Annotated in this window: 40 protein-coding genes and 1 tRNA gene (1 of these 41 running past the window's edge); 35 read left to right on the top strand and 6 right to left on the bottom strand. The window is 48.3% G+C overall.

Features of this window, described 5'->3' with window-relative positions:
- The first annotated feature begins 155 nt into the window (after positions 1-155).
- The 25 genes from CHH60_RS27335 to CHH60_RS27215 all read left to right on the top strand — a co-directional run bounded on the left by CHH60_RS27335 (position 156) and on the right by CHH60_RS27215 (position 29,136).
- The gene (locus CHH60_RS27335) at positions 156-1,349 is read left to right on the top strand and encodes a PucR family transcriptional regulator (protein ID WP_095362063.1); all 1,194 of its coding nucleotides are present in this window, start codon (positions 156-158) and stop codon (positions 1,347-1,349) included.
- A gap of 103 nt (positions 1,350-1,452) precedes the next feature.
- A complete protein-coding gene (locus CHH60_RS27330; protein WP_095292957.1) occupies positions 1,453-2,577 on the top strand; it encodes an ABC transporter ATP-binding protein in 1,125 nt (374 codons plus the stop codon).
- Positions 2,578-2,863: 286 nt separating this feature from the next.
- Positions 2,864-3,802 carry an HPr(Ser) kinase/phosphatase gene (hprK, locus tag CHH60_RS27325; protein WP_095292959.1) on the top strand — a complete coding sequence of 313 codons (939 nt, stop codon included), beginning with the start codon at positions 2,864-2,866 and terminating at the stop codon, positions 3,800-3,802.
- 152 nt (positions 3,803-3,954) lie between these two features.
- On the top strand, positions 3,955-4,992 hold the full coding sequence (lgt, locus tag CHH60_RS27320; protein WP_095362062.1) for a prolipoprotein diacylglyceryl transferase: 1,038 nt from the start codon (positions 3,955-3,957) through the stop codon (positions 4,990-4,992).
- Positions 4,993-4,998: 6 nt separating this feature from the next.
- Positions 4,999-5,655, top strand: coding sequence for a pyrophosphatase PpaX (ppaX, locus tag CHH60_RS27315; protein ID WP_095362061.1), 657 nt, complete (start codon positions 4,999-5,001; stop codon positions 5,653-5,655).
- Complete coding sequence (locus CHH60_RS27310; protein ID WP_095362060.1) at positions 5,652-6,185, top strand: acyltransferase; 534 nt, start codon at positions 5,652-5,654, stop codon at positions 6,183-6,185. Before ppaX ends, CHH60_RS27310 begins: the two co-directional genes overlap by 4 nt.
- A gap of 492 nt (positions 6,186-6,677) precedes the next feature.
- Entirely contained in the window at positions 6,678-7,904 is a 1,227-nt protein-coding gene (locus tag CHH60_RS27305; RefSeq protein WP_095362059.1) for an ATP phosphoribosyltransferase regulatory subunit, read from the top strand.
- A gap of 1 nt (position 7,905) precedes the next feature.
- Positions 7,906-8,565, top strand: a complete 660-nt coding sequence (hisG, locus tag CHH60_RS27300; RefSeq protein WP_095362058.1) for an ATP phosphoribosyltransferase — start codon at positions 7,906-7,908, stop codon at positions 8,563-8,565.
- Between the two features lie 79 nt (positions 8,566-8,644).
- Positions 8,645-9,949 carry a histidinol dehydrogenase gene (gene hisD, locus CHH60_RS27295; RefSeq protein ID WP_095362057.1) on the top strand — a complete coding sequence of 435 codons (1,305 nt, stop codon included), beginning with the start codon at positions 8,645-8,647 and terminating at the stop codon, positions 9,947-9,949.
- The gene (hisB, locus tag CHH60_RS27290) at positions 9,942-10,571 is read left to right on the top strand and encodes an imidazoleglycerol-phosphate dehydratase HisB (protein ID WP_095362056.1); all 630 of its coding nucleotides are present in this window, start codon (positions 9,942-9,944) and stop codon (positions 10,569-10,571) included. Before hisD ends, hisB begins: the two co-directional genes overlap by 8 nt.
- A 3-nt stretch (positions 10,572-10,574) precedes the next feature.
- The gene (hisH, locus tag CHH60_RS27285) at positions 10,575-11,201 is read left to right on the top strand and encodes an imidazole glycerol phosphate synthase subunit HisH (protein WP_095362055.1); all 627 of its coding nucleotides are present in this window, start codon (positions 10,575-10,577) and stop codon (positions 11,199-11,201) included.
- 135 nt (positions 11,202-11,336) lie between these two features.
- A complete protein-coding gene (hisA, locus tag CHH60_RS27280; RefSeq protein WP_095362054.1) occupies positions 11,337-12,071 on the top strand; it encodes a 1-(5-phosphoribosyl)-5-[(5-phosphoribosylamino)methylideneamino]imidazole-4-carboxamide isomerase in 735 nt (244 codons plus the stop codon).
- 27 nt (positions 12,072-12,098) lie between these two features.
- Positions 12,099-12,860, top strand: a complete 762-nt coding sequence (gene hisF / locus CHH60_RS27275) for an imidazole glycerol phosphate synthase subunit HisF (protein ID WP_095362053.1) — start codon at positions 12,099-12,101, stop codon at positions 12,858-12,860.
- The gene (hisIE, locus tag CHH60_RS27270) at positions 12,853-13,581 is read left to right on the top strand and encodes a bifunctional phosphoribosyl-AMP cyclohydrolase/phosphoribosyl-ATP diphosphatase HisIE (RefSeq protein ID WP_095362052.1); all 729 of its coding nucleotides are present in this window, start codon (positions 12,853-12,855) and stop codon (positions 13,579-13,581) included. Before hisF ends, hisIE begins: the two co-directional genes overlap by 8 nt.
- A gap of 11 nt (positions 13,582-13,592) precedes the next feature.
- Positions 13,593-14,417 carry a histidinol-phosphatase HisJ gene (gene hisJ, locus CHH60_RS27265; protein ID WP_095362051.1) on the top strand — a complete coding sequence of 275 codons (825 nt, stop codon included), beginning with the start codon at positions 13,593-13,595 and terminating at the stop codon, positions 14,415-14,417.
- 82 nt (positions 14,418-14,499) lie between these two features.
- Positions 14,500-15,447 (top strand): ribose-phosphate diphosphokinase, encoded by a 948-nt coding sequence (locus tag CHH60_RS27260; RefSeq protein WP_095362050.1) that lies wholly within the window; start codon positions 14,500-14,502, stop codon positions 15,445-15,447.
- Between the two features lie 275 nt (positions 15,448-15,722).
- Positions 15,723-17,996, top strand: a complete 2,274-nt coding sequence (locus CHH60_RS27255; protein ID WP_095362049.1) for a helix-turn-helix domain-containing protein — start codon at positions 15,723-15,725, stop codon at positions 17,994-17,996.
- 422 nt (positions 17,997-18,418) lie between these two features.
- Positions 18,419-20,023 carry an extracellular solute-binding protein gene (locus CHH60_RS27250; protein ID WP_095362048.1) on the top strand — a complete coding sequence of 535 codons (1,605 nt, stop codon included), beginning with the start codon at positions 18,419-18,421 and terminating at the stop codon, positions 20,021-20,023.
- 117 nt (positions 20,024-20,140) lie between these two features.
- Entirely contained in the window at positions 20,141-21,037 is an 897-nt protein-coding gene (locus tag CHH60_RS27245; protein ID WP_095362047.1) for an ABC transporter permease, read from the top strand.
- Between the two features lie 61 nt (positions 21,038-21,098).
- Positions 21,099-21,971: a carbohydrate ABC transporter permease gene (locus CHH60_RS27240; protein ID WP_095362046.1), complete on the top strand. Its 873-nt coding sequence runs from the start codon at positions 21,099-21,101 to the stop codon at positions 21,969-21,971.
- 61 nt (positions 21,972-22,032) lie between these two features.
- On the top strand, positions 22,033-22,992 hold the full coding sequence (locus CHH60_RS27235) for a sugar phosphate isomerase/epimerase family protein (protein ID WP_095362045.1): 960 nt from the start codon (positions 22,033-22,035) through the stop codon (positions 22,990-22,992).
- 99 nt (positions 22,993-23,091) lie between these two features.
- Positions 23,092-24,843 (top strand): hypothetical protein, encoded by a 1,752-nt coding sequence (locus CHH60_RS27230; RefSeq protein WP_095362044.1) that lies wholly within the window; start codon positions 23,092-23,094, stop codon positions 24,841-24,843.
- A gap of 199 nt (positions 24,844-25,042) precedes the next feature.
- A complete protein-coding gene (locus tag CHH60_RS27225) occupies positions 25,043-26,776 on the top strand; it encodes a tetratricopeptide repeat protein (protein WP_095362043.1) in 1,734 nt (577 codons plus the stop codon).
- 207 nt (positions 26,777-26,983) lie between these two features.
- Complete coding sequence (gene trxB / locus CHH60_RS27220; protein WP_095293000.1) at positions 26,984-27,943, top strand: thioredoxin-disulfide reductase; 960 nt, start codon at positions 26,984-26,986, stop codon at positions 27,941-27,943.
- 161 nt (positions 27,944-28,104) lie between these two features.
- A complete protein-coding gene (locus CHH60_RS27215; protein WP_095362072.1) occupies positions 28,105-29,136 on the top strand; it encodes an AI-2E family transporter in 1,032 nt (343 codons plus the stop codon).
- A gap of 162 nt (positions 29,137-29,298) precedes the next feature.
- Here the strand turns inward: CHH60_RS27215 and CHH60_RS27210 are convergent, their stop codons facing one another.
- From CHH60_RS27210 to CHH60_RS27195, 4 genes are read right to left on the bottom strand one after another with little or no spacing between them, the layout of a single operon-like run.
- Positions 29,299-29,901, bottom strand: coding sequence for a response regulator transcription factor (locus CHH60_RS27210; RefSeq protein ID WP_095362042.1), 603 nt, complete (start codon positions 29,899-29,901; stop codon positions 29,299-29,301).
- Between the two features lie 2 nt (positions 29,902-29,903).
- Positions 29,904-31,031, bottom strand: a complete 1,128-nt coding sequence (locus CHH60_RS27205) for a sensor histidine kinase (RefSeq protein WP_176476232.1) — start codon at positions 31,029-31,031, stop codon at positions 29,904-29,906.
- A gap of 8 nt (positions 31,032-31,039) precedes the next feature.
- Positions 31,040-31,777, bottom strand: coding sequence for an ABC transporter permease (locus CHH60_RS27200; protein ID WP_095362041.1), 738 nt, complete (start codon positions 31,775-31,777; stop codon positions 31,040-31,042).
- Between the two features lies 1 nt (position 31,778).
- Positions 31,779-32,732 carry an ABC transporter ATP-binding protein gene (locus CHH60_RS27195; protein WP_095362040.1) on the bottom strand — a complete coding sequence of 318 codons (954 nt, stop codon included), beginning with the start codon at positions 32,730-32,732 and terminating at the stop codon, positions 31,779-31,781.
- A 362-nt stretch (positions 32,733-33,094) separates the two neighbouring features.
- Between CHH60_RS27195 and CHH60_RS27190 the strand changes: the two genes are divergently transcribed.
- The 7 genes from CHH60_RS27190 (at position 33,095) to CHH60_RS27160 (ending at position 39,662) form a co-directional block, all read left to right on the top strand.
- A complete protein-coding gene (locus CHH60_RS27190) occupies positions 33,095-34,045 on the top strand; it encodes an ROK family glucokinase (protein WP_095362039.1) in 951 nt (316 codons plus the stop codon).
- 51 nt (positions 34,046-34,096) lie between these two features.
- Complete coding sequence (gene rapZ / locus CHH60_RS27185; RefSeq protein ID WP_095293011.1) at positions 34,097-34,996, top strand: RNase adapter RapZ; 900 nt, start codon at positions 34,097-34,099, stop codon at positions 34,994-34,996.
- Between the two features lie 13 nt (positions 34,997-35,009).
- On the top strand, positions 35,010-35,996 hold the full coding sequence (locus CHH60_RS27180; protein WP_095293013.1) for a gluconeogenesis factor YvcK family protein: 987 nt from the start codon (positions 35,010-35,012) through the stop codon (positions 35,994-35,996).
- Between the two features lie 6 nt (positions 35,997-36,002).
- The gene (gene whiA / locus CHH60_RS27175; RefSeq protein ID WP_095293015.1) at positions 36,003-36,941 is read left to right on the top strand and encodes a DNA-binding protein WhiA; all 939 of its coding nucleotides are present in this window, start codon (positions 36,003-36,005) and stop codon (positions 36,939-36,941) included.
- Positions 36,942-37,076: 135 nt separating this feature from the next.
- On the top strand, positions 37,077-37,346 hold the full coding sequence (locus tag CHH60_RS27170) for an HPr family phosphocarrier protein (RefSeq protein ID WP_017691248.1): 270 nt from the start codon (positions 37,077-37,079) through the stop codon (positions 37,344-37,346).
- Between the two features lie 150 nt (positions 37,347-37,496).
- Positions 37,497-38,252 carry an SIMPL domain-containing protein gene (locus CHH60_RS27165; RefSeq protein ID WP_095362038.1) on the top strand — a complete coding sequence of 252 codons (756 nt, stop codon included), beginning with the start codon at positions 37,497-37,499 and terminating at the stop codon, positions 38,250-38,252.
- 315 nt (positions 38,253-38,567) lie between these two features.
- Positions 38,568-39,662, top strand: a complete 1,095-nt coding sequence (locus CHH60_RS27160; protein WP_095362037.1) for a PdaC/SigV domain-containing protein — start codon at positions 38,568-38,570, stop codon at positions 39,660-39,662.
- Between the two features lie 127 nt (positions 39,663-39,789).
- On the opposite strand, the gene clpP is transcribed toward CHH60_RS27160, so the two are convergent.
- Both clpP and CHH60_RS27150 read right to left on the bottom strand, forming a co-directional pair.
- Entirely contained in the window at positions 39,790-40,386 is a 597-nt protein-coding gene (gene clpP / locus CHH60_RS27155) for an ATP-dependent Clp endopeptidase proteolytic subunit ClpP (protein WP_095362036.1), read from the bottom strand.
- A gap of 176 nt (positions 40,387-40,562) precedes the next feature.
- Positions 40,563-40,637 (bottom strand) — tRNA-Arg (locus CHH60_RS27150).
- Positions 40,638-41,078: 441 nt separating this feature from the next.
- Between CHH60_RS27150 and CHH60_RS27145 the strand changes: the two genes are divergently transcribed.
- The 3 genes from CHH60_RS27145 to CHH60_RS27135 all read left to right on the top strand — a co-directional run.
- Positions 41,079-42,104: a sugar-binding transcriptional regulator gene (locus CHH60_RS27145; RefSeq protein ID WP_095362035.1), complete on the top strand. Its 1,026-nt coding sequence runs from the start codon at positions 41,079-41,081 to the stop codon at positions 42,102-42,104.
- Between the two features lie 106 nt (positions 42,105-42,210).
- Positions 42,211-43,218: a type I glyceraldehyde-3-phosphate dehydrogenase gene (gene gap, locus CHH60_RS27140; RefSeq protein WP_095293026.1), complete on the top strand. Its 1,008-nt coding sequence runs from the start codon at positions 42,211-42,213 to the stop codon at positions 43,216-43,218.
- 149 nt (positions 43,219-43,367) lie between these two features.
- Positions 43,368-43,443, top strand: the beginning of a protein-coding gene (locus CHH60_RS27135) for a phosphoglycerate kinase (RefSeq protein WP_095362034.1). 1,106 nt of this gene lie beyond the right edge of the window; only the first 76 of its 1,182 coding nucleotides appear in the window; its start codon is at positions 43,368-43,370; its stop codon lies off the right edge, out of view.

Genomic DNA, 43,443 nt, shown 5'->3' with positions numbered 1-43,443 from the left:
CTTGTTAAAAAGAGCGATTAATCATTAATTTGATTAATCGCTCTTTTTGTATATTTGAAAATTAAACAGCTGATTACAGATCCAAGGCATCGAAGGCGATGTATTGTAAGATATGATAAAATAATAGAAAAAAGCAAAGTGGTGGCGTTCATTATATGAAGCTCATACTTGGTCTTAAACAACAGATTGAATCCATTATCGGCACTAGCTTGGATGAATACGAGATTACCGTAGAAGAATGGAATCAGTCTGCAATGCAGTTAATTGGTTGGGAACATAATCAAAGCGGTTTGCTTGAGATGGAAACTCCCGAGGAAGGACAACCTAAACAGGAGTTTGCTTCTGACGCGATAGCGAGTGTAAAGAGTTTAACTACAGAGGAACGTATCTACTTCAAAGTTAAGTTTAATGAAAATGAAAGAACTTTAGTATGTTGGGGTTGTTCTGCTAGCTCCATAACCACGGAAACAAGGCGCTTAATTGAATTGCTGATTACCAACAGTTCAGACAGAATAGCTGAAGAGCTGCCAGTAATATATGAGAATAATCGGGAACAGGAACTTGCTGAACTGGGGAAATGGCTTCGGCAGAAGATAGAGCACCCGGCGGGGCAGGAATCCATTCCGGAGCGCTTTTCATTTCGGGATGAGATGCATTCTGAAAAGATCCCGTTTCTACTGCAATGCGAGACACCAGACGCCCATCGTATTCGTTCAAAGGAATTGAACAAGTTGCTGGGGAGTTATTTTGGTGAGGACATTATGCTGATTCCTCTGGGAGAGCAGGACTGGCTCTTTCTGAGCGATGAGCAGATTGTAACAGGTGAAGCGGAAGAGGATACCCTCGAAGCAAAAAAGGATTTACTTAATGCTTTTTGTTTAGGGCTATATGAATTGGTGGCGAGTGAATGGGCAGGAGTATTTCATTTATCTGCGTCCATGCCGTGTATTCCAGTACATGAGTTATCGACAATTACAGGTCTGCTTCAAGAGAGCATTCATTTGGGAAGAGCATTTCACGTGGCTCAGCATATTCACTTACCATGGGAACTGCATCTTGAGCGATTGGTGGCGAGTATTCCTGAACAGCAGCGTCTTCGTTTTATCAAGGAGACAGGTAAGGATACGGTGATCTTTGAGGATAGTGAGACACTTGCAACACTGGAGACCTATTTTAGTCTGGACTGCAATGTCAGTGAGACAGCAAAGCGCCTTTTCATCCACCGCAATACGCTTATATACCGTCTGGATAAGATCAAACAGGAGATTGGTTACGATGTAAGAAGCTTTGAAAGTGCTGTTCTGGTGCGGCTTTTGCTCCTTATGTACAAAGTGACGAAAAAGCTCTGATATTTTTGTGCAGTTTGCGAATAGTCAAACATCACATGGATGGGTTAATATAAAACTACAAAATGTATTCGATTACAAAATGATCTCTGAGGAGGCAACAATCATGGCTGGTGTACGTTTAGAGCATATTTTCAAAAAATACCCGGGTTCTGATAAAGCAACAGTAGTTGATATTAACCTGGACATCAAAGATAAAGAATTCTTGGTACTGGTTGGACCGTCCGGTTGTGGTAAATCAACAACACTGCGTATGATCGCAGGCCTTGAGGAAATTTCTGAAGGTAAACTCTATATCGGTGACCGTGTCGTTAATGATGTTGCTCCTAAAGACCGCGATATCGCGATGGTATTCCAATCCTATGCCTTGTATCCGCATATGAGCGTATATCAAAACATGGCGTTTGGTTTGAAACTGCGTAAAGTGAAGAAAGACGAGATCGACAAACGTGTTCGTGAAGCAGCTAAAATCCTGGATATCGAGCATTTGCTTGAGCGTAAACCTAAGGCATTGTCCGGTGGTCAACGTCAGCGTGTCGCTCTGGGACGTGCGATTGTCCGTGATCCACAAGTCTTCTTGATGGATGAGCCTCTTTCCAACTTGGATGCGAAACTTCGTGGTCAGATGCGTGCGGAAATCACAAAGCTTGCTAAACGTTTGGAAACAACAGTTATCTACGTAACGCATGACCAGATCGAAGCCATGACCATGGGTGATCGGATCGTCGTTATGAAAGATGGTATCATTCAACAAGCAGCTTCTCCTGAAGAGCTGTACAACCACCCGGCTAACCTGTTCGTAGCAGGTTTCATCGGTTCCCCGACAATGAACTTCATCTCGGGTAAACTGGCTGAGCAAGGTGCTAACCTGCACTTCGTAGCTCCAGGCGTGGACGTTGAAATCCCGCAAGGTAAAGCACAAGTGCTGAAATCAAGAGGATACATTGGCAAGGAAGTTATTCTGGGTGTTCGTCCAGAAGACATCCACGAAGAGCCAGTATTCCTGGAAGCATCCCCGAACTCTGTATTCTCTACACACGTAGACGTAACAGAGAACCTGGGTCACGAAATGCTCCTCTACTTGAGCGGTGTGGGTAACGATACGACTATCGCACGTGTAGATGGACGTTCCAATACTCGTGATGGTTCCACAGTTAAAATGGCAATTGACATGAACAAGGTTCATATCTTTGACAAAGAGACTGAAGTGAACGTTCTCCTTCAAGACTAATCATACTGGGATTCCTCGGATCCGATGGATCATCAGTTAACGCAATCATACATTGTATTCAGAGCCCCTTCCGTTGTTGCTGGAAGGGGCTTTTTTGATTAATGGGCGGCTGTGGTCCGCGATTGCATTCAACACTGAATTCATTTAAGATTATTTGAAGGCTGGTTTTGTTTCGTAAAGTCTGTAACCTGAAACAAACAAAATGAATGCGCTAATAATGGAATGGAAAAGACGCAAAAATGCTGATGTACATAGAGAGGCAGCGAATGCTGAAAGGAAGAGACAAATGGCGAAAAAAGTGAAAGTATCTGAATTGGTACAGCAGTTCCAGCTTGAGGTCGTTTCCGGATCTCAAGGTTTGAAGAGAGTAATTACTGTAGATGACTTAAACCGTCCTGGCCTCGAAATGGCCGGTTATTTTGAATACCATCCACAAGAACGGGTACAGCTGCTTGGGAGAACAGAGCTGGCCTTTTTTGCAATGTTACCTGAAGCAGAGCGTCGTGACCGGATGCAGCGTCTATGCACGGAGGAAACACCGTGTATCCTGGTGACTCGTGGACTGGAAGTACCACAGGAACTTATCGAGATCAGCGAGGAGCAGAATCTGGCTGTGCTTCGCAGCAACATGGCAACGACGATTCTGTCCAGCCGTATTACCGGATTCCTGGAGCGTAAGCTTGCGCCAACGGCAACCATTCATGGCGTACTATGTGATGTGAACGGTGTTGGGATGCTGATTACTGGCAGCAGTGGTATTGGTAAGAGTGAAACGGCACTTGAATTAGTGAAGCGTGGACACCGCCTGATTGCCGATGATGCCGTTGAAATCCGTCAAACATCAGACTTCCAGCTGCACGGAACCGCACCAGAGCTTATCCGTCACCTGCTTGAGATTCGTGGAGTCGGGATCATCAACGTAATGACATTGTTTGGTGCAGGAGCTGTTCGTAACAATAAACGAATTACCCTGGTAGTGCGTCTTGAGGCTTGGCAGCAGGACAAACAATATGATCGTCTCGGTCTGGATGAGGAAACAACACGAATCATCGATACGGATGTACCGCTGGTAACCATTCCTGTTCGTCCGGGACGAAACTTGGCTGTCATTATTGAAGTAGCGGCGATGAACTATCGTCTCAAGCAAATGGGACTTAACGCTGCACTGCAATTTACGAACAAGCTGACAGCAACGATTTCGGAAGACATGGAAGACATGGACTAGGATAGTAGAAATATTTATTAGAATTGTAGGAACATGAGTTATACGTATTTAAAATAAAGACCAAGACTGGCCTGCTCTACTTCTTACGGAATTTGAAGCAGGTCCCATTTGGTCATGCATACAGATGAGTGAATTTATAGGAGTGTGAATGAATGGATACATTATTACTGTTGAACCCCATTGCGTTCTCCATTGGAGCGTTAAAGGTTCATTGGTATGGACTTATTCTCGGAACGGCAGCACTCGTAGGTCTGCTGCTGGTCATCCGGGAGGGTAAGCGGTACAACATACCACAGGAAGTATTTATGGATATGGTCCTGCTGGGTGTACCTTCTGCCATTATCGGAGCACGTATATACTACGTAGCTTTTCGATGGGATGATTATAAGGATAATTTCTGGGATGTCTTTAAGATATGGAATGGTGGTATCGCCATATATGGTGCGCTGATTGGCGCAATCATTTGTGCCGTTATTTTCTTCCGACGCAAAGGGTACAATTTTTGGCGCATGGCTGACATCTGCGCACCTGGACTCATTGTTGGTCAGATGATTGGACGCTGGGGAAACTTTGTAAACCAGGAAGCCTACGGTGGACCTGTGGAGGAGTCCTTTTTACGGGACAAGCTGCATTTGCCAGACTTTATCGTCAATCAGATGAATGTGGAAGGTGTATTCCACCATCCTGCATTTTTGTATGAGTCGTTATGGAGCCTTGTTGGCTTGGTCTTGTTGCTGGTTCTTCGCCGTCAGAAGTTTTTGCGTGCTGGTGAGTTGTTCATGTCCTACTTTATCTGGTACTCCATCGGTCGTTTCTTCATTGAAGCTCTGCGTACAGATAGTCTGGGCTTCCAGGCTCCTCAATGGCTTGCATCGCTCGTCAACGGTCTATGGTCTCCAATGACTGCACTGGGCTTCGAACAGGGTTACCTGGATTCAGCCTACGGTAACGTAAGAATTTCACAATTGCTCGCCATTGGCATCATTATTGCAGCTATCATATTTATCGTAGTGAGAAGAGTAACTGGAAAAGCTGATGCACGTTATAGCGATCCGATTGTATCTTCCAAGGTCTCATCTGAACCAACGGATGATATGCCGCAAGCAGGCCCGGTTGCCAGCAAAGAAAGTAAGGCAAGCCCAAGCCCCGCTAAAGAGGAGACGAAGCAAGCTGAGGATAAAAAGGAGTAATGCAGCATGATTGAAACGGTACTATTTGATCTCGACGGAACCATTATTGATACAAATGAGCTGATTATCAGCTCGTTCCAACATGTCATGGAAGGATGGGAACATTCTGCTCCATGGACGCGTGAGCAGATTATCCCGCATATGGGAGGCACCCTGGAGCAGCAGATGCGTACCTTCTCAGGACAGGAGGAAGTAGCTGAGTACGTTAAAGGGTACCGTGCTTATAATGATATCCATCATGAAGCAATGGTAAGACCTTTTCCGCATGTGAATGAGGTTGTTGAGGCACTGCACCAAGCGGGTATTGTGATGGGAGTAGTGACAACCAAGATTCGCCCGTCTACACTTAAAGTGCTGGAACGTTTTGACCTGATGAAATATATGAAATCCATTGTAACGGTGACCGATGTAACCCATCCGAAACCTCATGCTGAACCTGTGCTTAAAGCGATGGAGGAGTTGGGTGCAAACCCGGCTAAAACGCTGATGGTTGGGGATAGCCCGGTCGATATCCAATCCGCCAAAAATGCAGGTGCACTTGCGGCAGGCGTTGCCTGGTCTCTTAAAGGAGAGGCAGCACTGAGTGAATATGGCCCGGATTATATATTGCATGACATGAAGGATTTACTTGCGCTGACCCGTATTGAAACGGGACGTTCATGAGGAAAGTCACCCGCTATCCAGTAGAGGGCCACAATGCACTCTGGCATATCTACAAGACGGTAAGTCCGTGGAAGGGTGTTCGCAACTTTATATGGATTCAGTTGTCACGGTACTGCCCGATTCTTCCGGTGAAGAACTGGATCTATCGCCACATGCTCGGTATGAAGGTGGGCAAACATACGGCATTCGGACTGATGGTTATGGTGGATGTGTTCTTCCCCGAGAAGATCACAATCGGTGAAAACTCAGTCATCGGCTATAACACGACGATTCTCGCGCATGAGTACCTCATTAAAGAGTACAGATTGGGAGAAGTTATTATTGGCGAAAATGTGCTGATCGGTGCCAACACAACAATTCTCCCGGGGGTAACCATCGGGGATGGAGCAGTGGTCGCTGCAGGAGCGGTCGTTCATAAGGATGTAGCCCCAGGAGCTTTTGTCGGTGGGAATCCACTTCGTGAACTTTCGCGCAACGTAGATATCAGTGAAGTGGAGCTTCACGTGAAAATGGATGAGCGTGTCCATTAGGGTAGGGTATCAAAAGGTACAGCGGTGGACACCCCATGTAAGTTATGAGGAGACGTCTAAAATACATGATATACAGAGGCACATGGCAATTGTGCTTGCTTCTGATGAGAAAGAGCTGCTGATGGCAGCTTTTTTCGTATACAGATGTTGCTGAGAGGGCTTGTTTCAACAGAAATAAATGTTAAGGCAGAGCGGGTAAGCTAGAGGACTGTATTGTTGACGATGAGGAGTCATTCATGTTATCATATCCCATATCCTTTAGTTTGTTAGCACTTTACCATGAGAAAGCATTATGGAGTAGTAAGAACTTATCATCAATCAAGAACAGATCAAGAACAAGAATGCATCAAGAAGGCTGCCCGGCAGCATCTGAACACAGTCCCTTAATATAGGGTAATAGAAGATGGAATCGGGATTTACGATACATAAATCCTATTTAAGATAAAGCTAAAGCCCATAAACCAAACTACTGACTCGGGGTGAATGATACCAATGTCCAAACCAAAAGGCTTCGAAAAACCGACAGGTTTTCGTGACTATACACCGCTTGTGGTAAACAAGCTGAGAACGATTGAACGGAACGTATTGGAATGTATGGAACGCTGGGGTTACCGCCAGATTATAACACCAACGATTGAATATTACGATACGGTAGGAGTGGCGAGTTCGACCTCGGATCGAAAGTTGTTCAAACTGCTGAATAGCCGGGGAACTACACTTGTACTGAGATCGGATCTGACGGCACCCATTGCGCGAGTAGTATCTTCTCTATTAAAAGATGAACCGCTCCCGCTGCGTCTGTCCTATCATGCGAATGTGTTTCGTTCAATTGAAGAAGAAGCCGGACGCGAGGCGGAATTCTTCCAGACAGGTGTAGAACTGGTTGGAGATGACTCACCAGAGGCAGATGCTGAAGTCGTTGCGCTCGCGATTGCCTCGCTGCAGGCAGCAGGGGTGTCTTCTTTTAAAATAGCCATGGGTCATATGGGTTTTCTAAACGGGCTACTGGAGGAAGCCATTCCAGGGCAGACGGCACAACAGGCTGCACTCAAAGAAGGGTTGCTCGGACGCGACTATGTTGGATATCGTCAGTCGATAGAGGAACTTAACCTGGAACCCAAACCGAAAGAACAATTGGAAGCCATTCTAAGATTGCGTGGCGGGAAAGAAGTATGTGCACATGCAGCAGAACTTAGCTCCAGTGCTGAAGCAGCGCAATCGATTGCTCATCTGTGTGCTGTGTTTGAAGTGCTGGAAGCCTACGGTGTATCAGAACATGTACTGATTGACCTGACCATGATCGGAGACTTCTCCTACTATACAGGCATGACCTTCGAAGGGTATGCGGCAGAGCTAGGATCACCGGTGTGCAGCGGGGGACGATATGACAATCTGCTGCAGCAGTTTGGCCGCTCACTTCCTGCAACAGGATTTGCGCTGAAAACGAACCGGATCATCGATGGAGTGCACGGCATTACGATGGAAGAGAACAAACCTGTGCTGATCCAGTATGACAAAGAACGCCGAGCTGAGGCACTGGCGGAAGCAGCCCGTTTACGGAGCGGCGGACAAAACGTGGTGACTAACCTTTTATCGGATCATGAAGTAACAGAACCAGCAGCAGAAGTCATTGCATCATCCGGTGGTAGCTCAGTACGTTCGGCAAGGGACGTCTACGATCAGGTTATCACCTATCAAGCTGAACAAGGAGGACGCTGAGATGTCGGATATTTTGAAGGTAGCTATGCCCAAGGGCCGAATCTATAAAAAAGCTTCGAAGCTTTTCCGTGAAGCGGGCCTCGATATTCCAGTCGATGTGGACGATACACGCAAATTGGTCATTGAAGTACCCGAAGCAGGAATGGAGTTCATCATGGCGAAGCCTGTAGATGTGCCAACGTATGTGGAATACGGTGTAGCGGATATCGGAATTGTCGGTAAGGACGTACTGCTTGAGGAAAATCGGGATGTCTACGAACTGTTGAATCTGGGGATTGCACAGTGCCGCATGTCGGTGATCGGTCTGCCGGATTGGACACCAGGTATCCAGCAGCGTGTGGCTACGAAATATCCGAGAATTGCCTCTCAATATTTCCGCGAACAGGGTCAGCAGGTGGAAGTTATCAAGTTGAACGGCTCCATTGAACTTGCACCTCTGATCGGGCTGGCTGACCGGATTGTGGATCTGGTGGAGACGGGCCAGACACTGCGTGAGAATGGATTGGTTGAGATGACAGGCATTCTGGATATCACGAGTCGCCTTATCGCGAACCGGGTGAGTTATCGGATGAAAAATGGACGGATTCAGGCATTGTGCGATGCCTTGCAGCAGGTCATTCCAACGCCTAATGAATTTTCAGCAGGAAGCCTTCAGGGATAAATGATCGGGCAAGAAAGATTAGAGGAATGGATGAACACTTATGGCTGACAGGGAAGACAGGGCCAGGGAGGTAGAACGCATGAAAATTGTACCTGCACGGGAATTTGATCTGAAGCGTGAAGTGGATTACGGTACACCTGAGCAAAATGAAACAGTCCGGCGCATTGTCAGTGATATCCGCCGGGAAGGGGATGCGGCACTGCTGCGCTATACGGAGGAGTTGGACCGCACGAAACTGACTGCTGCGGGACTACGCGTGCCGCAGGAAGAGCTCCAGGCGGCCTACGCTGCTGTAGAACCTTCCTTCGTGACAGCGATTCGGCAAGCCGCTGCCAACATTCGAGCGTTTCACGTGAAACAGAAACGTAATTCGTGGATGGATTGGCAGCCGGACGGCAGTCTGCTGGGCCAGGTCATCCGGCCGCTGAAGCGGGTCGGGGTATATGTGCCTGGCGGCAAAGCAGCATATCCTTCGTCGGTGCTGATGAATGTCATTCCGGCACAGGTTGCCGGCGTGCCGGAGATTGTTATGGTGACGCCGCCGGCAACCAACGGCGGCGAGGGAATTGACCCGTACATTCTCGTAGCTGCCGCGGAAGCGGGCGTGAACGAGATGTACCGGGTTGGCGGCGCGCAGGCCATCGCCGCCCTGGCTTACGGCACGGAGAGCATTGCCCCGGTCGACAAGATCTGTGGACCGGGTAATATCTACGTGGCGCTCGCGAAGCGCGAGGTCTACGGCGCGGTCGATATCGACAGTATCGCCGGGCCCAGTGAGATTGTGGTGCTCGCCGATGAAACGGCGAACCCGGTGTATGTCGCCGCAGACTTGCTGTCGCAGGCGGAACATGACGAGATGGCATCGGCCATTCTCGTCACGACCTCGGCCGTGCTGGCAGAAGCCGTGCAGGCCGAAGTGCAGCGCCAGCTTGAGGCGCTGCCGCGGAAGGCCATCGCCGCTGCTTCGGTGGAGCAGTATGGCGCGATTATTGTGGTCGATTCCATGAATGAAGGAATCGACGTGGTGAACCGGCTTGCACCAGAGCATCTGGAGATTCTGGTGCAGGAGCCGATGGCTTATGCCGGCCGGATCGAAAATGCCGGTGCGATCTTTCTTGGCCCGTACAGCTCGGAGCCGGTAGGAGATTATTTTGCCGGACCGAATCATATCATTCCGACAAACGGAACTGCACGGTTCAATTCTCCGGTAGACGTGGATGACTTTATTAAGAAATCAAGTTTGATCTACTATAGCAAGGAAGCGCTGCTTCAAAACGGAGCGGCTATCATAGAACTGGCCCGCCATGAAGGGCTTGAAGGGCACGCCCGTGCAATCGCTGTACGGTTAGAACAGGAAGGGAAGGCGGAATCGAACAATGGATAAACAAAATATCGGAGTAGAGCTTGATACTACAGGTGCTGTGCGCCAGGCAGAGGTTGACCGCAAGACGAATGAAACCAATATTCAATTGGCATTTGCCGTAGATGGTACAGGGCAATCGACGATTGAGACGGATGTCCCTTTCCTCAACCATATGCTCGATCTGTTCACAAAGCACGGACAATTCGATCTGAATGTACAGGCGCGGGGCGACATTGATATTGATGATCACCACACCGTTGAGGATATCGGAATCTGCCTGGGGCAGACCCTTCGCGAGGCGCTGGGTGACAAACGGGGCATCAAGCGTTATGCGAGTGTATTTGTACCGATGGATGAGGCACTTGCTCAGGTTATCATTGATGTAAGCAACAGACCTCACTTCGAGTATCGTGCGGAGTACCCATCCCAGCAAGTAGGCAGCTTCTCGACAGAACTGGTTCATGAATTTCTGTGGAAACTGGCGCTGGAGGCGCGAATTACGCTGCACGTCATTGTACACTATGGCCAGAACACACATCACATGATTGAAGCGATCTTTAAGGCATTGGGACGTGCACTGGATGAAGCAACGATGATCGATCCACGTGTAACGGGCGTGCCTTCCACGAAGGGAGTGCTGTAGACGATGGCGATTGCAATTGTCGATTACGGTATGGGGAACCTGCACAGCGTCGGCAAAGCGGTCGAACGTCTTGGCTATGAAGCGCTGGTGACAGGTGACAGGGAAACGATTTTACAGGCAGACGGGGTCATCCTCCCTGGGGTTGGTGCATTTGGTGATGCCATGGAGCACTTGCGGGAGAGTGGATTGGACGCTGTTGTGAAAGAAGCGGCAGCTGGAACTAAACCACTGCTTGGGATCTGTCTGGGCATGCAGCTGCTATTCAGCTCCAGTGAGGAGCATGGGGAGCACACCGGATTGGATATCCTGCCAGGTAAAGTGGTGCGTTTTGCAGCAGGAGAGCTAAAGGTACCTCATATGGGCTGGAATCGCCTGGAGTTCCTTCATCCGGAAAATCCTCTCTTTGAAGGGCTTGAAGCCGGACATGTTTATTTTGTTCATTCCTATCATGCACGTACCGAAGTGGAAAGTGATCTGCTGGCAGTAACGGATTACGGACACCCGGTGACAGCCATTGTGGGAAGAGGAAGCAACTTCGGCATGCAGTTTCACCCGGAGAAGAGCGGTGAACTGGGCATGAAGCTGCTCGGAAACTTCCTGGCGTTGACAGGCAAGCCGAATCAGGGATAAATCGAATTCCCGAACAGAGACCCGTTTAGATTAAAGCTATGCTATGCAGGATAGGCAGCCCCTATCCTACTTTTAATAAGCAGTCATACTCATATAGATGGATAAACAAATAAAGAACAAATCAGGAGGCCTTGTATGTCATCTTTTATCATATATCCGGCAATTGATATCCGGGACGGCAAATGTGTAAGACTGGTGCAGGGGGATTACAATCAGGAGACGGTATATAATGATGACCCTGTACAGGTTGCCCTTTCCTGGGAGAAGCAAGGTGGTACATACGTTCATCTGGTCGATCTGGACGGTGCAAAGGCAGGTCACCCCGTAAATGACGAACTCATTGGCCGCATTGCAGCCGCAGTGAACGTGCCTGTTCAGGTAGGCGGCGGGCTGCGTACCGTAGCTGATGTAGAACGCTTGCTGGGTCTTGGTGTGAGCCGGCTCATTATCGGAACAGCAGCTATTGAAGACCGTGCATTTACCGAAGAAGTGTTAGGACGTTATGGAGATAAAGTGGCGATCGGTATCGATGCCCGAAACGGTTATGTGGCTACTCGCGGCTGGCTGGAAACATCCGAGGTGCAAGCTGAAGTACTAGCGAAAGAACTGGCTGCATTCGGTGCTGAGACGTTTATCTTCACCGACATTTCCCGTGATGGAATGATGCAGGGGCCAAATGTGGAAGCCATTGTATCACTTGCCAAGGCGAGCGGACGTAATGTTATCGCTTCCGGAGGTGTCAGTGTGATGGATGATCTGCTTCGCCTGAGCCGTCATGCGGATGATGGAATCGGAGGAGCAATCGTTGGTAAGGCGCTGTATACCGGCAGTATTGATCTGTCCGAAGCAGTGCGCGCAGTCAACAAGTAAAGGAACTGGATAGAGAGGAAGAGGAGTATGCTGGCAAAAAGAATTATCCCCTGTCTGGACGTTAAGGATGGCCGGGTTGTCAAAGGCGTTAACTTCGTGAATCTCCGCGATGCGGGTGATCCGGTCGAGCTGGCGGCACTGTATGACCGTGAAGGTGCAGACGAACTGGTATTTCTCGATATTTCAGCTTCTGTCGAAGGTCGCGAAACGATGGAAGAAGTGGTACGGCAGACCGCTGGCGAAATCGCCATCCCCTTCACTGTTGGTGGTGGCATCTCCAAAGTTGAAGACATGAAGCGCATCCTGCGTGCGGGTGCAGACAAAATCGCAGTCAACACGGCTGCTGTGCTGAATCCCCAGCTGATTGCCGACGGTGCTCGCCGCTTCGGTTCCCAATGTATTGTAGTGGCAGTAGACGCCAAGTACAATGAAGCCTGGGGAGAGTGGGAGGTCTACACTCATGGAGGACGGAAACCTTCAGGAATCAAGGCGCTCGAATGGGTAAAACAAGCTGAGGAACTGGGGGCCGGCGAAATTCTGCTAACCAGCATGGATGCGGATGGAACCAAAGATGGATTCGACCTGAAGCTGACTGCTGCTGTATCCGAATCAGTACGAATTCCTGTCATTGCTTCAGGCGGTGCGGGTAAGGAATCTCATTTCTACGACGTGTTTACTGCTGGCAAAGCAGATGCAGGACTTGCGGCAACGATATTCCATTATAAAGAAATCGCCGTACCGGCGTTAAAACAACATTTGAGAGAACAAGGGGTGGAGATCCGTGAGTAATGTAAGTAACGAGATCAGGGAGCGCTTATCCCTGGAGCAGGTTGTAGAGCATATCCGCTGGAGTGATGGTCTGGTACCTGCGATCGTGCAGGATGCCGAGACACGTCAAGTGTTAATGATGGCTTATATGAACCGGGAATCATTGAAGTTGTCGCTGGAATCGGGAGAAACCTGGTTCTGGTCGCGTTCACGCCAAGAGCTGTGGCACAAAGGCGCTACGTCCGGGAACGTACAGACGATTACCTCGCTAAAGTACGATTGTGATGGGGATACGTTGCTGGTAGAGGTTAAACCAAACGGTCCTGCTTGCCATACCGGTGAAGTGACCTGTTTCCATAATGAAATTGTGGGTCTGCCTCAGAAATCTACAGAACAATCCGGAAATGAGACAAACGCAGACTCTTCGGAATCAAGAGCAGAAGGCCGCTTTGACGTACTTGCTGAACTTGAATCCGTCATTGCTAAACGTGAAGTGGAACGTCCGGAAGGTGCATATACCACGTATCTGTTTGATAAGGGCGTTGATAAAATATTGAAAAAAATTGGTGAAGAAGCTTCCGAAACGATCATCGCCGCCAAAAATAAAGATAATGACGAGCTTCGACTTGAGGTCAGTGACCTGATGTATCACCTGCTCGTTCTATTGCAAGAGCGCAAACTGCTGCTGGACGACATTATGGCTGAGCTGAGCCGCCGTCATGAACGGCCACGCCGCGATTAGGGGGTGCTCTAATGCGTATTGATTATCACACTCACCATGAGCGCTGTGGTCATGCTGTCGGCAAGCTTGAGGCTTATGTACAGCGAGGCGTGGAGATTGGACTGTCCCAGATTGGACTGTCTGATCACATGCCTTTGCTGCATGTAGATCCATCGAATTATTATCCCGAAATGGCAATGCCCATGGAGGAGCTGCCTCGCTATGTGGAAGAATGCTTTTCGCTGAAAGAGCGGTACCGCGGACAGATCGAGGTGCGTGTTGGCCTTGAAGGGGATTACATCGAAGGATGGGAGTCCGAAATCCGGTCAATCATTGAACGTTATCCTTGGGATTACATCATCGGTTCGGTTCATTTCCTTGGGGAATGGGATATCACCGACTTCCGTCAGACCCATCACTGGGAAGGCAAAGATATTTTGGAGGTATACCGTCAGTATTATGATGCTGTAAGTAAAGCTGCTGCTACAGGCATGTACGATATTATGGGGCACACTGACGTTATTAAGCGTTTTGGCTTCAATCCCTCACCGGAGCAGACGGAAGAGCGTATTGCACTGGAAAATGCTGCTCTGCAAGCTATTGCGAAGAGTGGCTGTGCTATGGAGCTTAATGCGTCGGGATTGTCGAAGCCTTGTGCTGAGATGTTCCCTAGTCGCCGGATGTTAACAGAAGCCATTAAGCTGGGTATCCCGCTCACCCTTGGTTCTGATGCCCACGACCCACTTAAACTGGGTGAACATTTGCCTGAAGCCGAGCAGCTTCTGCATGAGCTGGGTTGTACGGAGGTGGCTGTTTTTGAAGGCCGCCGCCGCTCTTTCGTTCCTTTAAATGTATAAGGCAGTGGGGTATAATGAGGTTAGGAAATAACCTTGTTCAATAAGGGATTATATAGGGAATCTAACCCTCGGGAGGGGCATTATGCAACATTCGTTACGTATTTTTTCCGGTTCATCGAACCCCAAGCTGGCAGAACAGGTATGTGACAAGCTGGGTGTACAGTTGGGCAAAATTAAGCTGTCCCGGTTCAAGAGCGGAGAAATATACGTTCATTACGAAGAAACCATCCGTAACTGTGATGTGTTTCTGGTCCAGTCACTGTCTCATCCGATTAACGAGCTGTTTGTCGAACTGCTCGTGATGATTGATGCAGCCAAACGGGCTTCTGCCCGCACAGTGAACATTATCGTTCCCTATTACGGATATGCCCGTCAGGAGCGCAAGTCTGCACCACGTGAGCCGATCTCGGCTAAGATGGTAGCAGATGTCCTGACGACAGCTGGTGCAAACCGGGTGGTAACGATTGATTTGCATGCAGCAGCGATCCAGGGCTTCTTCAACATTCCTGTCGATCATATGACATCGCTTGATCTGATAAGCGAGTACCTGCTCAGCAAAGGCATTGAAAATCCGGTGGTCGTATCCCCGGATGCAGGACGGGCATCCATGGCGGAGAAGCTGGCCAATCGGTTGGACTCACCTTTTGCCATAATGATCAAAAAGCGGCCGAGCCACAATGAATCCATCATTACACATGTGATTGGAGATGTGGAAGGACGCACGCCGATTATTATTGAGGATCTAATTGATACAGGGACGACCATTTTGAATGTGGTGGAAGGGTTAAAGGAGCGCGGGTCCAAAAATGTGTATGTGTGTGCCACACACGGTCTGTTCTCGGATAATGCGCTAAGCAAGCTTAATCATCCATCCATAGCCGAAGTGGTTGTCACAGATTCCATTGCGCTGCCTGATGACCATCCGGAGTGCTTCAAAGTCCTGCCTGTCGCACCAATGCTGGCACGAGCTGTTCGCATTATTGTGGATGGCGGCTCCATGGCGACATTGTTCAGAGATTCGGGAATCTAAAGTGTTCATGAAGATTTGCTGTTCCGTGTTTGAGTAGTTTGCTGCTCAGCACGGTTTTTTGTTTTTTATCTAAATTATATATGAACTGCTTGATGCTATAATTCCCTGCTTGGCTGCTCTGAAGCTTGTGCTATAATAACATCAAATTGTATCTATCGGACTTATTTGGAGTTACCCGAAAGCGCCGCAACCAGAGCAAGAACGAATGAAAATGTGATAAATAGGAGAACCACAGCTGATGTACATTAGCTCAGTGGAGTGAGGAGTGGGGTCTATTGTCCCGTACTTGGTATTATCGGTTACTCTTTTCGTATTTCCCTATTTTTTTTCTTACCGTGACCATACTCATTTTTATTGCTTTTGTGTTCATTAACGATATTTCCAGAGAAGAAACGAGAAAAGCGGACCGTATATCCTCCAGTTATCTGGTAGATAATCTCGATCGTACTATTCGTGATATTGAACTGTCGGTGACGGAGGCCGTACAGAGTGAGCAGGCGTATAAGCTCTACTTCAATAATCCAGGTCAGGCAAGTAAGGAAACGGTCTATACGATTGCGCAGAGTTTGCGTGAACTGACGAATTCCTCTTCATGGATTCAATCAATTTATTTATATGACAAGAAAGATGATAGCGCTTTAACTTCAAGTGGAGCCCGGGAAATAGAAGGCTTTGCAGATCAGAACTGGATTGATCAAATCATGTCTGGTTCCCTTGCTCCCGGGTGGCAGCCCGTCCGAGTATATGATGTGGAATCGGTTCAGCGTACCCCAATCCGGGTGCTCACGGTTAATAAGGACATGCCGTTACCCTTTGGCACCGATGGTGTATTGGTCATTAACATCAAGATGAGCAGCATTGAGCAGAGCATCGACAGCATGGTGAATGGACAACTTTCCTTCATGACTGTTACGGACCAGAAGGGTCAGGTTGTATATAATGCCCACTCAGACAGTGAAGGCGCTCATGGGGGACAACCATTAAATACACTTCACCTCGAAAGGCTTGGTTGGACGCTCCATAGCGGTATTAAGGCAGGCAATCTCTTTGGCTGGGTATCGGTCATTTCTTATGTATGGGTGTTTATTGCTGCCCTGACCGTTGTCTGTGCCATCATTTATATTGTCTATATTACTCGCCGCAATTATAAGCCTATTCAGATTATCATGAACCGAATTGAGGCCCATCAAATTAGAGCATTGGAGCAATCGGGGTCAAGTGTGGACGAAATGAAGCTGATTGACGGCGTACTTGAAAATCTGATTAATCACATGATGGATTATGACGAGAAAAGCAGGGAAAATGCGCTGCTACAGCGGAGCAAGCTATTCAACGATCTATTGCATGGCGAGAATCTGGATCGTGCCACTGAACGATTAAAGGACCTATCACCGTTAACGGATACGGATCAGTCATCACACTTTACGGTCGTACTCGGAGAAATCAATCGATATGAGAAGGGGTTCCAGGAACGATACACGCGAGGCGAGCAGAACACGCTAAAATTCGCTCTGATGAATGTCTTGCAGGAGCTCACTCGTAACACAGGCATGCAATGCTGGATGGAGTGGGTGAGTGCGGACCGGATTGCGATCCTTTTCCAGTCCCTGGAACCAAGTGAAGATATGACAGACCGAATCTGTGCAGTTGCAGAAGAGTTCAGGTCTTGGGTGGAACAGAATCTCCGTATCTCGCTTAGCTTCGGAATCGGGCCGATTGCCAGGGGGGTAGGAGCAATCTGTGAATCATATACAGCAGCAGAAGCCGTAATGCAGCGCAAGCTCCTGATGAATGGAGATGTGGTTCTGGCCGGTGCTGGTGAAACCTCTCAACAGTTGCTGGAAACCTACACCTACTTGCAGATGATCGCCGATTTTGTGAAGCGATTCCGAATGTCGAGCGGCCAGTGGCGTGACCTGCTTGAGGAGATTTTTACTGCCTTTGAGCACAACATGCTGCCTGATGACGATATTCTCTCCCTTGTAGAGGCCATGCTGCAGATGCTTCGCCGAGAAGTGGCTATGATGTCAGAGGAGCTACAGGAGAAATTATCCGAAGATAACTTGAACAATTGGTTAAAATCGATGAAGGAAGCGGAGACACTTGAGGATGTTAAATCCATGCTGTTTGATGATCTGACCGAACTGTTCCGAACCTATGTATCGGTGACCGAAACCAAGAGTTACAGAGCACTCGTCAATGAGATGAAAACATACATTGAAGAACAGTTTGCGAATCCGGATCTTTCGCTGAAGCATTTGAGTGATCGATTCCAGGTTTCGGGCAAGCATGCAAGTTATTTATTTAAAACAGAGTTTAACATGAAGTTTGTGGATTTCCTGACCGAGCTGCGGATGAAGGAAGTTGAACGACTTCTGGTCCACACCGATCTTTCGTTGCAGGACATTGCTCTGAAAGTTGGTTATGCCAACGGAATTACTCTTGGACGTGTGTTTAAACGGGTAACAGGGATTACACCAGGTGATTATCGCCGGTTGAAGCGTGAGCATCCCGCGAACTTTCATGAAGAGAAAGAGTCGAGCGGCTGACTACATCAGGACATGTGCAGGGCGGAACTCGTGCAGGCGCTCTCCGTCAGGAGAGCATTATGCACGAATCCCGCCCTATTGCTGTTGGAGCATAATGATCCTACTGACAGAGGGACAGGTTATCGTGTAACGGACTCACATGATTCCAGTTTATTGCGCTCTTGCGAATATAGGCAGTGTATGAAAATGGTTTATCGTGTTTTGAAGGCGGGTCGGTTGGGCGGTAACAACACTGTGCAGCGTGGATGAATACATGGGGCAAGGGTCGATGAAAATGGTCAGTGTACGAAAATCGTCGCTCGCATAAACCATTATCCTTATGTAAGCGTTTACGAAACGGGTTTGTTGCCAATGTCAGGAGTGATGTGGAATACTCTGGGCAGGATTTAACCATTCACACAAGGGCAAAGGAGATGACACAAATGACAGGAAAAGCAACCAAGGGGAGTCTAAAGAAATGGGTAGGACTTGCGCTTACGATGGTAATGGGAGTTTCCTTGCTGGCCGGCTGTTCATCCGCATCAGAAGAAGGCGGAGCAGATGGCAATGCGTCAGGTAATGGCGAGCGTGTCACCTTGAAAGTGGAAGTGTTTGATCGTGGTAACAGTCCTTCACCTTACACCATTACGAACAACTACTTATCGAAACTGGTGCAGGAAAAATTCGGTGACCCGAATAATATCGATGTGCAATTCGTACCGATTCAGCGCTCGGAAGAAGTGACGAAGCTGAATGTTCTCATGGCCAGCAATACCGATGTTCCCGATATTGTTTTTGTATATGACTCAAGTGTGTTCTACCGCTATGCCCAGCAGGGCGGGCTGACCGATGTCGGTGAACTGCTGGATCAGTATGGACCGAACCTGAAGAAGTTCCTGGGCGAGGATACATTAAAGTTTGGACAGCTGGAAGGCCAGCAGTTCGCTGTACCGGGTAAACGTGCGATTACAGGGCGATACAGCTCGTACATTCGTCAGGACTGGCTGGATAAAGTGGGATTACCATTGCCTTCAACGACCGATGAACTGTACACCACTTTGAAGGCGTTTAAAGAGAAGGACCCTGGTCAGCTTGGCAGCAAAAACATTCCAATGGGAATGGCCCTGGCTCCAGCTCAATTTGAAACATTGATCTATTCCTTTATCAAGCCGGTTAGTGGTGATCTGACATACGCTCAGCGTTTTGAGCTGCCTCTGCATGAGGGTTTCAAGGATGCCATGAAGTTCATGAACAAGCTGTACAACGAGGGCTTAATCAGCAAGGACTTCAGTCTGGATGAAGATAAAACCCAACTGGCCAAGGACGTGCAGAACGGTAACATCGGCTACTGGTCTGAAGATGTGGATGCCATTTTCTACGCGGATGGAACGCTGGACAATCTGCGCAAAAATGTAGAGGGAAGCAACCTGGTTCCAGTCGATGCTTATACCAATGCGAATGTAGACAACAAACATATTAAGTCTCGTTACGGCTCCAACGGCATGTACATTATGATTCCTAAAAGCAGCAAACGTGCTGTGGAAGCCATTAAATATTTGGACTGGATGGCTTCTGACAATAACCTGAGGGATATCCTTAGTGGGGTCGAAGGTGAGAACTATGAACTGGTTGATGGACTTCCCGTTGTCAAAGAGGATGCCACGCAGGAAGCCAAGGATCGTCTTTTCAATGCAGGGGATATGGCCATCATTTCGAACGGCAAAAATGTGGGTGACCAGGCTATGAATGAAAAAGCTTGGGTTTTGGGATTCCCGCAGAACAATCAGGAGATGTTGAAGCAGTCCATCGATATTGCCAATACGGACACTGTAGGACCGATTATCTTCGATAAGCCAATTGAAGCAGAGATGAAATATGGTACAGCACTCAAAGATAAGCTCAATGTCATTATCGTGAAAACAGCAATGGCAAAACCGGAAGAATTCGAAGCGGTATACGAACGGGAAATGAATGATTACATGTCACTTGGCGGTGAAGTACTGAAGAAAGAACTTGAACAGGCCGTTCAGGAGCTTGCTGCCAAATAAGAAAAAAGATCCTCGCAAGTGGTACAGAGCTACTGGATAGAGCGGATAAACTTTGAAGTGACCTGTGCCGTCACCTGAGGCGGCACAGTTTATCTTCACGGATTGGAGGAGACAGACATGACCCCCTACTTGAAGAGGTATTGGCAATTGTACGCGTTGATTTCCCTGCCCCTTATTTACTTCGTGGTTTTCCGTTACGGACCAATGTATGGCGTACAGATCGCATTTAAGGATTTTAACCTGTTCCAGGGTATTGGTGGCAGCGAGTGGATTGGCTTTGATGCCTTCCGCGAGGTATTTGGGATGCGGGACTTCTACACCACGTTACGAAATACCTTTATGCTCAACTTTCTGGATCTGATTGTATCTTTCCCTGCTCCAATAATCCTGGCAATCATGCTCTATGAAATTCGGTTTAAATGGTTCAAGAAGCTTTCCCAGACCATCCTGTATATCCCTCACTTCATTTCATGGGTGATTATCGGGGGGATCGTATACCAGCTGTTTGGCAACCAATCAGGTATGGTAAACGGTGTGCTCGAGAGTATGGGGCTGAACCCCATCCCATTTCTGACGGAGAAGAATCCGTGGCTTGTAACCTACCTGTTTACCGGTGTCTGGCAAAGTGCCGGATGGGGAACCATCCTGTATCTGGCTGCACTGACGGGTGTGAACAAGGAGTTGTTTGAAGCGGCTGAGATCGATGGAGCAACACGTCTCAAAAAGATCTGGCATATTACATTGCCGAGCATCAAGCCGACCATCGTAACCCTGCTTATTCTGAATCTGGGGCACATGGTCACGATTGGATTCGATCGCCCTTACATTATCGGGAACACAGCGGTGCGTGAATATTCAGATGTTCTAAGCACCTTCGTATACCGGATGGGTTTGGAATCCGGGCAGTATACACTGGCAACGGTAGTCGGACTGTTCCAGGCCGTCGTGGGTCTTATTTTCGTGCTGGGCTCCAACTACATTTCGAAAAAGGTAACTGGTGAAGGGATTTTGTAGAGGAAAGGAACGTACGCGAGCTTGTTATGCTGTAGACCATCAGTAAAGGAGTTGTGCACATATGAGTGAACGCACCTCAAATCGGATTTTTGATATCGTTAATATCTCCTTTGTAACCCTGTTTGTCGTGTTCTGTCTGGCTCCTTTTCTGCACACGATTGCCATATCATTTAGCTCCAACCGAGCGATAACATCGGGAGAAGTGACGCTGTTTCCGAAGGAGTTTAATTGGGATGCATACGTCAAGGTGTTCTCTGACCATTCCATGCTCTATTCACTTGGTTACACTGCGCTTTTGACGATTGCGACTACGGTATTATGCATGCTGTTTACTATTGCTGCAGCGTACCCGTTGACCAAGAAGAAACTGAAGGGCCGCAAGCTCTTCATGTATGTCATCATCATTACGATGTTCTTCAGTGGCGGGATCATTCCGGAATACTTGCTGATTCGTGATCTGCATTTGCTGAATTCGGTCTGGGCATTGATATTGCCGGGTTTGGTCAGTCCATTTAACCTGATTCTCCTGATCTCCTTCTTCAATGGCATCCCGGAAAGTCTGGAGGAGTCAGCTGAGATCGATGGAAGCTCACATCTTCATACGTTGTTGAAAATCATCCTTCCACTCTCGCTACCAGTGATGGCTACCTTGTCTCTCTTCTATGCGGTGGGACGCTGGAACGGATTCCAGGATTCCCTGATGTACATTAATGATCCACAGCTGTATCCGCTGCAGCTCAAGCTGTTCCAAATGGTACAGAACAATATGGTGAGTGAACTGACACAGATGGAGGGTGCAAACCGCACACCGCTTACGCCGGAAAGTCTGAAGGCTGCCACCGTTATATTTGCTACCGTTCCCATCCTGCTTGTCTATCCTTGGCTGCAGAAATATTTCGTTAGTGGTGCCATGCTTGGGGCTGTAAAAGGTTGATTGAAGCCATATCCATCATATGTGGGAAAGGTTGCAACAGAGAAAGGAAGAGTGAGCTTGTATGCAGCAAAATGACAAGGGTGAGTATTCGTTCTCCACATGCTGGAACATTAAGCGTCACCAGGTAGGCGAGGCCATGATCCAGGAAATTCGCGAGCTTGGCTTCCGCCGTATAGAACTTAACTACAACGTGACGAAGGAAATGCTGACGTCTATTGAGCCTATGATTGAGCGCGGAGAGATTGGTGTTTCCAGTGTGCATAACACATTTCCTCATGTGCCAGACCCGGATTACGGTACAGACTCGGTACTGCTCGGATTCCAGGACGAAACGAAGCGTCAAAAGGCCATCCAGCTGCTTGTCGGTTCCGCAGAATATGCCCATCGTTACGGAGCTGAGGCTGTTGTTGTACACCCGGGAGAGGTACCTATCCCGGAGAGTGTCAGCAAGGAGCTTGCACAGCTGTATCACGACGAGGGGAAGGATTCATCTAAGTATCGCAGCAAATGGGAGGAATTTGTTGAACGGCGGCAGGCACTGAGCAACGGCTATGTCCAACAGATTATCCGCAGCCTGGATGAAGTCTGCAATCAAGCGGCAGCCAAAGGACTGAATGTCCAGTTCGGTATCGAGACCCGCTCCAGACCACAGCAGATTCCTACGCTGGCTGAGGCCAAAACCATTATTGAGGCACTTCGAGGAGCTTCGGTTGGCATCTGGTATGATACCGGGCATGCCATCATGATGGATCGCCTGGGACTCTACGACAGCGTGGGTGAGATGCAAGGACTGATGGATGATATCGTAGGCGTTCATATCCATGAGACGCTTGGCCTTTCGGATCATTGGTGCCCTTATGTGCACAGTCAAGATATGCATTTCTATGATGCATACCTCCCCATGATCCACCGAGCAAGGGTCAAGGTCTATGAACTGAAATCAGCTTGTACACCGGATGAAATTCACGAGAGTCACGAACTGCTTATGAAGAAGATGAATCCGGCAAGGGAGGGACGATGATATTGGAAACAGACCGCGCGCTGAATGAGTGCGCTGCGGCTGTTTCTTTGGCAATCCAGCCCAGCCGCGAGCAACTACTCAGTTTGGAGGGAACGGAACATGTACAAGCAACTGGTGGATAGCAATGACAAGGCGGTGGAGAGAGGCTTGTCCCGGCAGGAGCTTGATCCGAATAGCCGATACTACGGTGGAACAATCGATCCCTACACAGGTATCGCCTGGGTCAATCATACGACCGGAACCCCTACGGATATGTGTTACTGGGGGGCTGCGCTTGCTAACCCCGATTCAATCTATTATCGGAATGAAGAGCTGTTAAAGCGTCTTCTGCTGGCAACGGAGTTTGTGCTCCGTAACCAGCATGAAGACGGCTCTATATCTCCGGGATGGACCAACTATCATTCACCGCCAGACACGGCATTTGTCGTTGTGGGGTATGCTCAACTGTACCAGCTGCTTCAACAGCAGGATTGGGAGAAGCTGCAGCCTGTGCTGGACAACATGCGGTTATTTTTGGAACGAACCGTACCCGTCATGCTTACAGGAGGTTGCCATACGCCGAACCATCGTTGGGTGTTATGCGCGGCTCTTGGTTTCCTGCATCAGCTGTTTGACCTGGAAGAGGCAGTGAAGCGTGCAGAGCAGTGGCTGGCGGAAGGAATGGATATAACTCCAGATGGGGAGTGGACAGAACGCAGCAACGGAATCTATAACGCGGTTAGCGACATCATGCTGATCCATGCGGCTCGCTTGTTGAATCGTCCTGAGCTGCTTGAGCCCGTCAGACTTAATCTGCGTATGATGGTGTATCTGGTACATCCGACAGGTGAGATTGTTACGGATTACTCGGGTCGTCAGGATCTGGGCAGTATGCATGACCTGTCCCCTTATTACCTGCCATATGCCATTCTTGCCCGGATTGACCATGATCCGCTCTTGGCCAACATGGCGAAATGGGCAGGCGATTCATTAACAGACCCTGGCGTTTGTTCGGTCAATTCGCTCATTCGGTTATTACTTGAACCGGAGCTGCAGAAGATATATGAGGTGGAAAATGAACTGCCCAAGCAGTATGAGATCATGTTGAATGAACATTTTGCGCGTGAGGGTTATTTACAACAAATGGGGGCAGCAGGACATTATGGACGTATCTCTTATAGCCGGATGCATACGGACTTTGGCGCGCCTGTTGCCCGTATAAGGGATCATGCGACAAGCATAACCATAATGACGGAAGTGCCGTCTTTCTTCGCCCTTCGTCATGGTTCGGTGCGTCTGCTGGCCGTGCAGCTGGCCTCCTACTTCAATCCAGGCTATGTGCCGATGCAGCAGATGGACCGATTGCCCGCAGGATATCGTCTGACGGGTGAGCAGAAGAAAGGCTATTATGCTCCTATTCCTGCAGATCAGCTGCCCGAGACTGTGAAAACTTCCACTAGTCCATGGTATGTGTTACCTCATCAGAACCGGGAACTTACGCATGAACAGACATTCCGCACACGGGCAGAGGTTGTACCAACGGAGAAGGGTTGGAAGCTGGAACTGTCAGGTGACGAGCCAGAGGAGATTATGATGCAGTTGTCCTTCGTATTTGGAGATGAAGGGGAGCTGTCATCTGACGAGCTGCTAGAGACGAGTGGCGGGCATTATCTGTGGAAGAGTGGAACGCTCCGCTATTCTTGCGGAGAAGATTGGATCGAGCTGACTGGAGGAGAGATGGGACATCTTGCAGCAACTGTACGCGAGGCGAAGTTACCGGACCAATGCAAGGTTGTGCTGGTCAATTTCATGACACCGTTCAGGAAGACGATAGACATTACACTGTCACCGACGATGGCAGCGAAGTTGTAAATGGGGAGGGATCTCCATTTTGAAAAGAAAAATTCCGATGATATCCAGATGGCATTTCACCCTTTGAGGAGGATGGGATGGCATCTTTTTTATGTGCAATTTTTGCATAAAGCTCTTGAAACTACATGTTGAGAAGACCGCCGCCAGATGTGGTATACTGGAGAGTATGAATGAAAGCAAAGAGGAGGTGCCTTGGAAGATGAAGGGCAAGCTAGTGCGGGCAGAAGGACCCCTTGCCAATATTATACCGATTCACTTGGATGCTTCTTTCTTTTTCGAGAGAGCTGTCCGCTCGCTGGACCGTAATCATGTTGACAAGGCATTAAAATATTTTCGTAAAGCTGTTGAATATGAACCGGAAAATCCGGTGAACCATTGCAATATGGCGGGTATATTATCTGAGAAGGGAGATTACGAGGCTTCCAATGCCGTTCTGGCGCATGTGCTGGAGGTGGTGGATCCGTCCATGACGGAATGCTACTTCTATATGGCCAACAATTATGCGAATATGGACCGGTTTGAGGAAGCGGAGCAGGCACTTGTTACGTATTTGGAGGAGGACCCACAGGGGCAGTTCATGACGGAAGCCGAAGAGATGATGGAGCTTCTGTATTATGAGCTGGATCGCCCGGCCAAGCTGAATCGGATCAAATCCCGCAAAGGTGTGGTTGAGCACGATCAGGCAAGAGAGCTGTTGGAAGAGGGGAAATTTGCTCAAGCAGCCGAACTCCTGGAGGGCATGTCACCCGACTACCCCGACTATTTGGCAGCCCGGAACAATCTTGCGCTGGCTTATTACTATATGGGACTGTTCCCCAAGGCGAGAGAGACGATTGATGAAGTGCTCGAGCAGGAGCCGGGAAACCTGCATGCCTTGTGTAATCTCGCGATCTTCCACCAGAACGAGAATCGGGCAGACCAAGTGCTATTGTTGATCAAAAAACTGCGTGTCATCATGCCTTTCCAAAAGGAACAGGTATATAAATTGGCTACCACGATGGGAATTCTCGGGCAGCATGACTCTGCCTATACCCATTTCCGCCGACTCTTGAAGGATGAAGAGACGGCAGCCGATCCGGCGCTCGCTCATTACGCGGCCGTGGCGGCGTATAATACGGAGCGTTACGACGTTGCAGAGCGGCTATGGCGCCATGTGTCCAAGCTAGATCCGGGCTCAGAGGTTTCCCAGTTCTATCTGTCTGGCCTTGATGCAGTTCGGGAAGGGGAGCTTGAGCCGGAGAAGCTCAGCTATCATTACCATCTTCCGTTTGACGAGCAATTCAGACAATGGGAGAACTATGGTAACGGTATCCCCGAAGAGATGAAAAATGACCCGCTCATCCGTTCATCGTTCTTCTGGGCGCTGCGCCATGGAGATCGTGCAACCAAGCTTCAGGTCATTCATGCCTTGGCCATGATCGGTGATTATGAGGTGCAGCAAGCCCTGCAATCCTTCGTACAAGAGCCTGATGAAGATCAGGACCTGGTTGCTGCGGCTGAATCTGTGCTGAGCGGACTCCAAATGAAAGAGCAGAATCATGGCACGAACCATGATCAACAACCGGTATCCGGTATAACAGACCGTCTTCTCCCTAAAATGCAACCAAGCACAGTGCACGCCAAGTCGGAAACGACTTCGCACTGGCAAGCCGTTGTGGAGCGCGCTCTGCAGATGACAGAAGCGAAAGCGGAGCTGCAGCAGGAGATGGAACGGATCTGGACCGATTATGTATCCAGAGTGCATCAGGATGGTCCAGGGCTCAAGCAAATTGAAGGCTGGGCTGCGGGGCTGGAATATCTCGCAGCCAAAATCCACAGTCGTCCCGTTACCTATCAGAGTATAGCGGAACGGTACGGCATATCGGCTTCAACCGTTAGCAAATACGCACGGCAGATTGTTCGGGTGTGCGGAAGCATCCCGCCAACCGTGTAGCATACTCCGGATTACATGTACCATTTTCTTGTTGGCCGTATAGATGAGCGACATTACGCGCTTGAAGACAGTTTGAGAAAGATCGGAATTTCATGAAGGATACAATTGCCTGCAAAACGGGTAAACTTAACGAATAGGCTTCGTCATATCACTCTAGAAGTTTTCCAGTCAACACACTCTCAACCTTATCAAGGAGGCTGTATCTATATGTCTAAATACAGAACGATTGTGATCGGAACCGGACCTGCAGGTTTGACGGCAGCGATATATCTGGCTCGTGCCAACCTGAACCCTTTGGTCATAGAAGGTTTGCAACCTGGAGGCCAGCTGACAACCACGACAGAGGTTGAAAACTTTCCAGGATTCCCTCAGGGCATCATGGGGCCAGAATTAATGGATAACATGCGGAAGCAAGCAGAGCGTTTTGGAGCGGAATTCAAGAATGGATGGGTAGAGGAAGTTGACTTCAGCAAGCCGCCATTCAAGGTGAAAGTCGGAGGCATTGGTGAGCTTGAGGCGGAGTCGATTATTATCTCTACCGGTGCTTCTGCCCGCTATCTCGGCATTCCGGGAGAGCAGGAGAATGTGGGGCGCGGCGTAAGTACATGCGCGACATGTGATGGATTCTTTTTCCGTGGCAAGAAAATCATTGTTGTGGGTGGCGGCGATTCCGCGATGGAGGAAGCCAGCTTCCTGACCCGTTTCGCAACAGACGTGACACTCGTTCACCGCCGGGACGAATTGCGGGCATCGAAGATCATGCAGGACCGGGCGCGCAGCAATGAGAAGGTGAAATGGGCTCTGAACCGGACACCGCTCGAAGTTGTGCCTGAGGCACTTGGTGTCAAGGGATTGAAGGTGCGCAATAACGAGACAGGTCAAGAGGAGCTGCTCGAAGCAGATGGCGTATTTGTAGCGATTGGGCACACGCCTAACACAGGCTTCCTGGGTAACCAGATTGCTCTGGATGACCACGGTTATGTTGTGGTGAAGCCAGGAACCACCGAAACGAACATTCCAGGTGTATTCGCCTGCGGTGACGTTCAGGATACGAAATATCGCCAAGCCATCACGGCTGCAGGCTCAGGCTGTATGGCGGCCATGGACTGTGAGAAGTACCTTGAAGGCAGTATTATCCACGATTGGAGCGAGACGCTGGATAAGTAAGCATGACCAAGGTAGTGCACTGCATAAACTATAAATAAGAGACAACGGGAAGTCTCATCACGTGAGAGAAGCCGGGAGGCTTCTCTTTTTTTGAAACCAAATGGACATGAGATCGTATACATAATGGGCATATTAGCTGCGAGGTGAAGATTTTGGGGGAAATGATTAAAGAGTGGTTAAAAAATGCAACAGTCAGACGCTTTTTGATTCTACTGTTGTTTTGTTTGGTCCTGTTCAGCATGGGGAGTATGCTGCACATGATCTTGCTGCTATTTTTAGTGACGTATGTCATGAATCGGTTGCAGCAGTTTATTACGGGGAAACTAAATCGGCTATTTCCGATTAATTATAAAGTCGTCGTCATACTGCTCTATCTGATCGTAATTGCAGCCATTGTGCTGGGTATATCCAGATATTCACCGAGAATTGTCAATCAGGTCATTCAGTTAACCAATGAGATTATGACATTCTTCGATACGGCCGAAGGGGATAATCTGGCAGCCAAAGTGGCCAGCTTCCTTCAATCATACGACATCAAGAACTATGCGAACGATGCGTTGAAGTATATATTTGCTCTGAGCAAATGGCTTGAGTTTATTCTGCTGGTCATCATACTCAGTCTGTTCTTCCTGCTGCAGAAGCAGGAGATCGTCAAGTTCACATCCAAGTTCAAAACGAGCAAGATCGGTTGGTTCTACAATGAAGTGGCTTATCTTGGGGACAAATTTGTATCGTCGTTTGGTAAAGTAATTGAAGCTCAGCTGATGATCGCCGTATTCAATACGGCTCTGACCATTCTGGGTCTATGGATACTCGGATTCCCGTATCTGTTTGCTCTGACGATTCTCGTATTCCTGCTGAGCCTTGTACCGGTAGCGGGCGTTATTATATCATTGGTGCCTCTGTGTCTGATCGGCTATCAAATGGGCGGAATACAGCTGAGCATTATCGTTATCGTCATGATAGTCATCATTCATGCACTGGAAACGTATTTCCTTAATCCAAAACTGATGGCACATAAGACAAAGTTGCCGATGTTTTACACGTTTATCGTACTGATTCTGTCACAGCACTTCCTGGGAATCTGGGGCCTCATTATCGGTATTCCGATCTTTGTCTTCCTGCTCGATATCCTGGATGTCAACAAAATGGAGAAGACCGAAGAACCGGTACGTGTGGAAACCAAGCTATAACGAACCGCTCGATGAATGGTATTCGTCAGGAATATACGGTTGAAAAAGTTAAAACGCCTCCCGTAAGGGGAGGCGTTTTATTTTGCGCACGGGCCAGAGGCCACATCTTTATATATGTAGTTCGCCGTGGATCGCGTCACTGGTGGATGACGCAAATCCTATTTACAACCATCCTTTCTCCTCAGCCATACTGACCGCTTCCATCCGATTTTTTGCCCCAAGCTTGTTAAAGGCTTCGGACAGATAATTACGCACGGTGCCGTACGAGAGATGGAGCGAGGTGGCGATATAATTGGCATTCATGCCGGTTGCCGCCAGTTTTAGCACTTCTTTCTCCCGCTCCGTTAAGGGATTAGCTTCCTTGGCTGCGCCAAAGACCAGTTCGGGGGACACTTCCCGTCCGCCATTCATGACACGGCGAATGGCTTCCGCCAAACGGTCACTTGGTTCGTCCTTCAGCAGGTAACCTTGCACACCGGCCTGAATGGCTCGTTCCAGGAAGCCTGGCCGGGCAAAGGTCGTAAGGATGATAATGCGGCAGGTCAGGCCAAGCTGTTGTATACGTTCTGCGACCTCAAGACCCGTCATGACAGGCATTTCAATATCCATTAGGCATAGGTCAGGCTGAAGAGAAGAGATCTGCTGAAGTGCTTCTTCTCCGTTACCTGCTTCACCGATGACTTCAAAGTCGTCTTCGAGATCAAGCAGTGACGCAAGTGCACCGCGCAGCATACGCTGGTCTTCGGCAATCATGATTCGAATCATTATTACACTCCTCCTTGGGGTTCACTGGCAATCAGCGGAAAGGAAAAGACAAGAATGGTTCCTCCTGCATCGGATGTCATCCGTAGAGAACCATCAATCAGTCCCAGACGTTCGGACATGCCCTTCAGTCCGTTGCCTGGACGTTCGGTGGAAATCATGCCATGACCATTATCCCTAACCGTGATCTGAACGCCATCGTGTGTTCGTTCCAGATGAATCAGACTCTGAGAGGCACCGCTATGTTTCACAACATTGGTTACCGCTTCAAGCATGCAGAGACTGGCCATGTTCTGGGTCAGGTCCGGCACATCGCCATACGGCCCCAGATCACCTGTTATTTGAAGCACAATGTCTGCACTCTTCAGCATCTCTTGGGCGTCGGCTAGCGCTTCAGCAATGCTGATCGCCCGCATATCAGAGACGAGCTGCCTTACTTCTCGCAGCGCTGCTCGAGAGGTACGTTCGATCTCACGCGCTTCCTGTATGGCACGTTCGGGATTTTTCGTGATCAATTTGGTGACGAGCTCGCTCTTGAGCGTGATCAAAGAGAGTGTATGTCCCATCGTATCATGCAGATCGCGGGCGATACGCATACGCTCTTCGCGTTTGATTAACTCCTTGATGTGCTGGTTGGCCTCATCCAGCTTCGCTTCCAGCTGCTGACGATCCAGCATGGTTCTGATTCCATAAGGAGATACCAGCATAATCAGGTAAAACGGAGTTAAGAAAAGGAGTTGCTCCGCAGTAAATTCCTCGATGTTAACAGCAATGGGGATGGTCTGGACGATGGCAAAAAGCAATAGAAAGCGCCGGAACTTCCGTCGATCCGTATACCATCCGATAAAGTTGGCCGAGAAAAAGCCCAGAAAGAACATGTTCGGATCAATCACAAGACTCAGTACCAGTACGGCAGCCATCTGCAGACCAAGCCAGTAGGAGAATGCGGAGGACCCAGAAGTCATATATAGCTGCCGGTAGGTCAGGATAAAAAGAATGAATACCGTAACTCCTATGTACAAATCAAGTCCCTGAGCATTCCATAAATAATAAATCGGCATGGCAAGATAGATCATCCAGATGTATGGATATATCCCGTACCGTTTAGGGAAAAGCTCAAAACGCTGAAGCATGTAGAAAATTAAGCCTCCTTTTGTTTGCTGCGGATATAGGTGGATATTAACATAAATACCGCCAAGTATGCTGCCAATAGCAGGACATCGCGCAGCTCAGGTACACCACCAGTTATAATGATCCAGGCTCCATGGCCGAAACTGTAGGAAGGCAGCCAGTGACCGATTTGTGCGAGCCAGCTCGGCATGACGTCCAGCGGCATCCACATTCCCCCAAGCAATGCCAGCGAAAGATACAGGGCGTTGCTGAGCCCGGTTGCGGTATCGACGCGGCGGAAGGTGCCAATACACGTACCCAGGGCGAGAAAGGGCAGAGAACCAGCTAAAATCCACAGAGCGGAGCCGATCCACTCGGAGGCTGTAAGGGAGACACCATTAATCAGATAGCCTGCTACAAAGATGATAACAATGGAACACAGATGCATGGCTGTCTGACCGATCATTTTGCCGCCAAAATAAATGGAGTCCGGGAGAGGAGTGACACGCAGATAGGTGACCCAGCCGTGCACTCTCTCCTGAACGAGCCGGATGCCTAGGGTCATAATGGATGAACCCATAACGCTAAAGCAGGTCATGGACATGAGGTAGTGTGCATTCCACTCCTTCGCATCAACTGCACCTGTGGTAAATATGCGAGTGTAGAGAACGTAGAAGATCACAGGCATAAGCAGTGACCAAAATACGAAGTAGACATTGCGGGACATGCGAAGCATTTCTACGCGAGATTGAGCAAACAGCATGGACATATCAGTGTTCCTCCTTCATGGTTTCGAGTAAGGTTGCGTAAGCATCGTCCAGTTGTCCGGTTTCAATACGAATTTCCCTAACTGGCAGCTGGCGTGTAATGATGACACGAATCAGAGCGTCTGTATCTTGGGTATGAAGAATACAGCGGTCTTTGCGATACTCGATCCGTTCAACTCCAGGCAGATCTTCAATCTGTATACGGATGTCCGGCGGTGCTGCATCGGGAGTTACAAGTACGTTATCCAGCTGGACGCCTGGCAGCGAGAAGGAAAGCGTCCGTTTGGCGATTCCGCTTTTGATACGATCAGGCGTACCGTCCGCAATGATTGAGCCTCCGGCGAACAGGATAATCCGGTCGGCTGCTTCATCGGCTTCCTGCAGGTAATGTGTCGTGAACAGTATCGTTTTGCCGTGCTGGGCAAGCTGGCGAATCTGCTTCCAGAAGTATCTTCGGGTCTCGGAGTCCAAGCCAACCGTAGGTTCATCGAAGAAGAGCACGTCCGGGTCACCTGCCATGGCAAGGGCGAAGTTCAGACTGCGCTTCTGACCACCGGACAGCTTCTCAGCCCTTTTGTTCATATCCTCCGGCTTTAGACCTGTCAAAGCTTCGATCTTGTCCGCATCCAGCGGGGTAGGATAGTAGCTGCGCACCATACGAATGATTTCCCGAACCTTAAGGCCGTCCATGACACTCACGTCCTGGAGCATGACACCGATGCGCTCGCGAACTTGTCTGTGGCCTGGCGGCATCCCCAGGACAGTCACTTCTCCTGAGGAGGGGGTGGACAGGCCAAGCATCATGTTCAAGGTGGTTGTTTTGCCTGCGCCGTTTGGGCCAAGGATGGCAACGATTGAGCCGCGGTCAATCTTCAGGGAAATAGGGTTAACGGCCAGCTTGCTGCCGAACCGTTTGCTGACTTGTTCAAGCTGTATGATGGTTGAATCGGTATTCATCTGTATTCACGTCCCTTGTCTGTTCTCTAAGATATTTCCATCTTACCGAACGAACTGTGACGGGATTAGTAAGAGTTGTCATGACTTTCAGGTGACAACTGTCATCTTTTACGCATGGAACGAGTGATCATGAAATATCATGAGTTGAGGCTTCGCTTTCTAGTAGGGAAGCATGAAAGCTTGCGTTTTGGTAGAAGAGAGGAGAGGTTGTATACGTATACATGATACGGATGTGATAGGGTTCACAATCGCGGCGAAGCGTTCTGTATCAATGGTCTTATCGTCTTGACCCAGGCGTATCCTTCAATTATAGTTGGTACGTAGGATTAAACTATTTTAGATAGATAAAGGTGGCTTGCGGCATGTCTGAGAAAATCTACGTTGGGGTCGATCTCGGCGGAACAGCAATCAAGGTCGGTATATGCAATGAACAAGGTCAGCTTATGCATACGTATGAAGGGCCGACAGAAGTGGATAAGGGCGTAGATACGGTCATCGCCAACATCGAGAAGTATGTCCGTCATATCGTGGCAGAATCGCCATATAGCTGGGAACAGCTTGAAGGTGTAGGGGCTGGGGTAGCCGGGTTCACGAATGTACGCGAGGGTATTATCGTTCTCGCTCCTAACATCGGATTTCGGAATGTAGCCATTCGTTCGATTCTGGAAGAGCGTCTGGGCAAGCCAGTCAAAATAGATAACGATGCTAACGTTGCTGCACTGGGTGAGGCTTGGGCAGGTGCCGGCAAAGGTGTGGAAAATTGCGTATGCTACACGCTGGGCACAGGTGTTGGCGGAGGCTTGATACTGAACGGCAAAATCTATCAGGGATTTTCCGGCATGGCGGGAGAACTGGGTCATGTCAGTGTTGTGCCTGATCTGGAAGCCATTCAATGTGGTTGTGGTAAAATGGGATGTGTTGAAACCGTATCGTCCGCAACGGGTATTATCCGTATGGCTAAGGATGCGGTAGAACGCGGCGATCATACGTCACTTGCGCTTGTGGACAAAATTGCAGCCAAGGAAGTATTCGATGCAGCCAAAGCTGGCGATGAAGTGGCTCTGCGCATCGTAAATCGTGCTGCATTCTATCTGGGTAAATCCATGGCGGCCGTTGCTGCAGTCATAAACCCGGAAATGTTCATCATCGGGGGCGGTGTATCCAAAGCCGGTAATATCCTGTTTGACGAAGTACGTGCTGTATTTGCGAAACTGACACCTGAACCGCTGCAGGAGGGTGTTCAGATCCTGGAAGCAACTCTGGGCAACGATGCGGGAATTGTTGGCGCGGCAGGACTTCTCTTGCGTTCTTAGTAACCTCGGAACCATATGATTAGGCAGCAATATGATAAGGAGGGGACATTTATGCTTGAAGGTGAAGTTTCACCGGGCACAGGCGCCACGCTCATTATCATTACGGGCATGTCCGGAGCAGGCAAAACGATTGCGGTACAGAGCCTGGAAGATCTCGGCTTTTTCTGCGTGGATAATCTGCCACCGGTGTTGATTCCGAAATTTGCGGAACTGATTGAACAATCGAACGGCAAGATCGGTAAGGTAGCCCTCGTGATTGATCTGCGGGGACGGGAATTCTTTACGGCTTTGTCCGAGTCTTTGAACTATATAAAAGATCATTTTACCATTCATTGCGAAATTTTATTCCTGGATGCTACTGATTCCGTCCTTGTACAGCGCTACAAGGAGAGCAGACGCAGACATCCGCTGGCTCCTGAGGGCATGCCGCTTGACGGCATCCGTCTGGAGCGCAAGATGCTGGAGGAGCTTAAGAATTCGGCTACCCAGGTACTGAACACAAGTACGATGAAGCCAGCGCAACTAAAAGAGCGGATTATTTCCCGCTTTTCTCATTTGGAAAGTCATATGCTGTCGGTGAATATCACGTCGTTTGGATTTAAATATGGCATTCCAATCGATGCGGATCTGGTGTTTGATGTTCGTTTCCTGCCAAATCCGCATTATATTGATCATTTGCGTCCGAATACGGGGCAGAATAGTGATGTATATGAATATGTCATGAAATGGCCTGAAACACAGTCGTTTTTGACCAAACTGCTCGATATGCTGCACTTCCTGATTCCGCAATACCGGAAGGAAGGTAAAAGTCAGGTGATTATCGGGATTGGATGTACCGGCGGCAAGCATCGTTCGGTAGCCATATCCGAATATTTGGGCAAAATGTTGGGAAGCAGCGAAACTGAAGCTGTTACCGTGAGCCATCGCGACGCTGACCGTGATCGTCATTGAAGAGGGTGAAGGGATGAAAGAAGCCGGACCACGAAGAGAACGTCCGAGAATTGTTGTAATGGGCGGCGGAACCGGGTTATCCGTGATGCTGCGCGGTTTGAAAGAGAAGCCGCTGGACATCACGGCCATCGTCACGGTTGCAGATGACGGTGGAAGTTCAGGCATCCTGCGCAACGAACTGCAAATGCCGCCTCCGGGCGACATTCGTAACGTGCTTACGGCGCTGGCTGATGTTGAGCCATTGCTATCGGATATGCTAAAATATCGTTTTAATACAGGCGCGGGGCTTGCAGGCCACAGCCTGGGTAATTTGATTTTGGCTGCAATGACGGATATTTCAGGCGACTTCGTAACCGCAGTGCGGGAACTTAGCCGCGTGTTTGCCGTTCGCGGTGAGGTTTTGCCGGCAGCTGGGCAGGCGGTTGTGCTGCATGCGGAGATGGAGGATGGCTCAATTGTTACAGGCGAGTCCAAGATCCCTGAAGCAGGCGGGCGCATTAAACGCGTTTTCCTTGAACCGGATCACGTGGAGCCGTTGCCAGAGGCTGTGGAGGCTATTCGACAAGCAGATGCCATCCTAATTGGGCCAGGCAGCTTGTATACGAGCATTCTGCCTAACTTGTTAGTTCCCAAACTGGCAGAGGCTGTCGTCGAGGCAGAGGCTGTGAAGATGTTTATATGTAATGTCATGACACAGCCTGGAGAGACGGATAACTATACGGTAAGTGACCACCTCAAGGCGGTTCATGAGCACGTGGGGCATCAGCTCTTTGACTATGTTATTGTTAATAATGGTGAAATTCCGCTGCAGGTGCAGAATAGGTATGCGGAAAAAGGAGCCAAACCGGTTGTTTTGGATATGGATGTACTTAAAAGTTCCGGCTATCAGGTGGTTGCGGATACACTTGTTCTGTTTAGAACCTATCTGCGTCATGATGCCGATAAGCTTAGTCACCACATCTATCAGCTGGTACAAAATTGGATGTTACGGAAGAGGTGAAGTCCCATGTCGTTTGCAGCACAGACCAAAAAAGAATTAACCATGATTGAGAGTGAACCGTGCTGCGAAAAGGCGGAACTTTCAGCCCTCATCCGTATGCTAGGTGCGGTGCAGTTATCGAATAAAAAAGTGATCTTGGATATTTCGACGGAGAATGCCGCGATCGCAAGACGGGCATACTCTCTGCTTAAAAAGCATTTTCAAGTGCATACGGAATTGCTTGTCCGCAAAAAAATGCGGCTGAAAAAGAACAATGTATATATTGTTCGTATTCCGTCCATGGTACAGGAGATATTAAAGGATCTGTACATTGTATCGGAAGGCTTTTTGTTTACTCCAGGAATTAATCAGGAGCTGTTACGGAAAAACTGTTGTAAACGGGCTTATCTACGCGGCGCGTTTATGGCGGGTGGCTCGGTCAACAACCCTGAAGGATCCTCGTATCACCTGGAGATCGCATCCATGTATGAAGAGCACTGTCAGGCCCTCGTGGACCTGGCTAATGAATTTCATCTCAATGCCCGGTGTATAGAACGTAAAAAAGGATTCATCCTATACATTAAGGAAGGCGAGAAAATTATTGAGCTGCTCAGCATCATTGGTGCGCATCAAGCCTTGTTCAAGTTTGAGGATGTACGGATTATGCGGGATATGCGTAATTCCGTTAACCGGATCGTCAACTGTGAGACAGCTAATCTGAACAAGACGATCGGAGCTGCAGTGAGACAGATTGATAATATCAAGCTGCTGCAAAAGGAAGTCGGTTTGGAGTCTTTGCCTGAGAAGCTGCGTGAAGTCGCAGAGGTTAGACTGGCGCATCCTGATATTAACCTGAAGGAAGTTGGCGAGCTGTTAAAAGGTACCGTCAGCAAATCGGGTGTCAACCATCGGCTTCGCAAGATTGACGAGTTGGCTGAGAAAGTGCGGAATGAACGTCACGGTTAACGGATTTGGACCTGGTTGAATAGTCAGAATTGTTCTGGTTTTTTTTCTTCTAGTGTCCTGCGCGGGTTAATGGTATAATGTTATAAATATAATTGTGTATTTAATGTCTAGATTTCTAATAGGGGGTAAGTTTCCATGACAAAGCACCCGGTAGTTGTCCGTTTGAAAACGGGTCTCCATGCCAGACCTGCGGCACTGTTCGTTCAAGAAGCGAATAAGTACTCATCTGAAGTGTTCGTCGAGAAGGACGACAAAAAAGTTAATGCAAAAAGTATCATGGGGATCATGAGCCTTGCAATCAGTACTGGTACAGAAATCCAAATTAGTGCTGAAGGCGCGGACGCCGAACAGGCTGTAAACGCTTTAGTGAGTTTGGTGAGCAAGGAAGAACTTGAAAACCAATAAGATATGATTAACATGACATGAAGAAGTCCCGCAAGGGGCTTTTTTGCGTTATAGGGATAATCAAGTGCAACATTTTGGAAAATACCTCCGTCTGTTAGGGTATCAAACTGCTTTGAGATTGAGATCTTAAATATAAGGAGGCTATGTGTAATGGGTAAACAATGGATGAAACCGCTAGGTGCGGTATTGGTGGCAGGAACATTGCTCGTTGGTGGTACAGCGTGGGTGGCACCGGGGAATTATGCTTATGCTGCAGAAGTACAAGGGGTACAGCAAAATGTGATTAATGTCGTGGGCAAAGGCGAGATTCAGGTAAAGCCGGATATCGCTTATCTATCGATCGGTGTGAATAGCACAGCTGAGACAGCAGCCTCCGCCCAGAAGGCAAATGCCGCAAAAATTCAAAAGGTATCCAACCTGCTGAAGAATACGTGGAAAATCAGTGCAGACGACATTCAGACCAGTCAATTCTATGTACAGCCAAACTATACGTATAGCGAAAAAGAAGGTCAGAAAGTTAAAGGCTATACCGCTCATCATACGCTGACGATTACGTACCGCGAAATGGACAAGATTGGTGAACTGCTGGATGCTGCTTCGCAGGCAGGTGCCAACAATATCGAGAATGTACGCTTTACGGTAGAAAATCCGGAAAACTTCGAATCACAAGTGATCGAGAAGGCAGTAGCCAATGCAGATGTGAAAGCGGGAGCGATTGCCAAAGCAGTTAAACGTCAATTGGGGGCTGTGTTATCTGTGACCCAAGGTGATGCCAACGTGCCTGTATTCTATGCAACAGAAAGTTCGGTGGCCAAGGATATGGCACAGTCTGCTGCGGGTACAGAAATTGAAACAGGTCAGGTAAAAGTGAGCACGACGCTCAACATTACGTATGAAATGAAATAAACTTAGACGTAGATGAAGATATGAAGAGACTGTGTCCATCGGGCAGGGTCTCTTTTGTTATAAACACGAGCTTTAATGAAGTTAGGTGCAAACCACCTTGCTTCAACGAGAATAATGACGATGATTTGATGTCTTTTTTGTATATTTGTTCGTGACAAAACCTTTACCAAATGGATTTGGATTGAACAACATTGTAACTGGTGCTGTAAACCTTTCCTGAATTGGGTTAATTATAATAAAGAGGTGAGCGTATGAGACATGCGATCAGGATACATACGCAATGAACCCTAGGCAAATTCGAGAGGAGTTTTATATATGACATCATGGAAAAAGTGGACAAGTGCATTACTCGCGGCAGGAATCATTGTAGGTAGTGGGGCGGTATGGCAGGATAACTCCGTGCAAGCAGCTTCGGTTACTTCCAAAGTTACGGCATCCACAGATGTGACATTAAAGTCTGCAGGCAAAACGTTGACACAAAAGGGACTTCTACAAGGTGGATCCACGTGGGTATCCCTCACTGCTGTTAAAGATGTGGCTGGTGGTACGTTAACCTATAACGCAAAAACAAAAGAGTACGCACTGACTGCAGCGAATAACACGATGAAAATCAGCCTGGCGGATGGTGAACCGTCGCTAAGAGTAAATAATTATTATCCTAACGTTGAAGCGAAGCTGATCAAAGGACGTCTGTATATTCCATTTTCAGCAATGAGAGATTATTTAGGTGTACAAGGCAGTTGGGATGGTAAAACCAAAACACTGGCACTGAGCAAAGTGAAGCAAAATAGCGTAAAAGTAAAATCAGCAACTGTGAAAGTCGACATCAAAAATGCTGAGGTAGATATTCAATATCCACAGGTGAGTGGACTTGCTAGCGATGAAGCCGAAGCGGCAATCAACAAAGTGTTGAAAGACGAAGTGGATACATTCGTAGCTGCTTTCAAGAAGCAAACGGCCGAATACGGAACGGCAGCAGCCAACCGTCCATATGCATTTGAGAGCACCTATGTGGTGACGTACAACGAAAACGGCGTGCTGGGATTGGTTACTCAGCGTTACGAGGATTATGCCGGAGCGCACGGGATGACTACACGGACAGGTCACACCTTTGCGCTTGATACAGGTAAAGAGCTGAGTCTTGATGATGTGCTGCAAAACAACAAGACGATGCGCGATACACTTGGCAAAAAAGTTGGTGAACAGCTTAAAGCTCGCGGTGGTTACCTGGACGGCTATAAAGGGCTGAACAAGGATCAGGACTTCTATGTAACACCTACAGGGGTAGTTGTCTTCTTCCAACTGTACGAATACACTGCTTATGCAGAAGGTTTCCCGGAATTCCCGTTTACGTACAAAGAGTTGCTCCCTAAAGGTACACAGCCATTCAGTGGACTTGCAGCAAAGTAATTATTCGATATCATTCTTAAAAAAAAGAGCGCCCCTCGTCATGTTGATGACAAGGGGCGCTTCTTTGTAGTAGGAACAGGTCAATCAGATTGGCCTGTTCCTATCTTCAATATACAGTTACCTCGGCTTATACGCCTTGGGAGCCAACGTTTTCGATGACTTTATCAATGATACCGTAATCGGCAGCTTCAGCAGCACTCATGAAGTAGTCACGGTCTGTATCTTTCTCGATGCGCTCCAGTGGTTGACCTGTGCGCTCAGCGATGATGCGGTTCAAGGTATCACGCATTTTCAGAATGCGGCGGGCACGGATTTCGATATCCGAAGCCTGACCTTGTGCGCCGCCCAGCGGCTGGTGAATCATGATCTCACTATTAGGCAGTGCAAAACGTTTGCCTTTTGCACCTGCATTGAGCAAGAAAGCGCCCATGGAAGCAGCCATACCTACACAGATCGTAGATACATCAGGTTTGATAAATTGCATTGTATCGTAAATGGCCATACCGGCTGTAATGGATCCGCCTGGGCTGTTGATGTATAGATGAATGTCTTTCTCCGGATCTTCCGCAGCGAGGAACAACATCTGTGCCATGATGGCATTCGCAACAACGTCATTTACATCGCTGCCTAGAAAGATAATACGATCCTTCAGCAATCTGGAATAGATGTCATAGGCGCGCTCACCGCGGTTGCTCTGTTCAACGACCATAGGAATATAACTCACGTGAAAAACCTCCTCGGAAATGTACATGGAATAGTGTATCTATTTAAACTGTTACCGTATTACCCACATCATAAACAATTTCAAACAAAAAGTCAAAGAAAGTCAAACTAACTTTGAAAAAAAAGAAACCTTTACGGTTCCATTGGTTAAAAGGGGTATGAGTTGCTAATCAAGAATGGCGCGCCCGCCAAGAATCGAACTTGGATCTCAGGCTTCGGAGGCCTACGTCATATCCATTGGACCACGGGCGCACGTTGATGTGACAGCAATAATGATTATAGCTCATGGGATTCTGAAATGCAAGAGATATGATCAAGCTTATGGTTTGGATTGACCTGAAATTGATCATGATGATGAAGAATGGATAAAGAGAGCATTTAAGTAAATGCTAAGAGAAGTTTTGGACAGGTTGCATGAAGCGCGATCCTGGAGTCAATAGAAGCGATATATAGATGAGAATTTTGGTTTTCTTCTATATATGGTATGAATGTGGGTGCACTTTCCGGTGGAAGTTGGAGATTGTGAAAATAAGCGCGTACAATGGCCCGAAACGTTGTGAAATAAGGCTTTTGAAACACTTGCATGTCACGTCAGTTTTAGGTAGAATAGACGTGGGACTTAAAAAGTTAACCCGGGACATTTTAGGGCCATGAAAGAGAGCTTGGAACGAGAAGCTTGCGGGAGTGGAAAGCATGCGAACGATTTTAGAAGTGCAAAAGCAGCTTCTGCCTGATCTCATGGATGTCTTGAAAAAGAGGTATACGATTCTGCACCAGATCATGTTATCGGATGTGATCGGGAGAAGGACGTTAGCCAATTCCATGCAGATGACCGAGCGGGTTCTGAGGGCTGAGACCGATTTGTTAAAGGCTCAGGGACTTATTGAAATTGACAGTGCAGGGATGAAGATCAGTGAGGCAGGGCATGATTTGCTGCAGCAGTTAGAGCCAGTAGCCAAAGAGCTGTTCGGATTATCCGAGCTGGAAGAACGCATCAAGCAAGCCTACGGTCTGCAAAAGGTAGTTGTCGTTCCCGGCGATTCGGACATTTCTCCATTTGCCAAACGGGAACTGGGTAAGGCTGGAGCGAAGGCTCTTAGTCAAGTAATGAATGATAACGACGTTGTTGCCGTTACAGGCGGATCAACAACGGCAGGAGTAGCAGAGCAGCTGACTCCGCCAACATCACTTAAAGGTGTCTGGTTCGTACCGGCACGCGGCGGTTTGGGAGAAAGCCTCGAAATTCAGGCCAATACGATTGCATCGACGATGGCAAAACGGGTAGGAGCACAATATAAACTCCTGCATGTACCGGATTTGCTTAGTGATCATGCCTATGAGTCGTTAATTCAGGACCCTAGCGTTCAGGAGATTCTTCAGCTGATCAGACAGTCACGCATCGTAATTCACGGAATCGGTGATGCCGTGGAGATGGCGCGAAGACGCAAACTTGCAACGGAGATCATTGAAGAGCTTCAGGAGCAAGGAGCTGTATCTGAATCCTTCGGTTATTATTTTAACGATCAGGGTGAAGTGGTACATACCATGCTCACTCTGGGTATGCGACTTCAGGATATTGAACGGACCGATGTGGTGATTGGAATTGCGGGCGGCAAAAGCAAGGCGGCTGCCATTCATTCCGTACTGCGATTCGGACAGGAAGATATTCTGATTATTGATGAGGCAGCTGCCGAAGTCATCGTTGCCGAAATGGAATAAAGATCTTCTTTTACCACAACTCTTGTTGTCTTGACGGACTTCACCGTCTGTCTTGAATATATAGCTTCATAAAAAAATTAAATCAAAACTTGGGAGGAACTTACTCATGATTAAAGTAGGTATTAACGGTTTTGGACGTATTGGTCGCTTGGCATTCCGCCGTATTCAAAATGTAGAGGGCATTGAAGTAGTAGCAATCAACGACTTGACTGACGCTAAAATGCTGGCTCATTTGCTTAAATATGATACAACTCAAGGTCGCTTCGATGGCGATGTTGAAGTACACGACGGCTTCTTCAAAGTGAACGGCAAAGAAGTTAAAGTACTGGCTAACCGTAACCCAGAAGAACTTCCTTGGGGCGACCTGGGCGTAGACATCGTTCTGGAATGTACTGGATTCTTCACAACGAAAGAAGCAGCTGAGAAGCACCTTAAAGGCGGCGCTAAAAAAGTTGTTATCTCTGCACCAGCTACTGGCGACATGAAAACCATCGTTTACAACGTAAACCATGAAATCCTCGACGGTACTGAAACTGTAATCTCCGGCGCATCTTGCACAACAAACTGCCTGGCTCCTATGGCAAAAACACTGCAAGACAAATTCGGAATCGTTCAAGGTTTGATGACTACAATTCACGCTTACACTGGCGACCAAAACACATTGGATGCTCCACACCCTAAAGGTGACTTCCGTCGTGCTCGCGCAGCAGCTGAAAACATCATCCCTAACACAACTGGTGCTGCTAAAGCAATCGGTTTGGTTATCCCTGAACTGCAAGGTAAACTCGACGGTGCAGCTCAACGTGTACCAGTAGCTACTGGTTCCCTGACTGAGCTCGTAACTGTTCTTGGACAAAAAGTAACTGCTGATGAAGTTAACGCAGCAATGAAAGAAGCTTCCGATCCACAAACTTTCGGATACACTGAAGACGAAATCGTATCTTCCGATATCCAAGGTATCACTTTCGGTTCCCTGTTTGATGCAACTCAAACTAAAGTTCTGACTGTTGGCGACCAACAACTGGTTAAAACTGTAGCTTGGTATGACAACGAAATGTCCTACACAGCTCAATTGGTTCGCACTTTGGAGCACTTTGCAAAAATGATTAAGTAATATCTGCAATAACATAGAGCGGAAACAGATGCTATTGTTTCCGCTCTTTATCTATCAACATTTTGCAAATTTCTCAAAAACACCAGGATTGACAGGGGATTTGGGCTCCTGATCGGTCCACCAAATACATGGGTGCGGAGGAAATACAGATGAACAAAAAAAGTGTACGCGATATCGAATTGACAGGAAAACGGGCTTTTGTCCGTGTAGATTTCAATGTGCCGC

The sequence above is a fragment of the Paenibacillus sp. 7523-1 genome, assembly GCF_002276415.1.
Lineage (GTDB): Bacteria > Bacillota > Bacilli > Paenibacillales > Paenibacillaceae > Paenibacillus > Paenibacillus illinoisensis_A.
The sequence above is the reverse complement of the archived record's forward strand: the minus strand, read 5'-3'. Positions and strand labels throughout refer to the sequence as shown.

What these genes read in the sequence shown, in the direction of transcription:
- CHH60_RS27335 (WP_095362063.1), top strand. Translation starts at nt 156, where the DNA reads ATGAAGCTCATACTTGGTCTTAAACAACAGATTGAATCCATTATCGGC.
- CHH60_RS27330 (WP_095292957.1), top strand. Translation starts at nt 1,453, where the DNA reads ATGGCTGGTGTACGTTTAGAGCATATTTTCAAAAAATACCCGGGTTCT.
- hprK (WP_095292959.1), top strand. Translation starts at nt 2,864, where the DNA reads ATGGCGAAAAAAGTGAAAGTATCTGAATTGGTACAGCAGTTCCAGCTT.
- lgt (WP_095362062.1), top strand. Translation starts at nt 3,955, where the DNA reads ATGGATACATTATTACTGTTGAACCCCATTGCGTTCTCCATTGGAGCG.
- ppaX (WP_095362061.1), top strand. Translation starts at nt 4,999, where the DNA reads ATGATTGAAACGGTACTATTTGATCTCGACGGAACCATTATTGATACA.
- CHH60_RS27310 (WP_095362060.1), top strand. Translation starts at nt 5,652, where the DNA reads ATGAGGAAAGTCACCCGCTATCCAGTAGAGGGCCACAATGCACTCTGG.
- CHH60_RS27305 (WP_095362059.1), top strand. Translation starts at nt 6,678, where the DNA reads ATGTCCAAACCAAAAGGCTTCGAAAAACCGACAGGTTTTCGTGACTAT.
- hisG (WP_095362058.1), top strand. Translation starts at nt 7,906, where the DNA reads ATGTCGGATATTTTGAAGGTAGCTATGCCCAAGGGCCGAATCTATAAA.
- hisD (WP_095362057.1), top strand. Translation starts at nt 8,645, where the DNA reads ATGAAAATTGTACCTGCACGGGAATTTGATCTGAAGCGTGAAGTGGAT.
- hisB (WP_095362056.1), top strand. Translation starts at nt 9,942, where the DNA reads ATGGATAAACAAAATATCGGAGTAGAGCTTGATACTACAGGTGCTGTG.
- hisH (WP_095362055.1), top strand. Translation starts at nt 10,575, where the DNA reads ATGGCGATTGCAATTGTCGATTACGGTATGGGGAACCTGCACAGCGTC.
- hisA (WP_095362054.1), top strand. Translation starts at nt 11,337, where the DNA reads ATGTCATCTTTTATCATATATCCGGCAATTGATATCCGGGACGGCAAA.
- hisF (WP_095362053.1), top strand. Translation starts at nt 12,099, where the DNA reads ATGCTGGCAAAAAGAATTATCCCCTGTCTGGACGTTAAGGATGGCCGG.
- hisJ (WP_095362051.1), top strand. Translation starts at nt 13,593, where the DNA reads ATGCGTATTGATTATCACACTCACCATGAGCGCTGTGGTCATGCTGTC.
- CHH60_RS27260 (WP_095362050.1), top strand. Translation starts at nt 14,500, where the DNA reads ATGCAACATTCGTTACGTATTTTTTCCGGTTCATCGAACCCCAAGCTG.
- CHH60_RS27250 (WP_095362048.1), top strand. Translation starts at nt 18,419, where the DNA reads ATGACAGGAAAAGCAACCAAGGGGAGTCTAAAGAAATGGGTAGGACTT.
- CHH60_RS27245 (WP_095362047.1), top strand. Translation starts at nt 20,141, where the DNA reads ATGACCCCCTACTTGAAGAGGTATTGGCAATTGTACGCGTTGATTTCC.
- CHH60_RS27240 (WP_095362046.1), top strand. Translation starts at nt 21,099, where the DNA reads ATGAGTGAACGCACCTCAAATCGGATTTTTGATATCGTTAATATCTCC.
- CHH60_RS27235 (WP_095362045.1), top strand. Translation starts at nt 22,033, where the DNA reads ATGCAGCAAAATGACAAGGGTGAGTATTCGTTCTCCACATGCTGGAAC.
- CHH60_RS27230 (WP_095362044.1), top strand. Translation starts at nt 23,092, where the DNA reads ATGTACAAGCAACTGGTGGATAGCAATGACAAGGCGGTGGAGAGAGGC.
- CHH60_RS27225 (WP_095362043.1), top strand. Translation starts at nt 25,043, where the DNA reads ATGAAGGGCAAGCTAGTGCGGGCAGAAGGACCCCTTGCCAATATTATA.
- trxB (WP_095293000.1), top strand. Translation starts at nt 26,984, where the DNA reads ATGTCTAAATACAGAACGATTGTGATCGGAACCGGACCTGCAGGTTTG.
- CHH60_RS27215 (WP_095362072.1), top strand. Translation starts at nt 28,105, where the DNA reads ATGATTAAAGAGTGGTTAAAAAATGCAACAGTCAGACGCTTTTTGATT.
- CHH60_RS27210 (WP_095362042.1), bottom strand. Translation starts at nt 29,901, where the DNA reads ATGATTCGAATCATGATTGCCGAAGACCAGCGTATGCTGCGCGGTGCA.
- CHH60_RS27205 (WP_176476232.1), bottom strand. Translation starts at nt 31,031, where the DNA reads ATGCTTCAGCGTTTTGAGCTTTTCCCTAAACGGTACGGGATATATCCA.
- CHH60_RS27200 (WP_095362041.1), bottom strand. Translation starts at nt 31,777, where the DNA reads ATGTCCATGCTGTTTGCTCAATCTCGCGTAGAAATGCTTCGCATGTCC.
- CHH60_RS27195 (WP_095362040.1), bottom strand. Translation starts at nt 32,732, where the DNA reads ATGAATACCGATTCAACCATCATACAGCTTGAACAAGTCAGCAAACGG.
- CHH60_RS27190 (WP_095362039.1), top strand. Translation starts at nt 33,095, where the DNA reads ATGTCTGAGAAAATCTACGTTGGGGTCGATCTCGGCGGAACAGCAATC.
- rapZ (WP_095293011.1), top strand. Translation starts at nt 34,097, where the DNA reads ATGCTTGAAGGTGAAGTTTCACCGGGCACAGGCGCCACGCTCATTATC.
- CHH60_RS27180 (WP_095293013.1), top strand. Translation starts at nt 35,010, where the DNA reads ATGAAAGAAGCCGGACCACGAAGAGAACGTCCGAGAATTGTTGTAATG.
- whiA (WP_095293015.1), top strand. Translation starts at nt 36,003, where the DNA reads ATGTCGTTTGCAGCACAGACCAAAAAAGAATTAACCATGATTGAGAGT.
- CHH60_RS27170 (WP_017691248.1), top strand. Translation starts at nt 37,077, where the DNA reads ATGACAAAGCACCCGGTAGTTGTCCGTTTGAAAACGGGTCTCCATGCC.
- CHH60_RS27165 (WP_095362038.1), top strand. Translation starts at nt 37,497, where the DNA reads ATGGGTAAACAATGGATGAAACCGCTAGGTGCGGTATTGGTGGCAGGA.
- CHH60_RS27160 (WP_095362037.1), top strand. Translation starts at nt 38,568, where the DNA reads ATGACATCATGGAAAAAGTGGACAAGTGCATTACTCGCGGCAGGAATC.
- CHH60_RS27145 (WP_095362035.1), top strand. Translation starts at nt 41,079, where the DNA reads ATGCGAACGATTTTAGAAGTGCAAAAGCAGCTTCTGCCTGATCTCATG.
- gap (WP_095293026.1), top strand. Translation starts at nt 42,211, where the DNA reads ATGATTAAAGTAGGTATTAACGGTTTTGGACGTATTGGTCGCTTGGCA.